The organism is Oceanobacillus sp. NCCP-135 (genome assembly GCF_059698015.1).
In genome coordinates this window covers 1-57,671 of sequence record NZ_BAAKSZ010000007.1, presented here as the reverse complement: position 1 = coordinate 57,671, position 57,671 = coordinate 1, and the positions used below count along the sequence as shown (strand labels likewise).

Genomic DNA, 57,671 nt, shown 5'->3' with positions numbered 1-57,671 from the left:
GCTGTATCATTGGCTTTGAGAAAGATCCCTCTATTTTATTATAGGCAAAATTCTATGTTCAGCAAAAACCGGCTTTTGTAGGCTATTTTTTGAATTATATATGGATGAGAACTTTGGACTGTCAAAGACAACATGACTCTTATCTAAATAATCATTTTTGACTAGCATCTCATTCCTCCTTGAATCAATATGTAAACTTACTTTCGTACAGAGTAGATTCTAACCCTATTTCCCTGTATTTTCGGACTAATAGCAATTAATAAAATATTCATTGCATAAAAGTATTTTTTTATGTAATCAAAAAATAAGGTGCGTTCCGTTAACGAAAACGCACCAATCTTTTACTCCAATTCAGATACTTTCACAATTGCTTTCCCTAGGTTTGCACCTTTAAACAAGTCAAGAAATGCATCAATTGTCTGATCGAATCCATCAGTAATGGTTTCTTCATACTGCAATTTTCCTTCTTGCAGCCATGTTGCTAATGCTTCTGATCCTTCTTTGAAACGGGAAGCATAATCGCCAACAGTAAATCCTTTCATCAATGAACTTGTTTTGATCAAGTAACTTTGAACGCGTAATCCAATATCAGCCTGTTCATTATTATATGCCGAGATCGCTCCGCAAACTGGAATACGTGCAAATTTATTTAGTAATGGAAGTACAGCATCACCTATTTCTCCACCTACATTTTCATAATACACATCAATTCCATCAGGGCACTTTTCATTTAAAGCAGTCTTCACATTTTCTGTTTTATAATTAACCGTGGCATCAAACCCAAGTTCGTTCTCAAGGTAATTTATTTTTTCATCCGAACCAGCGATCCCGACAACACGCGCACCTTTAATTTTTGCAATCTGACCGACAACTGACCCAACGGCACCAGCCGCCCCTGACACAACAACCGTTTCACCTTCTTTAGGATTTCCTATATCCAACAATCCAAAATAAGCGGTTAACCCTGTCATACCTAGCACACTTAAATAGGCAGAGGCCGGCGCAAGATTCGTATCGATTTTTCGAATAGCAGTGTCTTTCGCAACTGAATATTCCTGCCACCCGAGTGAACCAGTTACAACATCCTTTTCTGCAAACTTAGCAGATTTGGATTTGACGACTTGACCAATCACACCACTTGTAATTACGGAATCCAACTCAAATGGCGGAATGTAAGATTTCACATCATTCATTCTGCCCCTCAAATATGGGTCAACCGAGATATAGATGGTCCGAATAAGCACTTCACCTTCTGCCGGTTTTCCAATCGGTGCTTGAACAAATTCAAAATCCTCTTTTACGGGTGTACCTACTGGCCTTTTCACAAGTTTAATTTGTTGTTGCAAACCAATCATCCTTTCTAATATGTCGATTACTTTCAACTATACAGGTACAATCATTTCGTATCCAACAATAGGAATTACTAAACTCAAAAGCGCAAGCGCCTTAAGGGCATGACCTGCTTAAGTCTCGAGTAGCTAATCGCTGAAGCTGGACGTGATTTACAATGTTAACAAAAAACTGTTAATATTCAATCTCCATTAACTTAATGGAGTTAAATACTAACAGTCTTTATTTACCTATCTCGTTATTCGACACGATTCAACAAAAACCGGGAAGTGACAGGCACCCCTACAAAAAGGTATAATAGATAACAATATTCCATCAATAGAAAGGTTGTTTTCCAATGACAGATTCAAGTAATATAAAACTCACGTCACTCTCGTCCAAGGGTGGGTGTGGATGTAAAATAGGTCCTGCTGATTTGGCAGAAGTTTTACGGAATCTACCAGCAGCTACTCCCAATTCAAATTTACTAGTTGGTTTAGATACAAGTGATGATGCCGGAGTATATCGATTAAATGATGACATGGCACTCGTTCAGTCTGTAGATTTTTTTACACCAATTGTCGATGATCCTTATTCATTTGGACAAGTTGCTGCAGCAAATGCTATCAGTGATATTTATGCAATGGGCGGAAAACCGCTAACAGCCCTGAATATTGTCGCTTTCCCAATTTCAACATTGGACAAGCAAATCTTAACAGATATTTTACGAGGTGCAGGGGATAAATTGAGTGAAGCAGGGGTAACACTTGTTGGTGGACACTCGATTGATGATAATGAACCAAAATTTGGACTATCTGTAACAGGGATGGTGCATCCTGATAAGGTTCGTACAAATGCTGGAGCAAAACCAGGTGATAAGATTATTTTAACCAAGCCAATTGGTGTTGGAATTTTGACAACATCAATTAAAAGGGATTTATTAACGGAAGAAGAAATTACATGCGTTACAAATGTCATGTCAACGCTAAATAAAACAACTGCTGATGAAATGGAAAAATATCATGTTCATGCTTGTACTGATGTAACTGGTTTTGGCTTGCTAGGACATGCATCTGAAATGGCAAAAGGTAGTAATGCAAGTATACATATTTATAAAGAAAAAGTACCCGTATTACCCCGTGTCAGGGAACTAGCTGAAGCAGGTGCTATTCCTGGTGGAACGAAGAATAACTTTGCTCACCTCCAAGGAGATGTAACGTTCGATAATGCGATAGACCAGATTGATCAATATATTTTGTGTGACGCGGTTACATCTGGCGGGCTTTTAATTTCAATTGCAAATGAAGAGGCGGAAGATCTGCTATCTAACCTGCAAAAATTAGGTGTCGAAGCAGCAGTAATTGGTGAAGTAACCGAAGATAATCCAGGTCATATCAACGTATCGTAGCAGAAAGGGGTTGACATCGTGTTCAAGGATATCACTATAGATAAATTACGCTCGTTACAAGATACAGGTGAACTTACCGTAGTTGATGTACGTTCCCCTTCTGAATTTAAAAATGCCACCATCCCCGGTAGTATAAATATCCCGTTTTTTAGTGACGAGGAAAGAGCGGAAGTCGGGACCATTTATAAGCAAATCAGCAAGCAAGCTGCAAAAGACCGCGGACTTGAAATTATGTCAGCAAAACTACCTAACTTCGTGAATGAGTTTGCCAATTTAGAAGGAGAAAAGGCTGTCTTCTGCTGGCGAGGAGGTATGCGCAGCAGAACTTCTGCTACCGTGCTTGCGTTAATGGGAATAGAAGTTTATCGTTTAGTTGGAGGTTATCGTAGCTACCGCAATTGGGTAGTGGATACACTGAAAACTACTGAACTAAAACCAGACGCTTTTGTGTTAAACGGCTATACAGGATCAGGAAAAACAGCAATCCTGCACCGCCTTCGTGAAGAGAACTATCCGGTTCTAAACTTTGAAGGAATGGCCAATCATAGAGGATCGATTTTTGGTCAAATTGGGCTCGAACCTCATAATCAAAAAACGTTTGATGCATTGCTGATCGAAAACATACAGCGCCTGCAGCATTCACGATACGTGCTGATGGAAGGAGAAAGTCGGCGGATAGGAAAAGTAATCATTCCTGATTTTATTCTAGATAAAAAAGAAATTGGTACTCAACTATTCATTGATATACCAATTGAAGAAAGAGTTACTCAAATCCTGGATGAATACCAGCCCTGGAATCACGAACAAGCGTGTTTTGAAGCATTTAAACGAATTAAAAGAAGAATTCATACACCCATCTCCAATCATATTGATGCGGACTTGAAAACCGGAAACTATTCTTCTGCTGTAAGACTTTTGCTTGAACACTACTATGATCCGTTGTATGATCATTCCATCGAGCAAATTCCAGAAGATAAAAAAATCAACATTAAAGCGAATACTGTTGAAGAAGCAGTGGAATTGTTGCGAGATTATTTAGGTGAATGAAAACGGGGGGGAAAACGGGGGGACGGTTCTCCCGCTTCACGGAGTCATGTGTAGAAGTCATATCTATTCTTGTATTGCACAATTTGCAACAAAAAGCCGTATCCTTGTATACCCTTAAGGAGTCACATGGAAGAATTTCATATATAATATAGAAAATAACCAAAAAATACTTGACAACCTGATAATTAGATTTTATGCTACTTTACTCTAGTGCACGTTGTCGCAAATACGCAGTCACTACTCCCTTATCCTTTTCCTTAAATTTGCAATAATTTTCCGTAAAATTTCCAATTATAAGCTTTAGCTAAGTTTTCATTATAATAAGCGATCCATGCGCATCTTTTTTCTTCCAGTTGCTTAACGGAACGAAAACTGGAACGCTTATTCAATAAGCGGCGAGTCAAAACACTAAACCAGCACTCTATCTGATTGAGCCAGGACGTATGCTTCGGCGTATAAATAATTTGAATGCGATGGGAAGAATCAGAAAGAAAGGCAGCACGTGTTGTCATGTTTTTGAGAATACCTGATTTGTTCTTTTCACCAAGGGTTTCAGCATCGATTTCAAGCCCTTCTTGTTCGATCACAAAACGTACCAAGGATTCCCGACTTTTTGGTATTCAAATTGTCCGCAACAAAGCGATAACCTGCTTCAGGATCAAGGGCAATAACGTTACGTAAATGTCGTACAAAGTCCGTTTCTGTTCGAGTTGGTTGAACCAATGGCGCTACAATTTTTCCATCTGTAATTGAACGAGATGCGATCAATCCTGAAGTTCCGCGACGATGGTATTCCTGCTCTATTCGCTCTGGTTGTCCGGGTTTCGCCATTTCTTTTTCATGGCCGTGCTCAAGTGCCTGGATGCCTGTCTTTTCATCCGTTGAATAAACGTGGATACCCTGATCTTCCAATTGCTCAGCATTTTTATAGATGTCGCATACTTCTTCCACTTGTTGTTTAAATTGTTCCGGGTCATCGATCTTTGGAAATAACCAGCCTTTATATTGGTCGAGCACGTTGTCTGCAATAGATAATCAGTCGTTCTACATCCATCTAATTGGAATAATTAATTCCTATACGGACATATGGTCAGGTACGCAAGCGTTACCAATCGAACCAAATTAAATAGCGTCATTCAACTACTCTAATCCATCTTCTGGTATCATCCGATTATGGACAATGTACATAGTATTCTAAATTCCAGTCAAATTAATCATAGACTATATCAACCGACTCATTACTGGTTATCATATCCAGCATTTTAACTGCTTGTGTCATCACTTCTTTTCCAATTATTTCTACAGGATAATGGCAATTTTATACATCATTTATTTACCATCTCCGTTTAAAAAATCAAGTGCTGCTTTGCGATATATTTGAGTCGTTGTTCCGAGTTCGTCAATCGCTACATATTCATTTATTTGGTGTGGAATATCCCTATCTCCAGCACCGATTGTCACGATTGGAACACCATGAACGTGTAAGAATGTGCCATCGGTCGCACCTGGTACGCCGTTATATCGTGGTTCTTCGTTTAACACATCTTTTACAGCGTTATAAACAGACTGCACAACAGGATCACTTTTATCGGTTTCTGTCGCTGGGCGGTCTTCGATAATTTCATATTCTACTTTAAAATCTTTATCTTCCGCTTTTAAGTTTGTAAAAATTTGCTCGATTTTGTTGATTAAATCTTGGTGATTTTGATTGGGAACTGTTCTGATATCCAATGTCGTCATACAACGTTCTGGAATCACATTAATTTGTGCGTCCCCTTTTACTGGAGCTTGTAAAATAGTAGGTGTAATGCTTGGCCATTTTAAGTATTTGTGCTCCCCATGTGTTTCCTGTTCTTCTTGTTCTAACTGCTGAAGTGCCATAATAATTTTAGCCATCCGCCAATTTGGGTTTACACCACTCCAGGAAATAGCACCGTGCGCCATTTTCCCAACAACCGTAATTTTAATACGTAATGCCCCACGCTGTGCGATACAAATTTGGTTTTCTTCTGGTTCACAAATAATTGCCCCGTCGACATCATCTGCCCATCCTTGATTAATAAAGTGCTTGATCCCAAGCATCATGCTTTCTTCATCAACTGGGATGCAAAGAATGATTTTTCCAGTAAATGATTCCTTATCTTCTATAATAGATTGAGCAGCGGTAATCATACAGGCAAGATTTCCCTTTGTGTCATTTGTGCCACGGCCATACATTTTTCCTTCAATAATTTCTGCTCCAAATGGATCATGTTTCCAACTGGACGGATCCCCTTCTGTCACCACATCTGTGTGTCCTTCAAATAATAGAGTTTTACCTGGCTTACCAGAATCGATCACACCAATCACGTTTGGACGTCCGGGAGCCACTTCTTCCATGTGTACTTCGATTCCGATTTTTCGTAAATGATTTACGACAAAGTTAGCAACCTTTTCTTCGTTTGCTTCCGGGTCTTCTGGGCGAAATACACTTTTAATTCGAACTAATTGTTGTGTAAGAGAAACTACACGTTCATTATCTCTTTTGATTAGATCTGCTTTTGTTACATTCATGATTTAATACGCTCCTTATGCCTCTTGTTTGAGTGTTTGTTTTGGAAATTCATATGCCTCTTTTTTAAATAGAATACTGAAGACAACGAATGCTGCAAGCGATAAAAAAACAGGTACTGTTACTGTGTGAACGCCAAATAAATTACCGAAATCCTGATTATAGAAGTGAATGACAATATAGGATGCAATCCCTGTTATCATCGAAGCAATTGCCCCATGTTTATTGGCAAACTTCCAATATAAACCTAATACGATTGGCCAAATGAATGCGGCTTCAAGTCCACCAAATGCAAATAGATTTAAGAATATAAGTAAGTCAGGCGGATTAATCGCTAATAAAAAAGCGATAACACCGATAATCGCTGTAAATCCCATACTTACTTTTTTCACATGATTATAAGATGCTTTTGGCTTAATGTAGTTAATATACACATCTTTTACAACAGCAGAACTGACTAACAATAGCAACGAATCGACTGTTGACATCATTGCAGCAAGCGGTGCAGCAAGTACAATACCAGCTACCCAAGATGGTAATGTATCTAGTGCAATTAACGGGATAACCTGATCAGCTACTTCAATTCCAGGCAGTACTGGTCTTGCGAATACGCCAATTAAGTGCATGTTCAACATAATAAATCCAACAACAATCGTCCCGATGATGATTGCTTTATGCATCGATTTTGAATCACGATAGGACATCGCTCTCACGGCAACCTGTGGCAATGCTACAACACCAACCCCGACCAATATCCAGAAAGAGGACACGTATAAACCAGTCAGTTGACCGTCTTGTCCATAAGGTGTTACTAAGTTAGGATTCTCTCCAACTAAGTCAGCGAAGATATTCGATAACCCTCCACCTGCAATAATAACTGCTATCAAAAGGATCAACGTTCCGAAGAACATGACAACCCCTTGAATCGTATCGGTTATCGCAACCGCACGGAAACCACCAATAATGACATAAACTAAAACGGATATCGTGAAAATAAATAATGCGCCCGTGTACGATATGCCAATTAAAGTTTGAATTAAGTAAGCTCCACCTACCCACTGGGCAGCCATTGCCGAGAATAAAAATATGATAATACTACCAGATGATAGCAATACTACAAACTTACTCTTATATCTTTCTTTCAAAAAATCGATCAATGTAACTGCTTTATAGCGTCTCGTTACAATGGCGAATTTTTTGCCTAAAATAAGTAAGACAAAATATCCTGTAGCTACTTGTGTCATGGCCAAGAGTACCCAACCTAATCCAATGGAATACGCAGCACCCGGTCCACCTAAGAAACTTGATGCACTTCCATATGTAGCAACCATGGTCATAGCGAGCACCAGACCTCCAAATTCACGGCTTCCCAGAAAGTAATCACTAAGAAATGATTTAGATGAAGACAACTTCCGATTAGACCATATACCAACTGCAAACACGATCATTAAAAATAGGATTAACGGTATAATTACTCCCCAATTCATGCAGAATTCACCTCATCATCTTCTTTTTCTTGTGCTTCAAACGGAACTTCTACAAGTATAAATTTAACAACGATAAAGACTAATAAAACCATTACAAAAAATCCTATGATACAGCTATAAAAAAACCATGCAGGAAAACCAAATACATACTCATATTCCTCTGGCGGCTTTGAACCCATTCCATAAGCAAACCCGTACCACCAAATAATGTTAAAGACAGCCAACGCACAGCCAATCAGTGCTTCCCGGTGGGCAACATCAAAACGGGGATCATGTTTTATACGCTTCTCATGCATATAATTCTCTCCTTTCTCGTTTTAAGTTAGTACTTCTGTTAAAGATTCTTTTAAAACCTTTACAATATATGCTAAATCCTGATCGGTAATCGAGAGTGGTGGTGCTAATGTTAACACATTATCAAAACCTGCTGCGGTCACTCCATTTTTACCAATGATGACATTTCTGTTCTTACATGCTGCGATAACCTGATTTACTTTTTCAACGCCAATTGGTTCTTTATTCGTCTTGTCTTTCACGAGTTCAATCCCTATCATTAATCCTTTACCACGTACATTTCCAATGTGATTCATTGCTTCCAATTTTTTCAAATCGGTTAATAGACTTTTACCTAGAACGTTTGACTGTTCTATTAGATTTTCTTTTTCTAAAATTTCTATGTTTTTCAATGCCACTGCACAGGATACGGGATGTCCTCCAAACGTATTATTTTGCCTTAAGAAGTCAAATTCCCCATCTCCGTTAAACGTTTCGTAAATATCCCTTCGTACAGCAGTGGCTGATAACGGTAGATAGCCACCTGTTAACCCTTTTGCCATCGTAACAATATCAGGCTTCACACCGTAATGCTGATGGCCAAACTTCTCCCCCATTCTACCAAATCCGCAAACAACTTCATCTACTATTAATAGAGCATAATGATCCTCGCAAATTTCCTTCACCTTTGTCATATAATCATCAGGGGGAATTAAGATACCTCCCCCTGAAATAATCGGTTCCATAATAACTCCAGCAATTGATTCACTTGTTTCATACTTCATCATTAAATCAATTTCGTTTGCCCGGTCTACATGTAATTCATCCCGATAACTGTCTGGAGGATGTACATGTAAAAAACCAGGTGATAAAGGTTCATATAAATATTTCCGTTGATACTGACCAGTTGCTGCTAGAGCTGCAGACGTATTTCCATGATACCCTCTATATCTGGAAATAAATTTATATTTCCCTTTATTTCCTGTTTGCTGATGATACTGTCTAGCAATCTTAAATGCGGATTCATTTGCTTCTGATCCACTATTGGAAAAAAACACAACATAATCCCCGCCAAGCCAATCACTTATTTTTTCCGCTAACTCAATCGCTGGTTGATGTGAATGAGATAGCGGAAAATAACTGAGTTTCTTCATTTGATCAAAGGCAGTTTGTGCGAGTTCTTCTCTTCCATAACCAATATTTGCACACCAGAGACCAGACATCCCATCTAAAAAGGTTTCGCCTTGATCGTTGGTAACCCATGCACCGCTTGATGATTCTGCAATCATCGTTGCCTGTGGATTATACGGTTTCAGATGATGCCAAAGATACTTTTCATCTGTTTCACTATGATTTGGTACTACTCTTTCCATATACAACACTCGCTTTACTCTAGATTTTACTAAAAAGAACGAGACGTGACCATTTTTCTTCTAGTAAAGAAGTTAACTCCATCTTTTCCATTAACATGCAAATCACCGTAAAAGGAATTTTTCCAACCGGAGAATGGAAAAAATGCCATTGGTGCGGGTACATTTACATTGACACCAACCATTCCTGCATCGATATTTGCTTTAAACTCCCTCACTGCTTTGTTACTATCTGTATAAATAACGGCGCCATTAGCATAATCAGATTGATTGGTAAGCGCAATCGCCTCTTCTAACGTTTCGGTACGGATGACGCAGAGGACTGGCGCAAATATCTCATCTTTCCAAATCGACATTTCTGTATTTACATAATCAAAAATAGTGGCTCCGAGAAAATAACCATTATTATTGGTTGTATCTTTTCTTCCGTCACGTATCAATTTTGCTGATTCTTTTTCACCGAGATCAATATAATTTAACACTCTGTCTTTATGGTCTGCTCGAATTAACGGTCCAAGTGTGGTTTCTGCCTCCAGACCATTACCCATTTTTAACTGATCTGCTTTTTCTTTTAATTTTTCGACAAAGGTATCTCCAATATCACCAACCGTAACGACAACTGAACAAGCCATACAGCGCTCTCCAGCACTGCCAAACGCTGCATTAATAACACCATCAACTGACTTCTTCACATCACAATCAGGCATAACAATGGCATGATTTTTCGCACCAGATAACGCTTGTACCCGCTTTCCGTATTGTGCAGCTGTTTTATACACGTATTCCGCTACTGGTTGCGAACCAACAAACGATACAGCTTCTACTTCATCATGTTCCAGTAAACCATTCACCACCTCATGTGCACCGTTTACTAAATTTAACACACCTTTTGGCAAACCCGCTTCAACCATTAATTCTACTAATCTCGCTGCGAGAATTGGCGTTTTCTCAGAAGGCTTTAACACAAATGTATTACCACAAGCAATCGCAAGCGGGAACATCCAGAGCGGCACCATCATCGGAAAATTAAATGGTGTGATACCCGCTACAACTCCAACTGGATAGCGATACATTGTTGACTCGATACCTTGGGCAATGTCAGGACTGACTTCCCCCTTCATTAACTCAGGTGCACCAGCTGCAAATTCCACACATTCAATACCACGCTGCACTTCTCCACGAGCATCAGCAAATATCTTGCCGTTTTCCATCGTAATGATCATCGCTAAGTCATCAGCATTCTCCATTAAAAGTTGCTGGTATCTAAACATAACTCGTGCTCGCTTAGGAACCGGAGTATTACTCCAAGAATTGAATGTTTGTTTTGCCGATTTCACTGCTTGGTCTACATCACCTTTCGTTGAGACAGGAACGACCGTTAACGTCTCTCCACTTGCAGGATTAACTACATTTAGGAAATCCTCTCCTCTTGATTCAACCCATTCACCATTTATATAGTTATTTATTTTTTCTGAAATATTAAAAGACATATATTATCTCTCCTTCATTTGTTATAATCCATTATATAGGCAGAATAATTGAAATGCATTAGACAATACGTAAAATATATAAGCGCTTTCAATTAACATAATGACCAATTAAATCAAAAATAGGGTGACACTATGATGAGCATAACCATACAGGAAACAGTGAAACGACCATTTTTTTCCAATATAACAATCCTTTCAGGAAGCAACTTTCTATCAAGATCCTTCAAATGGGTGCACGTTATTGAGAAAGCGGACTGCAGACATTTAATTAACGGAGGTGAATTGATTCTCTCAACGGGAATCGAATGGAATAAAGACGAAGAAACATCCCTTTATTTCCTACATCAAATCATAGAAAAAAACGTGGCAGCACTATGCATCGATTTCGATCAAAAATCAAATCCATTATCTCCAACATTTATCAATACAGCTGATTCATATAACCTACCCATCATTCTATTTAACGAAGAGGTGAAATTCATTGATATAACAATGGATCTTCACAAATATTTGCTCGGCTCCGAGGACTCCATCTGGGACGAATTGGACAATCTGTTTAATAATCTGAATACCGCGCTGAATGAAAATAAGGAAGTAGATAGCTTTTTAAAAATACTTAGTGATGCAATTAACTTGAAAATCATGTTCTATCACACCGATAAGCCGTTTTCGAGTTCATCCGACCAGATAAAAATAAAAGATAAAGGTCAGAAAGATTGTGGATCCCTCGATTGGATGAAACTATCCGTTTTCGTATTAAATAACGAAATAGGCTACCTGTATTGCAACAAAAAGGAACACCTTCTATCGAAATTTGAAAAGTTAGCCATTGAACGCTGCGCCAACTTTATCAGTCAATCATTACTCTTAAAATATCAACACATCGAACGACAGCAAATAGAGAAAAATGACTGGATTTATTCTATTATAAGCGAAGATGCAGATCATCAGAGTGTCATCAACCAGATGAAATTTCTCGATAACTCCATCAAGCAAAATGAAATCAGTATTGCTCTGATCCCGTTCACCAGCCAAAATAGCGACACCAATCGATCATTAAGTTACATTATGCTATTAATTCGAGACACCTTTAGAAGTAATGGGTTTCATCTATATGCCACAACTGACTTTAAGAACAACTACTTTATCTTCGTATTGATTAATCAGATGGGGAGTAAGGATCTATTCGAACGATTTAACAACGCTGTAAACCAAATTAAAAAGCAAAACAAAACTGACATCCAAAAATATAACATCAACTACATGACCGCAGGAATTTTTGTAACTGATTACAGCATGCTAACTTATAGCCATAAGACTGCAGTGAAAACTTATCGCTTACAAAAAAATAAGGACAAAGGCATCATAACACTATATCAAAATTTAAATGTAAGCAGGCTATTAAGTAATTTAGCAAACAATCAGGAAACGCAAGACATCATACAAGACTATCTCGGACCAATCATAGAATTCGACAAACACAACAGTTCCAATCTACTGTACACTTTGCACATCTACTTGAAGAATCAATGCTCCAAAAAACAAACAGCAGAGGAACTTTTTATCGTACGGCAAACACTCTATCACCGCCTAGAGAAGATTGCCTCATTAGTCCACTACGATATTGAATTGGCGCAAAACCGCTTTATGTACGAATTTGCTATTTATGCTTATGAAGATGGGATTTAAAGAAATCGAATAGAAGGGTGACTAATCTCGACATCACACTACTTATCTAGACGGATAACAGAAGGACATATATGAATCGTTACTCTTATATTTCTTTTAGAGATAACGTTCACCATAAACTGCTACAAGACTAACTAAACCATCTTCTAAGATAAACTTAACTACTCACGTATACTATAAAAACCATCACAAATAAGAGAACTTTGTCCGACATTGTCCCTTTAATGTGATGGCTTTATTAGACTGCTGAGTAACTACAACAACTGTAAAATTATAGTCTAATACGTTAAATCACGCTAGTTATACCTAACTGCTACATTCTTCACAACCGTATAATTATAAAGTGCAATCCAGCCTTTCTCCCGACCAAATCCACTTTTCTTATATCCGCCAAATGGCATCTGAACGCCACCGCCAGCACCATAATTATTTATAAAAATCTGACCTGAATCAATTCGGCTAGCAAGGTAATGGGCACGGCTAATATCCTTTGTCCAAATTCCAGTGACCAAACCATAGTCTGTACTATTCGCAAGCTCCAAAGCTTCAGCCGTATCGTTAAAAGTAAACAGAGTTAATACTGGACCAAATATTTCTTCTTGTGCGATCTTACTATCCGGGCTAACCCCATCAACAATGGTTGGTTCCAAATAAAATCCACCGTTATACCCATCAACTTTAATTCGTTTTCCGCCAACCACGATTTTAGCCTCAATTTTAGCTAATTCAATAAATTCCATCACTCGATTAAATTGCTTTTCATTCAAAATTGGGCCAACATCTTTGTCTTCGATTCCAGCACCGACCTTTAATCCCTTAAATCGCTCAACGACTTTATCTAAAAACTCATCCTTAAAGTCCTTCTCAACTAACAAGCGAGAGCCTGCAGAACAGGTCTGCCCAGAATTTTGAATAATCGCTCGAACAACTCCATCAACGGCTTTATCCACATCGCAATCTGCAAACACTATATTCGGTGACTTCCCACCAAGCTCCAATGTTACAGGAACAACATTTGCAGTTGCTGCTTGACCGACAATAATTCCTGTCTCAACCGAACCTGTAAATGTCACATGATTGACGAAAGGATGACTAGATAAAGCCGCACCAGCCTCATAGCCATATCCTGTTACATGGTTAAAAACACCCTTAGGTAAATCCAATTCATCAAAAAATTGAGTCAGCCTCATTGCTGTCATTGGCGTATCTTCAGCACTTTTCACAACAACCGTATTACCCGTTGCAATGGCTGCTGCTACACTTCGCGATATAATCTGGATTGGATAATTCCATGGGATAATATGTGCGGTTACTCCGACAGGTTCACGAACGACATAATCAATCAAACCGTCCTCAATTGGAATCGTATCTCCCATAACCTTATCAGCTGCTCCACCATAAAATCGGAAGTAGCGAATAGCCGCATCAATGTCGGCATAGCTTTGTGACAATGGTTTTCCAACATCTATCGTTTCCAATCTTGCCAGTTCATCCCTATTATGTTTTAACTTATCGGCAATTTTAAACAGGATATCACCTCGTTCATATGGTTTGACACTACGCCAAGCTTCATCCCTAAACGCCCTATACGCTGCCTGAACCGCTGCATTTACTTCTACATTCGTTCCACGAGGAATCGTAGCGATAACTTCTCCACTTGATGGGTTTTTTACATCAATTACCTCGCCAGTCGAACTATCAACCCATTTTCCATTAACATATATCTTTAATGTCTCCACAAAATCCCTCCTTCAAAATTTTGAAAAAATTCGAGAGGTAAGTCACCGCCCAAGATCAAATTCGGGAAATAACTGGAGTTCTTAACAACGCCAGTCGAGTTATCCGATTTCTAACCTCAAACATATTACTTTCGTCAAATACTCCTTCCACCATCAACATGCAACACAGCACCAGTAATTATACCTGCTTCATCAGAAAGCAAAAACTTAATTGAACTAGCAATATCTGACGGTTGTATCAATCTGCCTAAAGGAACACTACTTTCGAAAATTGCCTTCTTCCCATCATCTACATCCATTCCTTCTTTTAAAAATTGTCCAAGCATATTCGTATCTGCAGGACCTGGGTGCAGTACATTTACATTAATATGTTCTGGTGCAAGTTCCAATGCCAAAGCTTTTGTAAAAGACTCCACAGCACCTTTGGAGGCAACATAAACTTGCAGACCTGGTCGTGGTCTTGTTGTTGAAACCGAACCGATATTCACAATTTTCCCTTGCTTCTGTTTCTTCATATAAATAGAAGCTTCGCGACAAGTTAAAAACATCATGGTCAAATTAATATCTATTATTTTATGGAACTCACTTAAAGAGACTTCATTAATTGGTGTCGCACTTTGGGCAATCCCAGCAATATTTGCAAGACCATCAATTCCGCCAAAATATTCGGCAGTTTTCTTAAAAATCTCCTTAACCGTATTTTCTTTTAATAAATCACCTTTAATTGCCAGAAAATTTTGCAGTTCTTCAAACTCCTTCAACTTATCAATATTTAAGTCACATCCAACAACATTAGCACCCTCTTGCAATAGTAATTCTACCGTGGCTTTCCCCATGCCACCACCGGCTCCGGTTATCACAATTGTTTTCCCTTTTAATGTCATCTTAACCACTCCATTCTTATCATTTTTCCTTTTAGGATTTGTTTTTCACAAAAATGTGACAAGGTTCCTGTTCCCCTCCCACTAATTCAATATTTTCTCCACAATAGCATCTCCCATCTCCGAAGTCGTCGCTGTACCTCCAACATCCGGCGTTAACACTTTCTTCTCCACTAATACTTCTTCAATCGCTGCAAGGATTTTATCATGTAAATCGGCTCGTTCGAAATGTTCTAGCATGAGTGCGGCTGACCAAACTTGTGCAATCGGATTGGCAATTCCTTTCCCTGCGATATCTGGTGCAGATCCATGAACCGCTTCAAACATCGATGGGAATTCACCACTTGGATTAATGTTACCAGATGGAGCAAGTCCCAGTCCCCCAACAATGGCCGAACCTAAATCTGATAAAATATCACCGAACAGATTTGATGCCAAAACCACTTGAAAATTCTCTGGACGCTGTACGAAATACGCTGCTAACGCATCAATATAATACCGTTCGTATTCTATGTCCGTATTCTTTGCAACAACTTCCTCGACAATCTGATCCCAAAATTTCATCGTATGAATAATTGCATTGGATTTCGTTGCATTGGTTACCTTATTCAAACCATGATCACGTGCATACTGATAGGCAAATTCCGTTATCTGGTTCACACCTTGACGTGTCATAATTGTATTTTGCACAGCCATTTCCCGTAGCTCTCCCTGAAACATCATTCCACCAATATTGGAATATTCTCCCTCACCATTTTCCCGAACAATCACAAAATCAATTGGTTTATCCTTTTTCAATGGACTTTCTAATCCTTTCAAAAGCTTCACAGGACGGAAATTCACAAACTGCTGGAATTTTTTCCGAATTGGCATGATTAAATCCCAAATTGAAATTTGTTCTGGAACACGTGAATCGCCAATCGCTCCAAATAAAATCGCATCAAATTTCTTTAACTGTTCTAACCCATCCTCTGGCATCATGCAGCCTTTATCTAAATAATGTTGACTACTCCAATTGAATTCTTGCGTTTCATACGTAAATGAAGTGTCTATCTTAGCTAAAGCCTCCAACACTTTTACAGCTTCCTTCGTCACTTCTGGTCCAATGCCATCCCCTGGTAGCACGGCAATTTTAAAGTTTTCCAATTTACACACCCCTCTTTTATTCTATTCAGTGGAATTAGGTTCAAGTTTGTTGTCATAGTACAAGGCTCAGAGAGCTGAGACAACGTGTCTGCCTCCACTGTCCGTCCCCATTCTATTCAACTAAAAACAGACTTAGGCTTGGTAAGAATGAAATGATAATAACGCAAATAATCATCACTAATATAAATGGTATGATCGCCCTAATTAAACTTTCTATCTTCGTCCCTGATATATTGGATGCCACAAACAAGTTGACCCCTACTGGAGGTGTAATGAATCCAATAGCAAGGTTAACGATCATTATAATTCCAAAATGAACCAAATCAATTCCAAGTGCACTGGCAATTGGTGCGAGAATTGGTGTCAAAATAATAATTGCTGCTGATGTTTCTAAAAATGTTCCAACAAATAATAATAAAACATTAATAATCAATAATGCGATAATCCAGTTATCCGTAATCCCAAGCATGAATTCCGCAAGTTCTCTCGGGATCCTTTCCCTTGTCAGGTAATAACCCAATACGGACGCACCCGCAATTATAAATAAAATAACCGCACTAACAACTACAGATTCTGTAAATACTTTTGATAAATCAGATAGCTTTATTTCACGGTAAATGAACATGCCAACAATCAATCCGTAAACCACCGCAACAACTGCAGCTTCGGTTGGGGTGAAAATTCCTCCATAAATACCACCTAAAATAATCACCGGCATTAAGATTGCTAAAACGGCATCGCCAAAAGCTTTCATGGATTCTTTAAATGTGAAGGATTCTCCACCACCATAGCCTTTTTTAACCGAAATAAAATAGACTAATAACATTAATACTCCAACGACTAAAACACCTGGCATAATTCCTGCGATAAATAAATCACCTATTGATACTCCTGCTGTAACACCATATAATACGAGCGGAACACTTGGGGGAATCATGATACCAATCGTTCCACCTGTTGCTTGAATGGCTGTTGAAAAACTCTGTTCATATCCTTTTTTCACCATGGCAGGAATAAGAATGGAACCAACCGCTGCCGTTGTTGCCGCTGCAGATCCGGAGATTGCTGCAAAAAACGCACAAGCTGCAATGGAAACAATGGCTAATCCACCCCTCATTCGTCCAAAAATAACATTCGCAAAATGGATGAGTCGTTGTGAAATCCCTCCGGTTTCCATTAATTTTCCAGCTAGTATGAAAAATGGGATAGCAAGTAGTGGAAAAGAGTCAACGGAGTTAATCATCCGCTGCATAATTACAATTAGTGACACATCCCCTTGAATCATGAAGACAATAGATGCCGCCATAGCAAGTGCAATAGCAATCGGAACATTGATTAAAAAAAGTACTGCCAAGAGACTAAACAGTAGGATTGTCATGCTGTCTATCCTCCTTTTTCAAATCCGTTATCAATACAGAAATTAGATTCATTCCAAGAAAAAATCCACTTATTGGAATAACCAAATAAACATACCCCATTGGAATTTGTAGAGCTGATGATGTTTGCTCCATTGCACTCATCGCCAAGCTAAAACCTTGATAAATCATTAATATAAAAAATATCATACTTACCAATCCTGCAATAATCGACAATATTTTTTGCCCTACCGCAGGAAATAAATTTGTAAAAAACTCCACACCTATATGTTGTTTTAATGCCATAGCATAGGCTGCGCCAAAAAAGGTAAGCCAAATCAAACAATAACGTGCCAATTCCTCAGTCCATGCAAGTGGATTATTTAAAACGAACCTGAAAATAACTTGAAGAAATACAGAAATAACTAAAATGGCCATAAGAATATTTAACAAATGCTTCATTCCGATATTTATGTACTGGATAATACGCTGCAATGGACCTCCTCCTTATTAAGGTAAATAGGGAGAAAACTAGTTTCTCCCGTTTCATTTAATTATTTATTTTTATTTTTGTGCTTCAAGAATACGATTTAGTAATTCCTGATGTTCGATCATATCATAAACAGGTCGAACTGCTTCTTGAAATGGTTTTGTATTAATTTCTTCAATTATTTCCATTCCTTGTTCTTTCAATGTGTTGATAGATTCTTTTTCCATTTCAACAATCATTTCACGTTCTTTTGCACCAACTTTTTGACCTTCTTCAACAACAATTTTACGTAAATCCTCCGGCAACTCATCATAAGTTTGTTTACTCATCATATAGATGGCTACAGAATAGACATGCCCAGTCAATGACATGTACGCTTGATTAGATTCATATAAACTATACTGATCAGCGACAATCGCCGGATTTTCCTGAGCATCTACAACACCTTGCTGCAAGGCTGTTAATGCTTCTGTCCATGCCATTGGTGTAGGCTGGGCACCAAGTTCTTCAAAAGCAGCTAAATGAATTTCGTTTTCTTGTGTTCTAATTTTTACCCCTTTTAAATCCTCTGGTTTTTCAATTGGATGGGTACTATTTGTTATATGACGATAACCATTCTCCGCCCAAGAAAGACCGATAATCCCCTGTTCCTCCAATGCCGCAAAAAGTTCATCACCAATTTCACCTTCCAATACTTCTACTGCTGAATCACGGTCATTAAAAAGAAAAGGAATATCCAAAACTTCTAATTCTGATACAAAGTTTGTAACCGGTGCAGTGGATGATACAACAAGGTCAACTGTACCAAGAGTCATTCCTTCTGTAAGTTCCCGCTCAGCACCAATTTCACTGAAAGGAAAAACTTCAATGATAACTCGTCCATCCGTTCTTTCCTCTATATTTTCCTTCATTTCCAATAAACCTAAATGATACGGGTGATCATCCGGTAACGAATGCCCAGCTTGCAATGTGTACACTTCCTCATTATTTGACTTCGATGAATTAATTGATTCTTCTCCACTTCCACAAGCGGCTGTGAATAGGAGTCCAACAAAAACAATAAAGATAATGACAAAATTTTTTTTCATTATCATTTCCCCCTTTTATATTTTTATATTACTATTTAATAGATTCTACAGTCTTCTACAATAAACCCAGTTTTAAATATTTCTTTCAATAAGGACTACATGATATTTTAATTTTCTAAAAAATAAATGTTTTACTATTATTCGCCTTTCTAATCTATACATATATAGAAAAATATAGTATATTAGAATAAATTACATCGTACGTATGACGTAGTAGGTATTATTAATATTAACTAATTTCAATTTATTTGTAAATAGGAATTTACAGAAAAATATTTCTTTTTAAAAATAAAAGTATTTATATTTAGAAACGGGGCGTTGGAATGGAGACATTATCTTTTGATAAATTAAATATAAACCGTACAATCTCTTCTGAAATCGTTTTACTCGTAAAAGATAACTTAATTAATGGTACTTTGAAACCTGGCGATAAATTACCCACTGAAAAAGAATTAATGAAACAGCTTGGTGTAAGTAGGACGCCAGTTCGTGAGGCTATCAAAATTTTAGAATCAATCGGTGTGATCCAAATCAAACGTGGAGAAGGAATGTATATTACGAAACAACAGGATTATTTCTCATTGAATCCGCTTATTTTCAGCTTGATACTGAAAAGCAATCATATCGAAAAGTTTATCGAATTCCGCCAGCATTTTGAAGTTCTCTTAATTAATATGATCAACACCCAGGAAAATAAGGACATTCGTAAAATTGAAGAAGTTTATTATTCACAGATTGAAAGAATGAATCCCGATTTAAGCCTGGAAGAATTAGTAGAAATTGATTTACAATTTCATTATGCTGTTTTGGAAGAGACAAATAATCCATTTGTGATTGAAATTGGAAAGACCATTTATGAAATAATCAAACCAAAGATGATTCATTTTAAGCAAAAAGACGGTATTGAACGCACCCTGAATTCTCATAAAGCCTACTTGAAGTTATTAAATGCAGGAGAAGATTTCCATTCCACAACAGAAGTTCAGCGAATGATCCGCAATAATGAAGAAATGATTGAAAATGCTGATGAAGTATAGGGACAGTTTTTTTAGGTGAAATCAGAGGTTTTGCGTGAAAAAGGCACTACTAGCGGATTTTATCTGCTTTCTGTGCCTTATTATTATCTTATATCCTAACTTACTAGTTCCTGGTGGAAAGTGGCAGACATGGATATCTAGCCCTGTTTCATCCGCTAATTGTTGAAGTTCTATTTTCCAAAGTCTGGAGCAGGAGCTGTTGCTTCCCCCGCCATCAGCAGTGATAAGCAATTGTGTGGCCTTCGGATAAGTTTCCTGACCCATGGATCGCCACCATCCACGAATACTTTCTACAGCAAAGGCGGCAGTATCGTGATCGGTACCTACATTGACCCAGGCATTGTTCTGTGTCATGTCATAAACACCATAAGGATTGGCTTTACCTTGTTTTTTATCCGGAAAATCATGAACATTGACGCATTCCGGTGTCTGCTTTGGTTGCCATTCCTGTCCGTTATTTTTATATTCACCGATATTTTCCTTCTTTTTGATATCAACGGAAATAATCGGCTGTTCTGCCTGTTGAAAGGTCTCAACCGTTTCATTGATGTGTTTGAATTGTGTCACGATCTGGATGTATGGCTCCTTCCAATGTTTTCTTGTTGGCTTGTAAGCTATACCCCATTTCATGTACAAGTTCCCGGATCATTCGCTCACTTGTATAGTGCCCCATATCGTTCAATGCACTTGAGAGCTTGCGTGTGCTTTTGCATGTCCACTTTAAAGGAGATTCGGGTTCTCCTCGGGTAGTGGGATCTATCAGTCTTTCCAAGTCCCTTCGTAATGTTGGATCCGTATCGACCGTGCGTTTGCGACCGCCACCTGGTCTGCATGTCTGCAAGTTTTCAATCGTTTCGGGATTTTGAATTTCTTTCTTTCCCTTGGATACAGTCGTAGGTGACACGCCAAGAACCTCAGCTACTTTTGTGATGCCGCCTTCTCCATAGGCTAAGGCTTCTGCTCCAACAAACAGCCGCCGCTGCTTTTCATCAAGAAAAGAAGATACAGCCTCATATCTTAGTTTTATCTGATTCAAAGGACTTTTAATAGTAAGTCCGTGTTTGTTAGTTTTCCCTGTGCAACTTCCTTCCCATTCGGCTTGTTTGGCTTTTAATCCGAAAATGTAGCCAAATCAATCGGCTCATTCTCAAAGCCAATGATACAGCCAGCTAGGCCATCTGAAATTAGAATCAATCCAGGTTTCTTTGCACCTTTAAGGGCGTTTCCGTTATAAACTGAAACCATGTTTAATATCTATCACCCTATTTGAGAAAGAGTCATCTACTATATATCAACCTCGGAAGTAAGTTCAGCAAAAAGTTTAATTTTTTAAAAAAGTTTTTTTGTGGGTGCTGAGTAGTTACGAATTTCACACACTTAATCTCACTGACTTCTACATATAAAGGCAATCGCAATTGCCAAATCAAACAGAGAGCTATTTTTCTTTTGATTAGATGGCGAAAGATTTACAACTACTTTTTTGTCAGTTACATCCAGATCAAAATAGATCAAAACAAGAAATTGAAGCCCCCCTTCTCATGACTCTTTTACAGAAGCATCAAGCAAACTCACGTTTGCTATCACAAATAAATAGATTATAAAAAAACAGAAATGAGAGAAGTGATCAAACAATCTATACACTTCTATTCTTATTCTATCCATCTTCTTAAAAATCTAGGCATTACCGGATCGATAATTAGGTTATTGTTTGATATTAATTACTGTAGAACAGCTATCAATCATCCGCAAAATATTATTCCTATAATTCCATTTACCATACCTACCATAATTCGGCAAACTTGTCCCTGTGACCATACCTTTACCTTTAATGAAACTTCCCCAAAAATGTGCTGTTTTACAGTGTTTTATATGTTATATTATCTCATATTTTAGAGGGATTAATATTTGATATTAGCACGAAAGTTTTTACTCATCATAGCTGATGTTTTCATTCCCTTTTTAAACTGTATTCTTTATTGATCATAAAAATGCGAAACTCTAGATCTTATTTGAAATGCTTACTTAAATCCTTTTGTATACTTATAAATTTATCATATACCTCCATATATTTTTGATGATTTACGGGATCAGCCATAATTACCTTTTCGTTTGGTAGATTTTCTTTTATTCCTTCAAAAGACTTTACTTTTTTGATACCAACTAAGGCTGTCCAAGCAGCTCCCCATGCTACATTGTGATGGGTATTAGAAACGTATATATTTTGATTAAATACATCTGCCATTATTTTAACCCACAGAGGAGATCTTGTTAATCCACCATTAACGGTAACTTTTTGTGGTTTTCCTGCTACAGCTTCTACAGATTTTCCTATCTGATAAATGTTAAATGATATTCCTTCAAGAACTGCTCTTATTAAATGCTCCCTTGTATGATCTAGTCTAATACCATAGAAATTACCCTTAGCGCGCCGATTCCATATAGGAGCTCTTTCCCCATTTACGTATGGATGAAATATAATTCCCTCTGCCCCTGGTTCTACTTTTTCAGCTTCTACCAGCATTTCTTCATAGTTTCCATTGAAATTCATAATGTCTTTTAACCATTGTAATACTATTCCCCCATTATTCGTTGGTCCGCCAAGAACAGAAGTGTCCTCTGTGAATGCGTAGGTAAATGTTTCATGATACCTATTCACTTTTTTTCCATTTATAAATTGTCTTATCGCTCCACTTGTTCCAACAGAAACATTTACTTCGCCAGGAAAAATAGATCCACTTCCCAAGTTTGCCAGTTGCCCATCTGCTGCACCTATTACAAATGGCATGTCTGGACTAATTCCAATTTCATTAGCAATAAAAGGATCTAACCCTTTTAAAATTTCTGTAGGACTTACAATTTCAGATAGTTGCTCTTTTTTTATACCTGCTACTTCTAATGCTAAATCATCCCAAAGGTAGGTATTTAAATTAAATAATCCTGTAGCAGAAGCCATGGAATAATCTATTTTTCGTTTACTAAACCACTTTTGCAACAAAAACTCCTTCATCGACATAAAGTATGTTGCATTCTCATACGGTTCATACCGATTTTCCCTCATCCAGACTAGCTTGATAAATAGCGACATAGGATGAATTGGTGTTCCGGTTCTTCTATAAATATCCTTCCCGATAGTTTCACTTAAATTTTCTACCTGGCTACTGCTTCTTCCGTCAGACCAAATTAGCATTGGTGATAGTACCTCATAATTATCATCAACACAAATCAATGAATGCATAGCACAGGAAATACCTACTGTCAGTAATTCATTTCTTTGTACACCTTCCTTTTTCATTACATCCTTCAACGCAAGTACAGCCAATCGTTCTATATCATTCGCATCTTGTTCTACCCACTCCGGGGAAGGGAAATAAGTAGTAATAAACTGTTCCGATTGAGCAATCATCTTTCCGCTCATATTAAACAGAACCGCCTTTACACTTGTGGTTCCTAGATCAAGACCGATAACTAATTCTCTTAACATGAAGGCACCTTCCTTTATAATAAAAACAAATTTAATATCCTATAATAAAAGTAAGCCAAATAAGAAACTAAAAGCAATTACTAAAATAGACAACCATTTATACCTATTGAGTATGGAGAATCCCTTCTTTATCTTTACGCTAGTATGTATTTCACCAAAATAGTCCCGCTCCGCCTGCAGTAATTTAGCTGGATGGCTATCAAAATAGGCTATAGCACTTGCAAGAGTTGGCACAGCAATAACTTGATTAACTGCCAGGGAGACGACTTCTCGAAGCACATTTTGATATAACAATATTTTTAAAGTAAGGATTACGTAATAGATTTTTTAAATCCGATTTGTATTCATAGACTTCCGAAATTTTGTTTAAAAATTGCGAATGAACACTACAGCCGCCTCTCCAATTTTTTGTAATTTCATCGTAACGTAGATTCCAATTACTTTCTTCTGATTGAGCACGCATTTGGGCAAATCCTTGTACATAAGAACAAATTTTCCCCATGTAAAGATCCTTGCACACCGCTTAAATTAACTTTTCTTTCTTTCCTTCATAGACAGCAGTTTAGGATACTTGAATTACTTTACTTGCTTCCTCACGTTCCTCCTTCATTACTGAAATATATCTAGCAAAAACTGATGCTAGAATATAAATAGGACAACCCAAATAGAGAAATTTCCTAGTTTAATATAGTACAATATGATTAGCTGGGGGAGATCGTGATATGGCAAAACGTAAGCAATTTAGTGCAGAATTTAAGCAAGATGCAGTCAATTATTATTATTCATCGGGTAAAGCCTTAGGACAATCAGCGAAGGATCTAAAAATTGGTGAATCTACACTCGGAAAATGGGTATCAGTCGCCAAGAACAACAATGGTGTGGTTGATCACCGAGGATCCGGCTACCTCCGATGCTGAGAAAGAAATTGCCCGCCTTAAGAAGGAATTACGAGATGCGCAAGATGTTAAAAAAGGCTGTGGGCATACTGAGCAATTAACAGGAATAATCTACAAAATAACGAATGAAATGACAAAGAAACGCAAGATTTCTGTTAACAGTGTGCTCAAAATATTGGGCGTTTCTACATCGGGATATTACAGTTGGAAAAAGCGAACACCTTCGAAACAAGAAATAAGAAAAAAGGATATTAAAACTAAAATTATACAAATTTATCATGAGTCATACCAGATTTATGGTGCACCTAAAATAACGTCAATTTTACGATCCAGGGGCTGCATCGTAACTGAAAAGACGGTGGGTAACTACATGCGGGAGGAGGGCATAAAAGCCATCTGGGTTCGTCCGCATATAAGAACAACTATTGACCCGGAGTTTGACACGAAACTGAAAAATATCTTAAATAGGGATTTTAATCCGGTAGCCCCTAACACCGTTTGGGTGACAGATATCACCTATGTGCATACCTTGGCAGGATTTGTGTACCTAACAAGCGTAATGGATTTATATTCTAGAATCATAATAGGATGGCAGCTGTCAGACAGCCTATCCACGGAACATGTTGTTAAAGCGATTGAAAAAGCAAAAGCAACTAGAAGACTTAGTCAACCCGTTGTTATCCACAGTGATCGTGGATGTCAGTATGTGTCTAAAAGCTATCTTGAGGCAACACCTGCAAGGGAGTATATACGTAGCTACTCAAACAAAGGAAACCCTTGGGACAATGCATGTATAGAATCATTTCATGCATTAATCAAACGGGAGTGGTTGAATCGTTATGTTATCCAAAATTTAAAGCATGCCCATGAACTGATTTTTGAATATATTGAGGCATTTTATAACACCATTCGAATTCACGGACATTGCGGAATGAAATCACCGTATGATTATGAAAATAATCTAGTGACTAGTAAAGCGGATAAATAAAATCAAACATTACCATTAGGGGAGGAAAATTAATTCAAATTTGATTTAGAAATATTGATTGAACTACCTAAAACCTGATGATTTGCGAAGAAAGAACGGTTTTCCCTTTCTTTGTAAATCTTCAGGGCACCAAGCGAAGCGCGGTAGCTGCACAAGCTAGGTAAATTTCTACATTTAACCTGTCCGATTTCTTGACATAAGATCAACATTGTACCGACAGACGGCAGAAGACGCAAAAAGAAAGAGGGAAACGCCGAAGAGATCCTATTCCCTCTGAACAAACCGCACGTTATTTTTACGGTGATTTATAGTTATTTGCGGTGGCGCTGGCCTTTAGCACATTAATGCGGTACGGGATCTGACAGCAAGTTCTCGATCCTTATCTTCCTCTATATTGTACATAATTTAGGAAGTGACAGCGTATAATGTAAAATAAGTCAAGTGCTAATTTTTATGTCTTTACCCTCAAAACAACTTTAATTATATCAGCACAAAAATACCCACAAATCAACTAATGTGAGTCAGTTTTTACAAATTGTATGTATAACTATATATTTATTCTTGATTCATCCACTCTAAAATTGGATAAAACTCATTAAACTTCAAGACAACTCTATCATAATCTGACTGAGTTAAAGTTCCTTTGTATTTTAGGATTCCATCGTTCCTGAATACTGAGTAATAGTCACATTGAACATAGGACTGATAATCTAAACCGGCTTCCTTCCAATAGCTAATTTTCACCCGATTTTGCTCCCGCTTTACTTTTGTTATTTTCAAACCTATAAACTCATCAGATGTCGATGTTAACACAAAAACAAGGACAGGGCGCTTTTTTCCACCTTGTCCCTGTTCATATGGAAATAGAATTTCACAAATATCCTTTGCTTTCATCAGCTTATTAGTCCTCCATCCAAAACCGATAGTCTGGATGGCTAGGATCTATTTTCGCTGCTCCATCCTCACAAACAATTGTGGTTTTCTCTTTTGAAAGTTTTTTGGCTATTTTATTAGTTAGATGTAAATTTTTAGGGATAGATTGTTTTTCGTTTTGTTTTTGCAATGATTTTAACATATCCTCATCCCCTTCATGCTTTTTATCATACTCACACATACACATCACGCCCTTTTTAAACAAAGTGTATGCATAAGTATATCCTTTAGTACCTTTATTATACCATATATTTCGCATATCTGAGTAATTTTATTCCCTTTCAGTAGAATATTTCCCTTTAATGCGATTTATAAACTGTCTATCTAACTATCATCGGATATTCAGCAATTTTTAGTGTAGAATATATATGCAGTAACTCTTAAGCATCAAATAGATTAGGTCTATGACTATTTGACGCTTACTTTTTGACTGTGTTTGTTTTTTGGGATTTCCTGTATATATTGCATTTCTTTCGCAATCGCCGTTATCCTCCATCCTTTTTTTGTGTAAATCTTAAATCATCAAAACATCGCTGTACATGATGGGTGGCGTGCTTACTATCGATATGAAGACTGCCAACATGCGCTTTGTAACGTCCACCATGAACGAGAATTACTGGCAATCATGGAGTAGGCTGAACAGGATGTGCGGATGATCAAAGTTCAACAAAAAGTATCCGGCGGGTTTCGCAGCAAATCCGGCGCAGATATATTCTGCAGAATCCGCGGATATATAGCTACCCTGAAGAACAGGGGAAGCCAATTATGGAAAATCTCCAGGATGCCTTTAAAGGAATCCCATTTGTTTCAAAATAGACAGATGGATAATTTAATATGACTCAAATACAGGGGTGACTTGCCCCCTTATTTGGGTTGCATTTTTTTAGAGGTGTTTCGATCCTCTGAGTAGTTAAAGTGGATCAATATCTTATCCGGAGTGGAGCAAAAAGATGGCAGAGGTGGGGCTAACCTATATTCCCTCTTCAAATTATTTTATTTTTCATTTTTTGCGCGAAAACCTATGAACACATTATAAAATACTAATCACGTGGTAGGGTTCTGACCGGTTCTGACCCTAAAATCCACAAAATAACCTCAATATGAGGCTATAATCTTACAAATCTCATAACTTTTTCATTGTTATTGACTTGCAGTATTTTAAATTCATTTTCTTCATAAAAAATATTTAATTTTTCATTATCATCATGTTCAACACAAACAACTCTAAGTGCCGATAAATCTTTAATATCTTCACTTTTCTCTAATGCCAAATTTAAAATGGCACTGCCACTAACGAGCCCTTTGTAAGAATCAGATCTACCTAATTGAGCAATTAAAATTGTGATAAGGGAATCAGCTTTCTTATTCCCAGTCAATCGCCTTCTAACATTTCCACTAGCTTCAGTAAAAAGAAAATTTTTTATAAGCATTGTAAAATAACCAACAATTTTATTTTGATAAATTACTAGAGTAGTTTTTGCAAAAATCCTCTTCTCACTATCAATAGCTTTATCCCACAAATAATTTTGTACATCTTTATTCGCCTTACATGAAAAGGTTTTGAGAAATTCTGCAACTTCTCCCTGTCTCTCTTCTGCTTCCAATAAATCAGTTAAACTAATCGTTTCTAACTCATTTAAGTGAATCAAGTATACTTCTCGCCTGCTTAATTCTTGCTTGCTTTGAAAGTTTGTAATCATGTTTGGCATTTGTTGGAATTACTTTTTTTACTGGTGAATTAAGTATTTTAAGTGCTTCAGTTTCATTTAAAGTATAGTTTTGCTCTAACACTTTAGTTGCCATATCCTCATCCCCTTTTTTATTTTTACCGTCCTGTTCATTACACATGCAAATCACACCCTTTTAAGTATGTGTATGCAGTGTACCCTAATATTAATTATAGTATAGCATAAATTACATTATTTACGAACTTTTTTACAGTTTTCCGGTAAATTACTACAGTTTTTCAGTTATATATGTATATTTATCCATACATCAAAAGTTGTAAGTATAAATATTTGATATTTGGAAAAACATATGATTAACTTTCCAACAGGTTTAGATGTTATCCAATCTAAACCTGTTGGAGAGGTTTTACTATATCAATATCCCTTTTTTAAACCTCGTTATAAACCGGGAAGTAACAGGCACCCTAAATCAATCACCTACTCCCATTCAAGTAGATTTAGGATAAAATGATAGTCCATAAAATTCGGTATAAACCACCACATTGAATTGGCAACGAGGCAATTATAGATCTGGCCTCCAGTTTTCTCAGGTTATAATGATTTATATACATATTGCCTGATAACATTGACATCAGCTTTTTTGAAAGAATTTCTAGAAGCTGGTTTTTTTAATTTCTTCATCCAAAGGATCATTTGATTCGAGTAAATCCGAGAAGTGCACCTGAACTCCAACATAGCTTCAACACTTCCATTCTAGTCCCTTGGTATTCTCTTTAAAACATTGTAATGCTTCCATCTTTTCAACGAACCAAGTTTTTATGGCTGTTTGTTGATTTTCTTCTGCTAAAAAGTAGGACAAAGGCTTTTCATACCAGCCCAAATAGAGTCACCGTCGTCCTCTATATAAGTGAAATCACCATAATTATTCAATGCCTCTGCAACCTTGTGATAGCTTTCATTTCTTTTATTGCAAACTATTGAAAGGCTAAGTGATGGGTAAGCCTCTGTATCTGCCAGGTAAAAGTCAAATCCGATGATAATCTTTGAATCTGATATTCTTTTTTCGCCAGGGAATATACCCTCTTACCATAACGTATATTTACCGTGTTTAGGGATTTCTTTTAATCTTTCATAATCGTATGTATAGAGTACTCCAAAATTTTCTGTAAACACTGGGACAATCGCATCTAATATTTCATCCATTTTAGACACAGTATCATAAACATGATTCATTACTAACATATTATTTAAAATAAAGCTACCTGCTCCAACCAATCTTCAATTATTTCTCTTAATTGCTCAATATTCGTTGAAAGGTAGCCATCCATCTGTGCATTTGTTAGATCATAGATTCTACCCTTCTCAAGCTGGTTAAGCTTATTTCTAACTTGCATTAATTCACTAACATAACATCAACTTTTTTATCCATGATTCAACCCCCAGTTACAATTTTGGACATAATAACTAATATTAACAGATAAATCAGAAATTTTACACATCAAGGGTGGCAGTGAATCGTTCTTCAGCCCCTACAAATTAATCGATTGTATAGTTTTGCACATTAATATAGCAGGGTCAGACACAAAATCATATAAAAAAAGCTGCAAGAACTACTATCAACAAAACCATAGTTCTAACAGCTATTTAAAATAATAAACCACACATAAATAAACGAAAAAATCCGTTACTCTAAGCCTAAACTGATTGAATATAACATCTACCTCGCTCTAAAATCCAAATCCCTAACAGAAAACTCTTTCGCACCTTGAAATTGATATTGTTTAAAAAAGTTTACCTCTATACCAGTTAAATTCGTCAAAAAGCCTATTTCAACTTCTAATGAATTTAATAACTCATCTAATGATAAATAATTCTTTTCAAACAATAATTGAAGGATACTCCTTATTTTACCTGGCCGTGGCACTGGTAATTCCCGATCAAGAGGTTCAATTTCTTTGTATGCTAACCTGTTAAGCATAATGTTGAAGTATCTGTATTGTTGATATGAAATCAATTGTAAAAATTGTGATCGGTATGCTAATGCTTGGATAGATACCATCCATTTTCTCTTTAATTCAATGTACGAATCCGGGTGTGAAACCTTAGATATCAGTTGAAAGTCTTCAGTAAACTCATCTTCGGGTAATAGAAAGGCACCAGCAAATAAATTAGCTTCATATTCATATTCCCTTAAACTTTTTTTATCCTGTAAGGCAAATTCGACTTTATAATGTAAAAGTAAATGACCCAGTTCATGTGCTAAATCAAAATTTCTTCTCGCAGCTGATTTTTTCAAATTCCCTAACATAATATAGGGGTTGTCGTCACTGGACCACAGGCTATAAGCATCTATCTTGTCCCCGATTGCTTTCTCAAAAACAAAGGCACCATTCTTCTCAAGCAAAAACAAAAAGTTACTGTTGCTTTGTTTACCTATGCCAATGAAATCTCTTGCATACTCGGCCGCTTTACTAATACCTTCTTTTCTGTTTTCTTCATTGTCCATTAATGCAATCACATGATTCCGTAATTCTCTTAACCGGTTCTCTGGAAACCGCAACTTACTATTTATAAGATCAAGAAAGGCAATTAATTTCTCAATATGGGCAGCTTCAAATTGAGTTTTCTGCACACTATTCATTACTGTAGATCTATAGGCTATATGTTTATGATTAATCGTGCTATTTTGGTGATTGCTCAGAAAATCTTCTTTATAAAAATATCTATTTTTTACATGAAAGATTTCTTTTAGTTTAATCACAATCTCCATTTTAGGTGATACAAAACCATTCTCATATTGCCATACAGCTTGCTCAGTAACTCCGAGCTCTATTCCTAATTGTTTTCTAGTAAATCCGTGGAGAATACGAATGTTGGTCAGGTTTGTACCAACAAACATTTTCTATCCCTCCCTTTTGAAAAAGTGAGACTAATTTCCTTCTCCCTCTTTATCGTCCTCAAACAGTTCTTCCTCAGATACAATACCATAATCTGCAGCAGCTGGTGTATCTGGTACGTCAAATCCATCTTCCACCAGCACTTCAAAGTCACCTTCTTCAAAACTTACTGTGCTAGTACCAATAAATTCGGAAAGGTCTTGAATCTCATATGCCTTATCATTTTCTGAATTCGGCATTAACATTCTAATTTTTGAAATAGCGAAAGACTCATCTATCTCGTAAGTAACAATATAGAATTGTTTAAATTCCTTTTCAAGTTCACGAGCCTGGGGTTCTTCCAAAAGCCTTAACGTCGCATCATCAAAAATCCTAAGCATTTTTTCCTCTTCTTCCGAGAAAAGTGATGGTTCTACAGGAAATTCAACATTGCGATTAATTCGAGAAAGCCTCTTCAAGTAACTTTCATTCTCCGCTTTTTTCTTTTGACCTCGAACCCCTTTCCCGGTCGGAAAACTTTCTTCATCAAAGTACTTTGCATTTTTTATAATGAACATACTTTTTTCCTGATTAATGTTGAACTGGAGGTAACCCCAAGTATATCCTGCTTTCGCCTTCCTGAAGTCAATTCCTAACTCTTTACATTCTTCAGCAATTTGGTCATCGATATGATTTCCTTTTACCCATGCATAGGCAGTGCTGATATTCATTTCCTCTCTTTTTATCTTTCTCTCTTCTATGTAGTTTTTATAGCCTTGGAGAATACCGTTAACAATAGACTGGTTAATATTTGAACTCATTCTATATTTTTTCATGCAATCCCCACTTTCTGTTATGGTCTGACACTTCTATTTTATACTACAACTGATATTTTTTAAAGAAAAAATGATAAAAATGTTTTTTTATTAAAGTAAAAGAGAAATTAATATGCTTATCCAGTACCTACCCCCGCAACTCAGCCAACATCCTCCCCACCTCCGCCATCTCCTCATCAACATCACGCCGCACCAGGGAAGCACGCCCCTGCTCCCGCTTCAGCTTCTCCTTCCGCTTCTGCTCCCTAAACCAATCCGGCACAATCTCCCCCGAACCACTTCTTCCGCCAAACGACCCTAAGTCCCTCCGTTCCATCTTCCCCCTCCGAAATTCCACTTCCTCTGCCTGAGCCTGCCCCACACTGGTAATCCCCTTCTTCACCCATGCCTGCAGAATTGCTTTCACATAACCCCAATTCGCTTTTCCCCGTTCCAATGCCCGCTTCATGGCATTCAATACCAACGGCTCCCCTATGTCATTCACCCAATTGATCATGTCGTCAGCAACGTAAGCATTGACCATTCCAAAATTTGCTTGAAAAAATGCGATCGCATCTGTTGCAACAGCAATTGTTTCATTTCTTTTCTTTTCGTTTTCTTTCTGTTTAATTAATGTGCCCGCATCTTGGTCTTTAAGGTGGTCCATAGGCTGGTCTACATTCTGGTTTGCACCTACGCCCGCAGGCACTTCACTCCCATGGTCCGCTCGCTGATCCGCAGACACTTCATTCAAATAGTCCCCACTATATGTATATCCACTAGACCTGTAAGCCTGTCCCTGCACAGCATCTTCCATAGCCAGCCTCACCATCCGGTAAATTGGCGCCTGATTATTGCTCCGTGATTGAAAATCAATATAGCCTTTTTCCTTCAGCTCTGTTCTTGCACGTTTAAACGAGCTTTCCTTTAATCCTGATTTCATACGCAGCACAGGCGCAGCTACTGTAAACTTTTCGATCCACCTTGCCTTGTTATTGATATGCATCAATGTATGCCATAGTGTGACTGCGGAGGCAGATAACGGATTTCGTTCAACCAAATCGTAAAACGCATTAATTTCCTTTATGTAATTCATCTTTTCCATCCTCTCAGGAATTGCTGTTAGAACAATGCAGTAAAATGCCCACACATTGTCCTAACAGTTTTTATAATCTATCAATCTATCGGTAACATAATTCCGGAAAATACCGGATCCGACCGCAACTTCTTCCTTGCCTCTTTCCCCCAGCTTTTAACCGCTTCAACCGTAACACCCTTTAATTCTGCGATCTCTTTGAGTGGCATTTCCAGAATAATGTAACCGTATACCCAATTCCATTGGTTAGCAGTTAGCCCCGCCTTCACTTCCTCCCAAACCTGTGTGTCCTCCACATTGATACCGGAACTTTCCATAACCGGATTTTTCGTATTTGCATCCCGATTGCCATTATCCACACGTAGTTTCTCATTGGAAGCAAATTCCTCATCCTTGTGTTGCTCTCTAGCATTCTTTCGGAGCATATCAATTAATCGATGGCGAATGGTGTAGTTGAAATAAGTAGCTAGGGGGCCTTTATCCGGCTGGTATTTCTTGTGGGCAATCCACATGGCATATAGCCCCTCCACATAAAATTCATTATAGGGATCACGAATACCCAATCGCTGCATATGGTAATAAATCCTTCTTTCATTCTGTTTGAAAATTTCCTCGAAACTCAGTTCCTTATCCTGTTTCATTTCTGTTTCCTCCTTTCACAATTTATGTCAGCTTATCTCCCTTACATCAGCACACGCCAGTGATTCGCAACTGCAGCCAACGCCCTCGAATTCGTTTCCAAGCCTATTCGGAATGCATTTACTTCTTTCACACAATTCATCTATTTTCCACCCTTTCAAAAATACAAATTGTCTCTCTACTCCTATATTCGTAAAAAGTATCCAATTGGTGTAAAAAGTTTGAAAAAATTAAAAGAAGCGCCTTCTCCCCAAAAGACGCTTCCTCAAAAATCCCTATATAATTCGCCTATCCAAAAGCAATTTTCTATACCTTTCATTTCTTAAACGCTGCCTTACCTGTCTCCCCCAGTACTTCACTGTGTCAATGGAAACATTCTCAACCTCGGCAATTTCCTTTATCGACATTTCCAATCTGATGCGATAATTAACCCATTTCCACTGATTTTCCGTTAACTCATTTTGAAGCATCTCCCAAAGAAATGGATCCTTCACTTTCTCGATATGTATATAAAGCGCTTCCAATTCCCTTTTCGCAAAATTTTCATGCTGTTTTTGTTTCGTCTTATTCCTGTACAAATCGATTAAGCGATTGCGGATAATATAATTGAAGTATGTGGAAAGGATTCCCTTGTCCGGCTGGTATGTCTTATATGCATTCCACATAGCATAAAGCCCTTCCTGATAAAATTCCTGATGTGGGTCGTCGATACGCAGTTTATGAATATGATAGTAAATTCTTCGCTCATTTTGTTCGAAAATCTCTTCAAAAGTAAATTGTAATTCCTTGTTCATTTTTCTCCTCGTCCCCCTAGCAGCCTATTTGATTACCCTTCTACTCCTATAATCGTAGAAAGAAGTAGTTTGGTGTAATCTATTTTTTAAAACTTATTCCCTAATATGTATTATAGTACATATGTTCTGTTTAGGCAATGAAAATATTCCCTTGTTTTTTGAAGTGGGAGACTGGGATAATTATCTCTATGAATTAAAAAAACACCAGCGGCAAAGTGGCGTTTGCTGCTGGTGTTTTAGATTTGATTTCCTTTTATAATTCGATTTCTCATTCGACAAAATTCGGGAAGTAGCTATGTATCCGTAATTTCTCTTTTGTACATTAAAATAGTGGAGTTACACTAATTCTTCCACTCTATAAATCTAAAAGTTCCAATATATGTGAGTCAATAAAATTCATACGGTCATCTGGAACTTTATTTTGCATCTTCAATAATAAGCTTTTATGTATGGTAGAAATTTGAGTCAAATCAACTTCTACCCCATTCCGCCCTTTAGGTATGAATGCAAATCCTGTTAATTTATCAATTTCTAAATCTTGATACCAATTTTGTGTCGTATCTTTCTCCTTAATTCCAAATACTGGTGCAACTTGAACATATTCAAAATTAGACAAATGATTTAATTTGTCGTTGGATAGCACTATGACCTGCCGGGGCTTTAATGTTACCATGATATCCTGTGGCAAAGCTCTTTTTTTGCCATCTATCTCTTTTGGAGAGAAGTCTCCATACCGATTAACAATTTTGTAATTATCATTTTCTGTTTTTTCGAGGAAATTTAAAGGCTGCTTTGTATTTGACATAAAGTACAGAGCAGCCTGATAAAAGTATCCTCTTTTAATTTGACGCCAATTTGTGGGGTCAATGAATGGGGATTTAGACACTTTGTTACTCCTCTCCAAACACATCACGGTGAGTGATGTTGCTTAGATCCCGATTGGACTTTGTTTTTATATTTATGACATCAAACTTATCTTTACTTGTTGTAGATATTAGTTTAGTACGTTTTCTTTTTGGCTTTCTTAATGAAGGATCATGGATATATTCTTGTGTTTGAGATAACACCTTTTCCTCCCCCTTATCTTTATTACACATACAAGCACAACCTTTCCTAGCGGATCAGTAGTAAAAGTATATGTCAACTGCTAAGCTAATTATACACAAAATTGTTTGTGTTATCAAATAATAGATTTTTCAATTCAGTTTATTTCATGTTCTCGATCCATGCCTCCCTCCACAAACATCCGATAATTCTCCTTCTTGGGTGATGAGTTGGTAGCTACAGCTACTAACCAATACCCCGATCAATAAAATCAGAAAATGCTTCATTATCTTTAACTGCTTGTATAATATTTTTAACAATTTCTATATCAATACTACGTTGGTATAAGCTATCTGGATCAAGATCTAATTCTCCTGGCCAAGATACGGTTTGTAATTCTTCATCTACAAATGCCTTTTCAAAAAAGGTTTGCTCCTTTAACTTTTCCAGGACACCCTCCATAATAGGGTTAATATTTGCTAATTTACGGGTATCATCATCAAAATCAATCAATAACCAACCTTTTAGACCTGGTACTACTTTTACTTTACTAATTAATGCCATAACTAACACCTCCTAGTATAAAGGGGGAATTTTATTCGGCTGACGCTTAGCTATTGCATCTATCCCACACTTTTATAATATCATTTCTATTTATTTCAAGCCATTTCAGAACATCTTTTTCCTTTGTTCTTGGTAACGGTTTACTTTCCTTCATATATTCACCACTATAAATTTCCATCCGTGTATTAATATCATTATATATGATATGAAAATGTGGTGGATCATGGTCATTATAATACATTACTATTGTCATTCCACCAAATTTACTTATTCTAGGCAAATTGCTCACCACCTTAAGAGACTTTTTTATTTATTAAAATCCAATTTACAATCTTATTTTTACTTATATTAAATTCTTTCCTATCATTTCCTCTTCAACAAACTCTTTATACTTCTTCCTCTTTTCTAACTCATTGCCAGAAAAATAATCTAAAATAACGTTCATATTTAACAGCGTGTCACTTGTAGTGTGGAGATAATACCGATAACTGCTCCATCGATAACCTTCCACCTTCATCGTCATTGCAGCCTCCACTGGATTCAAATGAATATAGCGGCTAACTTCCAGCATCCCCTGCTTGGAATCAATGATCTTGTCATAATATCGTTTTTCAAATACATGGCCAGTGAGTCTGTTCTTCGTATTATAGTAATCTGCGTAGCGTTTGTTTATCAGGGACATGACTTTGGAAATGGGTTGGTCTTTGGAGCGCATTTGTAGGTGAAAGTGGTTCGTCATTAGGCAGTAGGAGGCCCGTTCAAATGGGGTTTTCTTGTTAATTTGTTCTAGCATACGAAGGAATGTTTTAAAATCGCCATCATCTTTGAAAAGTGCATCACGACGATTGCCACGGCAGACGATATGATAGTAGATGTTAGGCACCCAGATTCGTTTCTTTCTAGCCATAAGTTATTTCACCATTCCTTTACTGTTTCTGCCAACTTGAGATCGTCGCATTGTTACAGCTTCCCAGATGGCTTCATTTGTGATATTATCGTTACTGCTTAAATCAGAAATCGTTCAAGCAAGACGCAGAATTTTCATTTGTACTCTGGTACTCCAGTTGTGTTTACTTGCCCATTGCTGCAGCATTTTCTGTTGCTCTTCATTCAGTTGAGTCCAAGCTAATAATTTTTCATTAGTAATATTTGCATTACAACTATCGTTTCCATACCTGGAATATTGTATTTCACGTGCTGCTATCACACGGTTGTGAATACCTGAAGAACTTTCATTATGTTCAGCTGTTTCCTTGTCTAGTGAAACACTTTCAAGCTTTAACAGGATATCCATCCGATCCTGAATCGGTCCAGAAACACGATTGTTGTATGCTGTAATTTGTTTTGATGAACATGTACAATAGAAGTGCCTTGAACCTAAATACCCACAAGGGCATGGGTTCATTGCACTCAATAATAGAAACTGAGCTGGATAGGTGACTGTTGAAGCTGCACGACTAATTGTTACTTTACCCGTTTCCATTGGTTGCCGTAGCATGTCCAACGTACGTTTCGGGAATTCAGCCATTTCATCCAAAAACAATACGCATAGACGCGTAAGCGATACTTCTCCAGGCTTTGGGTTTGCTCCACCGCCAATTAGTGAAACCCCGGATGCTGAGTGATGTGGGTTCCTGAACGGTGGAATTTGGAAGTTCTCATTAGTGGTTCCAGATAACTGATAAATACTCATAACTTCAAATTGGCTCTCCTGTTTTAAAAGCGGTAAGATGGATGGAAAAGTTTCAGAAAGTAGACTCTTTCCACATCCCGGTGGCCCAATCATTAATACATTATGACCTCCTGCTGCAGCAATTTCTAACGCCCTTTTTGCTTGTTTATGCCCTAGTACATGTTTGAAATCTTTATCATAATTTGGATTTAAATCTTCTGTAGTTTCTGGGGAATTGCTTGAAGTAAATGGAAACACAGTTAACTGACCGGAGAAAAATTCGATTACTTCTTGGAGTGTTTGGACAAAGCGAAATTCTTGTGCCTGACATGAGTGATTGGAATATCTTGCATTTGTGGTAAATATAAAATCTTGAAATCTTCTTTTCTAGCAGCAATAATAGCTGGAAGCATGCCATCTACAGGTTTGATAGATCCATCAAGTGACAGTACCCCTAAAAACGCAGCATCATCTGGAATTGGATCTTTTATATCTCCGGTTTCTTTCATAATTCCAGGTGACTCATGAGCCAAGTCAAAAATCGGACTATTTTTCTTTTGTTCAGCGGGAGACAAGTTAATTACAATCTTTTTATCCGGCACCTCGCAGGTCTTAGCATACAATGCAGCCATTACTCAGGTCTTAGATTCCTTTACAGAAGCATCAGGTAATCCAACAATACTTACTCCTTCTATTCCGGAAAGCAGCTGCACTTCCACCTGAACCTGGTAACCCTCGATTCCTTTTAAACCCCTATGCTTGATATGACTGTCTACATTTTTTCACGCCTTCCATGTAACCTTGTTCTTTGATTAGATACAAGATAAGCTATTTCGACTCGAAAGTCAAGAACGCTCGTTCGTAATGAAATAGCTTGAAATTGAATTTTAATGGTAAGAAATCCGGAGAAAATTTACTTTCTAACGATTTATATCAGGTATATCGAGAATTTAGTTCATAAATTTGTATGAAAAGCGGATTTTATATTTTAAAAATTCTTTTCTTCTTTAAATCAAAAGGCTGCAGGATCAATGGTAATAAGTCATTCTCGTTGGTCATAGCAGCCTAAATATCCTCACCCAAAATAAGGAAGTCACAGGTACCTGATCCATTTTTGATCTTGTAGTACTAGAAATTCAGAATAATTTTATGTATAATGGATATAGATAAAAGGAGAAGTGCAGCAAACACTTCTCCACGCAACTTCTACCGTCAGGGTGGTGGTTGTCATATTTGTTTATTTCTTATGAGAACCACCCTTTTGCTTGTGACGGCGTAGGGTGGCTTTCTTGTGTTCTAGTATGTTTTTCCGAAAGAAATAGACGCTAACTTCACGCACAATCGCTTTCAGTTTTTCACGTAGAAATTCAAGAAATGTTTCCATGATTATCACCTCCCTTCCAAAAAAGGAAAGAAGAAAGACAACCAACCACCCTCACAATATTCAGTTGCTACTTCATTTTATCATATTATTTTAATTTCATATCGACTAATTTTCGACATATCACGACAAAAAGCGGGAAGTGACAGGCACCTAAAAATGCCTTTGCATGCCATTATCAAACCGAACCTCATCAAGAATAGCTTGTCCACCCGACAAAGCAGAAATAGACCCCCTTTTTTCAGCTGTTTTTCTTACTGCATCGCTCAATACAGCATCTTCTACTCTATGTCCTTGTAGCTTAACAAGAATGTAGATATCATAAAAATCCCTCATTCTTGTATTAGTAATGCCTCTAGTTAAAAGAGTTTCAAATTTTTCAGCAATAACTGTTTCTATGTTATATGCCAGAATATCAATGCTTCTATCCTCAAGTAATAAATCAAATGTATAGATTACTTCTTTGGGTGTAATTTGATTATTGCGGATGAATTGAGCCACTTATGCGGAGTTTTGAGCCAGCTAGTGCGGAGAAATGAGCCACCTTCTGCGGACTGGAGAGCCAGTACCACGATAAACAGAATAACCTCTTTATAATAAAAATTGCATGCAAACAAGCATCACAATATTATATTAATGGGGGCTTCAGGGAATGGAAAGACATATTTAGCATGTGCGTTTGGCATGGCTGCATGTCGGCAATTTTATAAGGTGAAATATATTAGATTACCAGACTTATTGGACGAGTTGGCAATTGCGAGAGGTGAAGGAACGTATAGAAAGGTTATGAAGAAGTATAAAAATATAAACTTACTTATTTTAGATGAGTGGCTATTAACACCATTAAAAGAGACAGAAGCAAGAGATCTTCTTGAAATTGTAGAAGCACGACATCAGCGGGGGTCTACTATCTTTTGTTCTCAATTCGATCCCAAAGGATGGCATGATAAAATTGGCGAAGTTACACTGGCAGACGCCATTCTAGACAGGATTGTGCACGATTCCTACAATATACTTATTGACGGTACAGTCTCCATGAGAGAACGTCACGGATTGGCGGCAACCAAATGATCCCTGAGGAAGTAGAACTCCGTATAGCAAGGTATTTCTTTCACATGTATTTACCTGATGACGTAATGAGGAGTCTGGAAGCGAAGCTGTTACCTCCATGTATTTGGATGGATGAAGAGGAATTAAACCATGATGAACTCGTTCGCTGGGCTCTTGATATTATTGATAAACAACTAGACGGAAAACGCTTTAAATAAGTTAAACAGCCATTGGAATAATTTTAGGTTTCAATGGCTGATTTATAACTTTTAAATTACTAGTCTTTCTTCTATGTATTTATTGGCCCAAAACTCTACACTGGCTCACTAATGTCATAAGTGGGTCAAAAAGATGGCAGAGGTGGGGCTAAACTATGTCCTTCTTCAAATATCAGTCAGCTTTCCCATCTTCCGCTGAAATTTCATCTCCAATGATGAGATATCTCAGTTCCTCTTCAGGAATGGCATTATATTCTTTTCGTTTAAACAGATAAAAAATAACCCCCAGAACTACCCATACGGCTAACGCAAGTCTGGATTCTATTCCAAGAAATGCCGGTGAGCCTGGTATTAATAATAATCCGATAAATATAATACTTGATAAAACACCAATCAATGCTAGGAACTTTTTAAATGGTGCTACCACATGGATGGCTGGATCTGTTACTTGATCACCTGACCACTTGAAAAGAACAAATGCAGTGTAACAGGAATACAGGTATGCAATAGATACACCAATTGAGGACATATCCACGACCCATAGTAACACTTCTCGTCCGAACCAGGGCGCAAGCATGGCAACTACGGCTGTAAAGAAAATACCAGCATATGGCGTTTTATACTTTGGATGCAGTTTAGAAAATATGGCCGGCAGTACCTTTGCACGAGACATCGCAAACATTAACCGGCTGGACGAAATAATAAATCCATTTAGGCCAGTAAAAATCCCCATACTCAATGCTGTCACTAAGATGATCAGTCCACCAGTTCCAAGCACATTTTGGATCGCTGCACCTGTTCCCCAGATATGCTGTTCTGCCATAAGTCCCAGCCAAGGCTCAGTCATCGCTGTTGTCAGGGTCATTAAACTGTAAAGCAATGCTGCAGCTATCAAAGCAAATATGATAAGTCCGAATGCTTTTTTAGAAGAAAATTTAAATTCCTCCGCAGCCTGAGGTACGTTATCAAAGCCTACATACGCCCATGGTGCTATAGCTACAATTGAAATAATCGCTGCAAAACTGGATATTTCCGGATTAAATAGTGGTTGCACATTTTCAAGTTCAGCCATTGGAGAAGCTCCAACAAGTCCGGTTAACACTATTACCCCTAAAAGCATAATGACACAAAATACAAACTGTATGCTTCCAGTTAAGCCTGTGCCACGCATATTTAAATAGGCAAATACTAAAAGTGCCACTGTAGCGATCAATACCTCAGTAAAGTAAACATCCCAATCAGCCATCTCATACATTTTTAAGTTTTGTACAAAATCTGGAAAGACGAATTTAAACATCAGTGCAAATGCCGAAGCGTTCAATGCAACAATACATATGTAACCAAGTGTCAGGAACCAACCACTGATAAATGCATGCGTTCTTCCTAGACTCAGAAAAGCATAAGCAAATTCCCCACCGGATACCGGATACTTCTTAATCAAAAATCCATAGCTAACCGCAATTAGCATCATCAGGAAAGCACCAATTGTAAATCCTATAATAACGCCAAGTGGCCCTGCTTCTGCCATCCAGTTCGTTGGCTGCACAAAAGCTCCCCAGCCTATGGATGAACCAAGCGCAATCGCCCAGACCCAGTGCGGTTTTAATGTTTTCTTCAATGTTGTTCTTTCTTCCATAGTTATCCTCCAGATTGTAATTCTATTTATGTTTATTATTTTAATAGAGTAGCAAACGAATCACAATGTGGTTAGAATGTTCGTACCAGTTAGGGAAACTACTCTAACATCATAAGGGGAACCTGTTAGATATCTCTTCACAAATGAGTATTTACTGCGGTTATTTTCTTCAAATTAATCCTCTAATAAACACTAAACTATCTATTTATTACTCAACATACCCTTAATCAATTCAACAACCCGCTCCTGCTCTCCAACACTCATATTCGACCCACTAGGCAAACACAATCCATACTCAAACAAATAATCCGCAACACTATTTCCCGCTTCATGCGGATAATACTTCACACCCTCAAACAATGGCTGCAAATGCATTGGTTTCCACACTGGACGTGCTTCAATATTATCTTCAGCAAGTCGTTCAATAATATCATGACGTGATACACCAGCCACCTCTGGATCTACAGTCAATGCAGTCAACCAGCGATTTGACATTGTTTCCTCAAGCTCAGGCTGAAACTCAATTCCTTCCACATCACCAAAAGCCTCAAAATACTTATTAAAAACGGCACGGCGCTGCTGAACACGCTCATCCAAAACTTCCATCTGCCCACGGCCTACCCCGGCAACAATGTTACTCATGCGATAATTGTAGCCAATTTCACTATGCTGATAATGAACAGCCTGATCACGTGCTTGGGTTGCTAAAAATCTGGCTTTTTTCAATGATTCCTCATCATCGGATACAAGCGCACCGCCACCAGATGTGGTAATAATCTTGTTCCCATTAAAAGAAAAGACACCGAACTTACCGAATGAACCACTTTTTTCACCTTTGTATTCACTACCCAATGACTCTGCAGCATCCTCGATAACAGGTACGCCATATGCATCACAAAGCGCTACTAGTTCATCTATCTTCGCACTTTGTCCATATAAGTTAACGACAATAACGGCCTTCGGAGGATTTCCTTCAGCCTTTGCTTCACGTAAAGCACGCTCCAATGCAACAGGTGACATATTCCAAGTATCCATTTCTGAATCGATTAATACGGGTGTAGCTCCTTGATATAATATAGGATTCGCACTTGCAACGAAAGTTAGGGATGAGCAGAAAACTGTATCATCACTTCCAATATTTAATAATCGCAATGCCAAATGAATAGCTGCAGTTCCAGAAGTAACCACTGCAGCATCCTTAATAGAATTATAATTTGCCAAGTCCCTTTCTAATCCATCCACATTATTACCAAGTGGTGCAATCCAATTTAAATCAAATGCTTCTTGAATGTATTTCTGTTCATTTCCACTCATGTGCGGGGATGAGAGAAAGATTCTGTTTTGTTTTTGCATTAATGGGCATCTCCTTTCCTTGCTAATTAATTGTTCAATTTATTTATAATGTAAGGCCGTTTTCCGGATGGAAGTGGAGAGATTTCCTCAACCTTCTTAATACTAATATTAGCATTAGCTCCTAAGATATTTCGTAAATCCTTTAATAATCCATCTTCTCCTGTAAAGCCTTTATTAACTACTAATAATAAAGTATAATCATTATAATCCTCTTGAATAAACTGGAATTGATAAACATTATCATGATCTTTCATTTTCACATTAATTGAAAAAGGAGATATTTCCTTGTTATCTGCGTCTAACAAATTTTGTATCGCTCTTCCAGAGATTGTCTTAAGTACTTTTCCTTTATACCCACAAGTACATTCATCAGCAATAATTCCATAATCACCAGTATCATACCTTATCAAAGGCATTGCATTTGAGTAAAGATCTGTAACAATAATTCTACCTTCTTCATCCGCATTTACATATGCATTAGAATCTTTCTTTAAAACTTCGACAATAAAAGATGCTTCATTAATATGATAGTTTTCTGTATGAATACACTGGTTTGCAATAATACCTAGTTCCTCGGTTGCGTACCTAGCAACTACTGGACAGTTAAAGAAATTTTTAATGGTTAGTCTTTGTTTTTCATTCAATGGTTCTGATGTAGATATTATACCTAGTAATTTAAATTGATTTGAAGAAATACCTACTTTTTCGCAGTATTTAATTATTGCCATTATTACTGATGGAAAACCTATAATAAATTTTGTCCTTTGAATTTTAGTTACAACATCTTTTAATGATTTATCATCAAGATACGTTGGATCAATATGGATTTCATTTTGTAGCAGTAGCTTTAATTTACTTTTTGAAATACCCCTAATAAAAGAGTGATTTCTTCCTATAAAGTAACCTAATTCTCCTCCAAAATATAACACTTCTGCTGTTTGTCTTAATTGTTTTAATTTATTTCTATAAAAAGACATAGGTGTTCCGTATGAGCCCGATGTGGTCACTTTTATAAGATCATCTTTGTTATACTTAGTAGAAATAAATTTTTCCAAGTTATCACTTATTTCCTTTTTTGTAGTAACCGGGAGTTTTTCTAGAACATTTATCTTATTCGCTTTATAATAGGGAACATTATCTTTTATATCATTTAATAAATTAGTAAATTTCTCTACTTGTTTATGATTTTTATGTTCAGAACCATAAAATCTTTCTAAAGAAATAAGTTCATTTATAATACGTTTACCTCTTAACTTATCGGCAAGAAAAAATAATCTATTTAATGATAATTCATATAAATCCATACTTGATCTGTTAAAATACTTGCTCATCTATTTACCACCGTCTTGTTTAGCTTATATCTCTTTTCCAGGAACTCCCACTACAGTTTTATTTTCATCAATGTCATTTATAACAACACAACCAGCACCTACTTTTGTGTTACTCCCAATATTTATATTTGGAATCACGGCTGCAGTTGTTCCGATTTCAACGCTATCTCCTAACAGAACATACCCTGAAAGAGCCGTTAGTGGACAAATCGAATTAAAATTCCCCATTAAAACATCATGCCCAATCGAACAGTTATAATGAATTAAGTTGAAGTCTTTAATTTGTATATTTGTTGAAAGAGCCACACCAGAACTTATAATATTTCCTCTTCCAAATACATTGTAAGGGGATACTTCCACATTAGGATGAATAAGATTAGGAAAAAATATGTTACCACTGTATTTTAGCTTTTCAAATACCTTTTTCTTAACTAATGGATTACCAAAGGCTAAAACTACGTTAATTTCATCTCTATAATTTAATAAATAATCCACATTGCCAAGAACATCATATCCATTCACATCCCCAGTATCCTTATCATCAACAAACCCTTTTAATAACCAATTTTCATTAGTATGCTTATTTATCGAGTCTATTAAGTCTATTACTCCTCTTCCTAGACCACCTGAACCATATATAATAATATTATTTGTATTTGTCACTTGTACCCGTCCCTTTAAATCTCTCCATCGTTACATCTTCACTTTTGTTTACTCCATCAGATTTAACAACTTTAAAAGCAGTCATTAAAAGAATTTTTATATCTAACCAGAACGATTGATTATCTACATACCAAACATCATATTTAAACTTTTCTTCCCAAGTTAACGCATTTCTACCATTTACTTGTGCCCAACCTGTAATTCCGGGTTTAACTTCATGTCTACGCGCTTGCTCTGAAGTATAAAGTTTAAGATAATCCATTAATAACGGTCGAGGGCCAACAAGACTAAGATCACCTTTAAGTACATTGAATAATTGAGGTAATTCATCTAGACTAAACTTTCGTAGTAAATTACCTGTTTTAGTCATTCTTTCACTATTTGGTAATAAATTGCCTTGTTTATCCGTCTCGTTAGTCATTGTCCGGAACTTCTTTATATAAAAAGGTTTACCGTGCAAACCAGGTCTTTTTTGTTTAAATGTAATAGGAGCGCCCATTTTAATTAATACAATTATTGAGACAATTATCATAGGAATAGAAAGAATAATAATTGCTATTAATGAAGCTATGAAATCTAAAGATCGTTTCATATTCTATACTCCTTTTGTTATTATTAAACTCATTCACTATGAGCTTTCTTTAATCGATTCAAATATATTCATTTGTTTTTTCACAACGATTTTTTCATTATAGAGATTAATAGCTTTATTTCTAGCTTTCATTTTAAAGTTATTTAAATCTCTTCTATTATTTACTAAATTATTAATGGACGATGCTATTTCATCCGGACTCTTTAGATTAACTAAATACCCATTCTCGCCATGATCTACCTCTTCACGTGATCCACGGATATTAGTGGCTATAATTGCACATTCCATTGCCATAGCCTCTATAATCGAGCGTGGCATTCCTTCACGATAGGAAGGTAAGCAATAAATATCAGATACGTACAATAAACCTGGGATATCACTTCTAAAACCGGTAAATATAATATTTGGGTTTATTTTATATTTATTTAAGTGCTCCTCCATACTCTGATCTCTTTCAGAAGAACTAGTTTCGCCTATCACGAGTAATTTAATATTCTTTTCATCTATTTGACTAAATGCTTCTAGTAAATCAAGTATTCCTTTTTCTTTAACAAGTCTACCAATAAATGAAACAACTATATCATCTTCATTTAAATTAAACTCTCTTTTTAAACTAACGACTTTCTTATGGTCTATGTTAGCTGGATTAAATTTACCATTAATATCTACTCCATTACTAATTATAGTAATTCGTTCTGGAGGTAAAAATTTATTCTCAATCGCTAGTCGTCCATCTTCTTCACTCTGTGTAAAAATATAGTCTGTACACCATTTTGCAATTAGCTTTTCAATGGTATAAAATAACTTATATTTTTTTGGTGACATATTTTCATGAAAATAAAACCCATGTGCTGTATAAATTATTGTTGGAACTTTAGCCAACTTTGCTGCTATTCTTCCAAGTACTGAAGCCACAGGAGTATGCACATGAACAATATCTGGCTTTTCCTTTTTAAATAACTTATACATTTCAAATATTGATTTTAAGTTACTAATAGGACTGATTTTACGATCAATATTTATTGTCCTAACATCAAAACCTTCATTACGTAATGGCTCAACTCTTGGTCCATCAGAACACACACAAATTAATTGATGTTTTTCTTTTATTATAGTAGTATTCAATTCTTTTAAAAGTCCATTCATCGTTGCACTAATAGCACTAACTTGTACAATTTTCATAAATTACAACCTCAATAACGTTATATTGTCAGAGCACTCTTTCTTATTCAATTTTGATTTCACATCAAACACAATACCCTTACCATGCTTCAACAAATGATCAAACATTCCCCAGCCTTCATCTAAATAAGCTTCATGAGGAACAGCAAACACAACGGCATCCGCAGGTTTTAATTCTTTATAGGATGTCAAATCTATTCCATATTCTCTGTATGCTTCTTCACTATCTGCATATGCGTCTGTAATCTGAACATTAATATCATAATCCTCTAATTCTTTAACAATATCTATAACTCTCGTATTACGTAAATCCGGTACATTCTCTTTAAAAGTAAAACCAAGAACAGTAACAGTAGATCCTTGCACAGGCATATTTTTTTTGATCATTTTTTTAACCAAAGATGTGGCAATAAATTTACCTACGTTATCATTTGTTTTTCTTCCTGCCAAAATTACTTCAGGATGGTGACCAACTTTTTGTGCTTTATGCGTTAGATAGTAAGGATCTACTCCTATACAGTGCCCACCAACTAATCCGGGAGAGAAATTCAGGAAATTCCATTTTGTTCCTGCTGCAGCTAGAACTTCTGCAGTATCGATATTTAGTTTTTCAAAAATTACTGCAAGTTCATTCATCAATGCAATATTTAAATCACGTTGTGTGTTTTCAATTACTTTAGCTGCTTCAGCTACTTTAATAGAGCTTGCTTTATGCACACCAGCTTCAACAACAGATTCATAAACATTTGCAACCGTTTCAAGTACTTCATCATTTTGACCTGCTACAACCTTAACTATTGTGGTAAATGTATGCTCTTTATCACCAGGATTGATTCTCTCAGGTGAATAACCAACAAAGAAATCCTCTCCACATTTCATACCGGATGCTTTTTCCAATACTGGAACACATTCCTCTTCAGTCGCACCAGGATATACTGTAGATTCATAGACTACAATTGTACCTTTCGACATGTTTTTTCCAATAGTTTCAGATGCTTTAATCAAAGGCATTAAATCTGGTTGTTTATTTTCTGTAATTGGTGTTGGCACAGCAACTATTATAAAATTAGCTTTACTTATGTCAGCTGGGTTTGAAGTAAATTGAACTGCTGCATTCTTCAAATCTCCAACTTCAACTTCATTTGTTTTGTCATAGCCCTGTTTTAATTCTTCAATACGAGTTTCATTTATATCAAAACCAATGATATTTTGTTTTTTTCCAAATGAAACTGCTAGTGGTAATCCTACATATCCTAATCCTATTACTGCTATCGTTTGTTCCATTATAATTTCACCTCGTAATAATTTAAGTACCAATCAATAAATTTATTTACCCCGTCTTGAATTGAAGTTTGTGGTTGAAAATCAATATCCCTATATAGATCCTCCACATTAGCATAAGTTTCTGGAACATCACCAGCTTGAAGCGGCAAGAAATTCTTCTTCGCTGTTTTACCTAACCTTTTCTCTATTGCTTCAATAAAATCCATCAGTCGTACAGGACTATTATTCCCGATATTATAAACTTTGTAAGGAGCATAACTTGATCCTGGATCTGGGTTAGCTCCTGACCAATCAGGATTTGGTTGAGCAGGTCTTTTCGTTAATCTAGTAATGCTTTCAACTATATCATCTATATATGTGAAATCACGCATCATATTACCGTAGTTAAAGACATCAATAGGCTCATCATTTACAATTGCTTTTGTAAATAAGAATAAGGCCATATCTGGACGCCCCCAAGGTCCATATACAGTGAAGAAGCGAAGGCCTGTTGTTGGCAGTCCATATAAATGACTGTATGTGTGTGCAAATAGTTCATTGGACTTTTTAGTTGCAGCATATAGACTTAATGGATGGTCTATATTATCACTTGTTGAAAATGGCTTAGATGTATTTGCTCCGTAAACAGAACTTGAAGATGCATAGATTAAATGTTCCACCTTATAATGACGACATGCTTCTAAGATATTAGTAAAACCTACTACGTTTGAATTTATATATGCATGTGGATTTTTAAGACTGTAACGAACCCCTGCTTGTGCTGCAAGATTGATTACTATTTCGGGTTTATACTTTTCAAATGTTTGATTGATGGTATCTAAATCTTCTAAGTCCGTTTTGATGAAAGTAAAGTTTTTGTTTGTTAGTTGTTTTAGTCTATCTTCTTTTAGTTGGGGATCATAGTAATCGTTTATGTTATCTATTCCGATTACTTGATGACCTTCTTCTAATAACCGATTTGATAGGTGTGAACCTATGAAGCCAGCTGTCCCTGTAATTAAAATCCGCATTTACAACCTTCACCTTTCTGAATTAGTCGAAACTTTAGCTATTATAATATATATCTTTACAATTATATATTTTTTTGAAACTTGAAGGTAACCTTCAACTTGTCTAACAGTAATTCTAACGGATACCTTAAAAATTTTATAGAAATAACTATAATTAAAATTAAAATAAAGAAATTAATAATTAAGAAACTTATTAAGTCAGTTTCTATTAATGCAATGGCCGCTTGCAACATTATTAAAGATAGAGTTAATACCATTCTACCAATTGGATATTTAATTTTTACATACTTTTTTGTATCAAAAATTCGTATCAACCACATTATTAAAAAACTTATCATAGTTGAAAAAGAAGCTCCGTATATACCAAACTTAGGAATTAATAAAATATTAAATATTATATTCACTATCGCCCCAATAAGAGATGAATATAGGGCACCTGAAGTTTTTTTCATTGCTACGTAATTAGTACCTATAAAACCTGAAAAACATGAAAAAACCACACCTAATATTAATAAAGGTGTATAATTTGATGCTTCAATAAAATCACTCGATACAAACATATTCACTACAAAATCATTAAAGAATAATAAAGTTGATGCAACAATTATAATAATAAAAAAGAATATATTGAATACATTAGAGTAAAACTCATCTTTTTTTGAACTACTATATTCTTCTATAGCTGAAACTTGCCAAGCTTTATAGAAAAAGCCATAAAAGTTTGATATTATTGCAGGAAACTTATTTGCAGCTGCGTAAACCCCTGTTGCACTTAATCCTACAATGTACGTCAACATATATCTATCTGAAATAGACATTACCCACCACATTACGGAATTTGGCATTAAAGGTATACAGTAAACAAACATTTTTTTAATGGTATTCTTATCTAGATAGTTTATATTAATATATTTAAGAACTTTTGTTTTTCTACATAAGAACAAGAGATCAATTGAGTATGCAATAATCATTGAAATAAAGTAACCTTGTATCCCAATTTCAAACAGGAAAATAAAGATTATATTACATAAGACAAATATTAAAGAATAATTAATATCACTTATCATAAATATTTTAGTCAAGTTTATTGATCTTGCAAACTGTTTTACTGTTATGTGAATAGCTTGTATAAGAAACAAGCAATAAAAAATAAACATATATTGTCGTATAAAATTAAAACTACCTAGAAATGGATATAAACTAATTAAAATAATATAACCTAATAATATAAATACCATACTATTAGTAATAACTTGTCCATAATTATAATTCAATCTGTCAAGACTAAACCTCACAACGGCTTCAACTATATTTACTGTGAAAAAGGGAATTAATAAAGTTATGGTTGTAATAAGTATATCTATATTCCCAAACTCTTGTTGTGTAAACATCCGAGTGTAGAAGGGAAGCATTAATAACATTATAAATTTCGAACCAAAATTTCCTATAGAGAAGATGATAGAGTTTTTTGCTAGTTTATTATAAATACTCATGTAATGTCTTCCTTAATTTTTACGTAGTTTTGTTCAAAAAAATGGTCAAGATTTTAAAATAACTAATTCAGCAAATTATATACATACAAAAAGAATATTTTATCTATAACTTTAGTAACTTAGATAATTTATCGAAGTGAATTCTTGCATCTTTTTTCTGCAAATTAAATTTACTAAAAAGAATTGTACTATTATTAATTAGCATATCTGATATTTCTTCTACATCTATAGTCTCAAGATTAATATCTTTCAAATATATACGCTTCTCATTATAACCTTTATCATCTAGCAAGTATTCCATTTTATTTGAATATATAATAGGCAAAAAAGGAATATTTAGGATATCAGATAAAACAGCACTGTGAAATCTTATCGAAATAAATTTTTCACATTCACTCATCTTTTGAATAAATATATTGCTATCACCTAAATATGGAATTATTTCTATTTTATCTTTTCTATTAGATAAATTTAATATATGATGAGCAGCCGATAAATCATTTTCATTCTCTGAATCAAATGCAAATAACCTTACATTTTTTTCAGTTTTTTTAATAAAACTATCAATAATTTTAGCCAAGGTCGTATAATTTATAAAGTTACTTTCATATTTAAGTAAAGATCTATATACAGACACTCCTAAACCACAAGTGTTTTTTGGTTCTTTATAATCTTCACTCTTTAGATTATATACAATATCATCACCCATATAAAATCTTTTTATAGTTTTAAAAGACTGCAAAATTTGAAAAGAGTTTCTGTCTCTAACAGTTACTAAATCATTTTTCTCTAATTCTAGCTTAGTAATTAATAGTCCCATTCTTTTTGTATAAGGTCCCAAATTACATCCAATTGTAGCAATTTTCACGTTATTTTTTTTCAACTTCTTTAATAGCATAATTTTTTTAAATCTTAAAATTTGTGACTTTATCGTATTTAAATTATTGAAAATAGAACCTCCTATTGTTAAATATAAATCTATTTCTGAAATATCCTCTTTTAACTTAATTAAATTTCTTACTTTTATATTTTTATTATTTCTAAAAGAATTTTTCACAACAGATTTATCAGAATACAAATAAAAATCGTGCATATAAAAATGTTCAGCCAAAATTTTTATCATTAGATCATCGCCAATGTTATTATCTAAGTAGGCCGCCACCATAACTTTCATTACATTAATCTCCCTTTTTATAGTTAAGTAATTTGTGTTTATAATACATTAATTTTAAACTTCTTAATCCATTAGTTAATTTCAGTTTATTAATATATTCATCATATTTAATTAATAGTTCACTTAATTCATTCTTAGAAATATTTTCTTTATTTAAATTGATTCTATATATAATTGATGCCGGCAGTCTATAATAATTAATTGCTGTAAGAAGTTCATGTTTCCTTTTCCCTTCCCCTTCATGTATATGAATATAGCGCTTTAATTTATCCATCCAATGAATATCTTTATCAATTTTATTTAATTCATTTTGACTTAAAGAATTTGTTTGACTCTTATTATAATAAGTTAAAAACTCACTAATACTTGTTACATTTTTATCATGTAAAAGAATCTTCGAAAAAAACTCCATGTCCTCTCCCCAATTCAAACCCTCTGAGAATTTAATATTATTCTTAATTAAATAATCTTTCTTGATTAACCAAGAGTTGGTATTAGGCGTACACTTTTTATATAGATACTTACTTAATATATCGCCATTTGAAAATTCAATAATAGCTTTTTTACTCTTAGTACCATTTATATAAAAGTGACCACAATATGCTACATTAGAGTTATTTATAGACTGATACATTTTCTCCAGAAATGTATGATGATATCCATCATCGGCATCTAAAAAGGATATATAAGGTGCTTTAGATAATGCAATACCTTTATTCCTTGTATAAGAAACCCCTTTATTGGATTGTTTAATATATATAATCCTAGAATCTATTAAAACGAACTTTTTGATTATGTTTTCACTAGAGTCGTTCGATCCGTCATTAATGATAATTAATTCAAAATTTTCATATGTTTGATTCAAGACACTTTTTATAGTGTCTGATATTTCAACTTCTTTATTATAAACAGGAATTATAATTGATATTTCCGGCAAAATTGATTACTCCTTCACTTAGTAAACTTTAACTCAAAAATTATAAAATAATTATACAAAAATTAATTTATTGGGGAAAAAGCAAACTGAAAAAACTAGAGATTCTAGGATCAATTCTATATGGTACATAACTTTCTCCACCTACATATAACATATACAAAAACATCGGTAAAAATAAGAGATAAACTGAATATTTTATTATAAGACGTTCATCTTTATTTATAATTTTTATCATATTAGGTAAAAGCAACAGTATAAATATATACATAAAAAGCGTGGATCTATGTGCAAAAGTACCGTATTCGATAAATGCTGTGTAAATGATCACACCTACAACAAGAGAATTATAATAAAAATTATTCATTCTATCACTTTCCACGATTTTCCTTTTAAATATCGTAGCGACTATAAGGATTATATACAAAACAAATATTGTTTTAGTTCCAGAAGTAGCTTCCAACTCTAAGTATCCACTAAATGCTGGTAGGAATTTCATTATAAACATGCTAATAATAGGCTCAAGGAAAATAGATATACATAATAAAAATATAAGTACTCTCTTATTTATCTTAATATCAACTAGCCAATATAGAATAATTGCAATAAGTGCTGAATTATGAAAAAGAAAAGCTACAAGAATCATTAATATAAACTTAAAGAACTGCCTTCTCTCTATATAACTTACCGAATAAAAAATAATAGAAATCGCCAAAAAACTTCTTACAACACTTAGAGAGTTCAAGAAAAACAAAGGAAAACATATAAATATCCAAATACTTAAATTAAAATCACTACTATATTTTTTTAATGTAATAAAAATAAATAGTAATGATATTAATGAAGTTATAAGGAAAAAAAGCTGAGGATCATTGATTCTTGCTGCCAATATTATAATTAAATTACTTAGTGGCTCTAACGGTTTACCATAACCTGTTATGTCTCCATACCGTAGAAAACCCTCTACCCTAGCAACGTAGGCAGGATAGTCATACCCTATATAGTATCTAAATGCTGAAAGAATAAAAACAAGGATAAACACTGACCAATCAAATATATTTTTCAGATATCTATTATTTGAAAAAAGATTACTACTAATAAAAAGAAGTATCATTATAATAATAAAAATAATATAGGTATACATATATGCCATTCCCTCATAATAAAAAGCTAGTGTAATATTTTAGGCTAAATAATCTAGTGTAAGTATAGAAATCTCTACTATTCTATTGCTTTGTTATATATTCACATAATTCTTTAATCATTACCTCATAAGATGTTTCAGAGATTATCTTATTATATCTGTTCCAATCTTTATCAGAATTAAATCTGTTAATTAAATTTAAAATAAACTCTTTCAGATTACCTGAGTATATAATACCTACATTATTTCTACTTATAATTGAAGCAACATCTAACACGTATGGTGTAGAAATTATTTCATTACCACTTCCAATATATTCAATAAACTTGTTAGGGAAGGCAACATTATTAGTTATAGAATCCCCCCTTAACATAAAAGCAAAGTCACCTGCGGTAAGCACATCATTTACTTGATCCTGGTTAAAAGAGGTAAAATGTAAATCTGCTAGATTTTTATATTTTATTTGTGATTTTATTTTTTCTAGATCATGTGACATAATCAATAGCTTGGATTTAAATGGGAGTTTTTCCCTTATATTCAAAAATAAGTCAATGCTTTCATTTACCATTTGCCATTTTGATGCTCCACCTGAATATATAAACAAACAATCATTTTCACCTACATTAAAGTTTCGCCTCCACTTTTTTCGATTTTTAGAATAATTACCCATTCCAATTTTATCTGTATTTGTGCCACAAGAAACCTTAAAAAAGTTTAATCTATTTGCATCTTTGTACTTTTTTGTAATGTGCTCTTTTAATGCATCAGAAACAACAATAGCTCCTTGTGAATATTTGAATTGATTTTTAATTTTATAGTCCTGATAATTATAAAAAAGGAAAGACAGATATCTATTTCCAAATGTATTATATTCAACAATTTCTTCATGAGCTCCATGAATATCTAACAAAATTTTAATATTACTATTTAATTTTTTAATTTTTTTAAACAAAGTTTTATTTAAAGCACCTGAAATTATAACGACTTTTATATTTGGACTATTTTTTAATTTGTTAATGACTTTATTATAAAAACTATATTTATTAGTAAAAAACGTATAGGGTTTCTGCTTGTTATAGGTCGTATAATCTACTTCAAAATCTCTATTTATATTATCTCTAGAATTCATTTTGGTTTTTTTTATATCTATATATGATAAAAAAATACTTTCTATATTAAAATGCTCTCTCATTGATAATGCACGACTTTTGATTAATCTCAGTTCACCGCTTGTTGTAGCAATATTTCTTGTTGTTACAAATAATACATCCAACTTAAACTCTCCTATCATTATCAGTAATTGACTTCTTATTATTATAATAAAACGATTGCCAATTAAATTTTACATTCTTTATTCACTTTTATAAATATATATTCTTAAACTACCATCTGCTAAAGCAGGTGGATTTTGACATAAATGTCTGCGACTAAAGTCGCTTCTTCAGGATGAAGTCCTGCTGAAAGTCCATAAGCTGAAGCATACTCCTAAGTGTGACTAAACTCATTCATCAATCCTGAAGATTTCATCATTGCCTTCATTGAATTGATTGGCAATATAATTTCTTATTATTTCCTCCGTCACTGTTCCAACGGTTGCACACAAATATCCTCTTGCCCATAAATACTGACCCCAATACCTTTTCTTTAGTTCTGCAAACTCATCCTGTAATAATCTTGATGATCGACCTTTTAGATATTGCAAAAACTTTACTGGGCGCCATACTTGGAGGACATGATAGTAATAAATGAATGTGGTCTTTTCCTACACTACCTTGCAAGATAGTAATTTTTCTTGCTTCACAACCTTGTCTAATGAGTTCTCTTGCACGTACTGCAATTGGACCATGTAATACTTTATATCTGTATTTTGTTACCCAAATAACATGGTACTTGATATCATATACCGCATGGCTACTTTTACTATATCCATCCATACTTTCACCTCATAAATTAGTATGGACAAATAAACATAAAAGATAGGGCTAAAAGCTGATACCGTCTAAAGACGGTGGAGTTAGACCACGCATTTGTAACTTAAATACTTAAGTACCCTTCACCGCAAGAATTGTTCGCTCCATATACACAATCTTCATCAATTCATCTTTTAATTCTTCTATAGTATACGCACTGAATTTTTCAATCAACCCAACCAGTATCTCCGCTTCAACCTCAACCGTCCGCCCCACATATATCTTCTCATAAACAGCCCCCGGATGTACCTCATCCTCACCCAAAAGCTCCTCAAACATCTTCTCCCCAGGTCGGATTCCACTAAACTCAATCGGAATCTCATCTTCGGTATAGCCTGATAGTTTAATCAGGTTTCTTGCCAAATCAACAATCTTCACAGGCTCGCCCATATCCAGTACAAAGATTTCTCCACCTTTTGCCAGTGTTCCTGCCTGAATGACCAGTCTAGAGGCTTCCGGAATTGTCATAAAGTACCGGGTCATATCCGGATGGGTCACCGTCACTGGACCGCCTTTTTCAATCTGCTTCTTAAACAGTGGAATAACACTGCCGCGGCTGCCGAGTACATTACCGAATCGTACGGCGACGAATTTTGTCTTGCTGCGCTGTGAGAGGTCCTGGACAACCATTTCCGCCACACGTTTGGTTGCACCCATGACATTGGTTGGGTTTACTGCTTTATCGGTGGATACCATAACAAATGTATGTATTCCGAATGTATCTGCAGCTTCTGCGACATTTTTCGTACCAATGATATTATTTTTCACCGCTTCATGCGGATTGTATTCCATTAATGGCACATGCTTATGTGCTGCGGCATGATAGATGATCTCCGGCTGATGGGTTTCGACAATGTGAAACATGCGCTCCCGATCCTGCACATCACCAATGACGGGAATAATTTCTGTTTCGGTAGTCCCGAATTTGTTCCTGAGCTCCATATCAATCGTATAAATACTGAACTCCCCATGCCCCACGAGCAAGATTTTCTTCGGTGAAAACCTGATTATTTGCCGGCAGATTTCCGAGCCGATCGATCCACCAGCACCTGTGACCATCACGGTATTGCCTGTGACATATTCGGAGATGGCGTCAATATCAAGCTTCACCGGCTCACGTCCAAGCAGGTCCTCCACTTCGACATTTTTCAGGTTGCTGACAGATACTTTTCCTGTCATCAGATCCTCGATTTTTGGGATCATTTGTACCTTGGCATTTGTCTTATTACATTCAACGACAATTTTCTCGAGTGCTCCATTACGTAATGATGGAATCGCGATGACGATATGTTCGATATTCATTTTTTCCACAATCGTAGGAATACTTGACAGTAAAAAGTTCCTCGTAACGATAGAAAATAATATTTTACATATCAAACTAAACCTTGTT

General features: G+C 35.8%; 59 protein-coding genes and 4 pseudogenes. 9 read left to right on the top strand and 54 right to left on the bottom strand.

Annotated elements, in window-relative coordinates:
* Positions 1 to 341: 341 nt before the first annotated feature.
* Complete coding sequence (locus AC6HVZ_RS06925) at positions 342 to 1,355, bottom strand: NADP-dependent oxidoreductase (protein ID WP_497557517.1); 1,014 nt, start codon at positions 1,353 to 1,355, stop codon at positions 342 to 344.
* A gap of 332 nt (positions 1,356 to 1,687) precedes the next feature.
* On the opposite strand from AC6HVZ_RS06925, the gene selD reads away from it, so the two are divergent.
* Both selD and mnmH read left to right on the top strand, forming a co-directional pair.
* Entirely contained in the window at positions 1,688 to 2,737 is a 1,050-nt protein-coding gene (gene selD, locus AC6HVZ_RS06920) for a selenide, water dikinase SelD (RefSeq protein WP_497557422.1), read from the top strand.
* A gap of 18 nt (positions 2,738 to 2,755) precedes the next feature.
* A complete protein-coding gene (gene mnmH / locus AC6HVZ_RS06915) occupies positions 2,756 to 3,784 on the top strand; it encodes a tRNA 2-selenouridine(34) synthase MnmH (protein WP_497557421.1) in 1,029 nt (342 codons plus the stop codon).
* A gap of 257 nt (positions 3,785 to 4,041) precedes the next feature.
* Here the strand turns inward: mnmH and AC6HVZ_RS06910 are convergent, their stop codons facing one another.
* From AC6HVZ_RS06910 to AC6HVZ_RS06880, 7 genes are all read right to left on the bottom strand, one after another.
* Positions 4,042 to 4,371 (bottom strand): transposase, encoded by a 330-nt coding sequence (locus tag AC6HVZ_RS06910; protein ID WP_497557420.1) that lies wholly within the window; start codon positions 4,369 to 4,371, stop codon positions 4,042 to 4,044.
* Positions 4,349 to 4,801 (bottom strand): transposase, encoded by a 453-nt coding sequence (locus tag AC6HVZ_RS06905; RefSeq protein WP_497557419.1) that lies wholly within the window; start codon positions 4,799 to 4,801, stop codon positions 4,349 to 4,351. Before AC6HVZ_RS06905 ends, AC6HVZ_RS06910 begins: the two co-directional genes overlap by 23 nt.
* A 312-nt stretch (positions 4,802 to 5,113) precedes the next feature.
* Positions 5,114 to 6,337, bottom strand: coding sequence for a M20 family metallopeptidase (locus tag AC6HVZ_RS06900; protein ID WP_497557418.1), 1,224 nt, complete (start codon positions 6,335 to 6,337; stop codon positions 5,114 to 5,116).
* A gap of 15 nt (positions 6,338 to 6,352) precedes the next feature.
* Positions 6,353 to 7,822, bottom strand: a complete 1,470-nt coding sequence (gene panF, locus AC6HVZ_RS06895; protein ID WP_497557417.1) for a sodium/pantothenate symporter — start codon at positions 7,820 to 7,822, stop codon at positions 6,353 to 6,355.
* Positions 7,819 to 8,118, bottom strand: a complete 300-nt coding sequence (locus AC6HVZ_RS06890; RefSeq protein WP_497557416.1) for a YhdT family protein — start codon at positions 8,116 to 8,118, stop codon at positions 7,819 to 7,821. The genes panF and AC6HVZ_RS06890 overlap by 4 nt, the downstream gene beginning before the upstream one ends.
* Positions 8,119 to 8,139: 21 nt before the next feature.
* Positions 8,140 to 9,468 (bottom strand): aspartate aminotransferase family protein, encoded by a 1,329-nt coding sequence (locus tag AC6HVZ_RS06885; RefSeq protein ID WP_497557415.1) that lies wholly within the window; start codon positions 9,466 to 9,468, stop codon positions 8,140 to 8,142.
* Between the two features lie 29 nt (positions 9,469 to 9,497).
* Positions 9,498 to 10,955: a CoA-acylating methylmalonate-semialdehyde dehydrogenase gene (locus tag AC6HVZ_RS06880; protein ID WP_497557414.1), complete on the bottom strand. Its 1,458-nt coding sequence runs from the start codon at positions 10,953 to 10,955 to the stop codon at positions 9,498 to 9,500.
* A 135-nt stretch (positions 10,956 to 11,090) separates the two neighbouring features.
* Between AC6HVZ_RS06880 and AC6HVZ_RS06875 the strand changes: the two genes are divergently transcribed.
* On the top strand, positions 11,091 to 12,644 hold the full coding sequence (locus tag AC6HVZ_RS06875; protein WP_497557413.1) for a PucR family transcriptional regulator: 1,554 nt from the start codon (positions 11,091 to 11,093) through the stop codon (positions 12,642 to 12,644).
* Positions 12,645 to 12,940: 296 nt separating this feature from the next.
* Here the strand turns inward: AC6HVZ_RS06875 and AC6HVZ_RS06870 are convergent, their stop codons facing one another.
* From AC6HVZ_RS06870 to AC6HVZ_RS06845, 6 genes are all read right to left on the bottom strand, one after another.
* Complete coding sequence (locus tag AC6HVZ_RS06870) at positions 12,941 to 14,383, bottom strand: aldehyde dehydrogenase family protein (protein WP_497557412.1); 1,443 nt, start codon at positions 14,381 to 14,383, stop codon at positions 12,941 to 12,943.
* 134 nt (positions 14,384 to 14,517) lie between these two features.
* Positions 14,518 to 15,267 carry an SDR family NAD(P)-dependent oxidoreductase gene (locus AC6HVZ_RS06865; RefSeq protein WP_497557516.1) on the bottom strand — a complete coding sequence of 250 codons (750 nt, stop codon included), beginning with the start codon at positions 15,265 to 15,267 and terminating at the stop codon, positions 14,518 to 14,520.
* 81 nt (positions 15,268 to 15,348) lie between these two features.
* The gene (locus AC6HVZ_RS06860; RefSeq protein WP_497557411.1) at positions 15,349 to 16,410 is read right to left on the bottom strand and encodes a tartrate dehydrogenase; all 1,062 of its coding nucleotides are present in this window, start codon (positions 16,408 to 16,410) and stop codon (positions 15,349 to 15,351) included.
* Positions 16,411 to 16,522: 112 nt separating this feature from the next.
* The gene (locus AC6HVZ_RS06855) at positions 16,523 to 17,788 is read right to left on the bottom strand and encodes a TRAP transporter large permease (protein WP_497557410.1); all 1,266 of its coding nucleotides are present in this window, start codon (positions 17,786 to 17,788) and stop codon (positions 16,523 to 16,525) included.
* On the bottom strand, positions 17,769 to 18,260 hold the full coding sequence (locus AC6HVZ_RS06850; protein ID WP_497557409.1) for a TRAP transporter small permease: 492 nt from the start codon (positions 18,258 to 18,260) through the stop codon (positions 17,769 to 17,771). Before AC6HVZ_RS06850 ends, AC6HVZ_RS06855 begins: the two co-directional genes overlap by 20 nt.
* A gap of 69 nt (positions 18,261 to 18,329) precedes the next feature.
* Complete coding sequence (locus tag AC6HVZ_RS06845; protein WP_497557408.1) at positions 18,330 to 19,343, bottom strand: TRAP transporter substrate-binding protein; 1,014 nt, start codon at positions 19,341 to 19,343, stop codon at positions 18,330 to 18,332.
* 323 nt (positions 19,344 to 19,666) lie between these two features.
* Here AC6HVZ_RS06845 and AC6HVZ_RS06840 point away from each other — a divergent pair, with 323 nt between their 5' ends.
* Positions 19,667 to 20,380, top strand: a complete 714-nt coding sequence (locus AC6HVZ_RS06840; protein ID WP_497557407.1) for a FadR/GntR family transcriptional regulator — start codon at positions 19,667 to 19,669, stop codon at positions 20,378 to 20,380.
* Between the two features lie 99 nt (positions 20,381 to 20,479).
* On the opposite strand, the pseudogene AC6HVZ_RS06835 reads toward AC6HVZ_RS06840, so the two are convergent.
* The 5 genes and pseudogenes from AC6HVZ_RS06835 to AC6HVZ_RS06815 all read right to left on the bottom strand — a co-directional run.
* A pseudogene (locus AC6HVZ_RS06835) lies at positions 20,480 to 21,416 on the bottom strand (ISAzo13 family transposase); the annotation flags it as partial.
* Between the two features lie 74 nt (positions 21,417 to 21,490).
* Positions 21,491 to 21,625: a hypothetical protein gene (locus tag AC6HVZ_RS06830; protein ID WP_497557406.1), complete on the bottom strand. Its 135-nt coding sequence runs from the start codon at positions 21,623 to 21,625 to the stop codon at positions 21,491 to 21,493.
* 138 nt (positions 21,626 to 21,763) lie between these two features.
* Complete coding sequence (locus tag AC6HVZ_RS06825; RefSeq protein WP_497557405.1) at positions 21,764 to 21,892, bottom strand: magnesium chelatase domain-containing protein; 129 nt, start codon at positions 21,890 to 21,892, stop codon at positions 21,764 to 21,766.
* 493 nt (positions 21,893 to 22,385) lie between these two features.
* Positions 22,386 to 23,861: a gluconokinase gene (locus tag AC6HVZ_RS06820; protein ID WP_497557404.1), complete on the bottom strand. Its 1,476-nt coding sequence runs from the start codon at positions 23,859 to 23,861 to the stop codon at positions 22,386 to 22,388.
* 39 nt (positions 23,862 to 23,900) lie between these two features.
* A pseudogene (locus AC6HVZ_RS06815) lies at positions 23,901 to 24,324 on the bottom strand (hypothetical protein).
* Between the two features lie 259 nt (positions 24,325 to 24,583).
* Between AC6HVZ_RS06815 and AC6HVZ_RS06810 the strand changes: the two are divergent.
* Both AC6HVZ_RS06810 and AC6HVZ_RS06805 read left to right on the top strand, forming a co-directional pair.
* Entirely contained in the window at positions 24,584 to 24,778 is a 195-nt protein-coding gene (locus AC6HVZ_RS06810) for a transposase (protein WP_497557403.1), read from the top strand.
* A complete protein-coding gene (locus AC6HVZ_RS06805; protein ID WP_497557402.1) occupies positions 24,735 to 25,745 on the top strand; it encodes an IS3 family transposase in 1,011 nt (336 codons plus the stop codon). The genes AC6HVZ_RS06810 and AC6HVZ_RS06805 overlap by 44 nt, the downstream gene beginning before the upstream one ends.
* A gap of 555 nt (positions 25,746 to 26,300) precedes the next feature.
* Here AC6HVZ_RS06805 and AC6HVZ_RS06800 read toward each other — a convergent pair.
* Together AC6HVZ_RS06800 and AC6HVZ_RS06795 are read right to left on the bottom strand one after the other, a co-directional pair.
* Complete coding sequence (locus tag AC6HVZ_RS06800; RefSeq protein ID WP_497557400.1) at positions 26,301 to 26,639, bottom strand: type II toxin-antitoxin system PemK/MazF family toxin; 339 nt, start codon at positions 26,637 to 26,639, stop codon at positions 26,301 to 26,303.
* A 7-nt stretch (positions 26,640 to 26,646) separates the two neighbouring features.
* Positions 26,647 to 26,820, bottom strand: a complete 174-nt coding sequence (locus AC6HVZ_RS06795; protein ID WP_497557399.1) for a hypothetical protein — start codon at positions 26,818 to 26,820, stop codon at positions 26,647 to 26,649.
* Positions 26,821 to 27,189: 369 nt separating this feature from the next.
* Here AC6HVZ_RS06795 and AC6HVZ_RS06790 point away from each other — a divergent pair, with 369 nt between their 5' ends.
* Positions 27,190 to 27,312: a hypothetical protein gene (locus AC6HVZ_RS06790; RefSeq protein ID WP_497557515.1), complete on the top strand. Its 123-nt coding sequence runs from the start codon at positions 27,190 to 27,192 to the stop codon at positions 27,310 to 27,312.
* Positions 27,313 to 27,784: 472 nt separating this feature from the next.
* Here AC6HVZ_RS06790 and AC6HVZ_RS06785 read toward each other — a convergent pair whose 3' ends face one another.
* The 18 genes from AC6HVZ_RS06785 to AC6HVZ_RS06700 form a co-directional block, all read right to left on the bottom strand.
* A complete protein-coding gene (locus AC6HVZ_RS06785) occupies positions 27,785 to 28,282 on the bottom strand; it encodes a hypothetical protein (RefSeq protein ID WP_497557398.1) in 498 nt (165 codons plus the stop codon).
* A gap of 28 nt (positions 28,283 to 28,310) precedes the next feature.
* Entirely contained in the window at positions 28,311 to 28,526 is a 216-nt protein-coding gene (locus AC6HVZ_RS06780) for a hypothetical protein (RefSeq protein ID WP_497557397.1), read from the bottom strand.
* 923 nt (positions 28,527 to 29,449) lie between these two features.
* The gene (locus tag AC6HVZ_RS06775; protein WP_497557396.1) at positions 29,450 to 29,599 is read right to left on the bottom strand and encodes a hypothetical protein; all 150 of its coding nucleotides are present in this window, start codon (positions 29,597 to 29,599) and stop codon (positions 29,450 to 29,452) included.
* A 14-nt stretch (positions 29,600 to 29,613) separates the two neighbouring features.
* Positions 29,614 to 29,760, bottom strand: a complete 147-nt coding sequence (locus AC6HVZ_RS06770) for a hypothetical protein (protein WP_497557395.1) — start codon at positions 29,758 to 29,760, stop codon at positions 29,614 to 29,616.
* 323 nt (positions 29,761 to 30,083) lie between these two features.
* Positions 30,084 to 31,265 (bottom strand): spr1629 family repressor/antitoxin, encoded by a 1,182-nt coding sequence (locus tag AC6HVZ_RS06765; protein ID WP_497557394.1) that lies wholly within the window; start codon positions 31,263 to 31,265, stop codon positions 30,084 to 30,086.
* Positions 31,266 to 31,295: 30 nt separating this feature from the next.
* Entirely contained in the window at positions 31,296 to 32,078 is a 783-nt protein-coding gene (locus AC6HVZ_RS06760; protein WP_497557392.1) for a spr1630 family ClpXP-sensitive toxin, read from the bottom strand.
* A gap of 127 nt (positions 32,079 to 32,205) precedes the next feature.
* Complete coding sequence (locus AC6HVZ_RS06755; RefSeq protein ID WP_497557391.1) at positions 32,206 to 33,153, bottom strand: DnaD domain-containing protein; 948 nt, start codon at positions 33,151 to 33,153, stop codon at positions 32,206 to 32,208.
* An 80-nt stretch (positions 33,154 to 33,233) separates the two neighbouring features.
* Entirely contained in the window at positions 33,234 to 33,794 is a 561-nt protein-coding gene (locus tag AC6HVZ_RS06750) for a sigma-70 family RNA polymerase sigma factor (RefSeq protein WP_497557390.1), read from the bottom strand.
* Positions 33,795 to 34,067: 273 nt separating this feature from the next.
* Positions 34,068 to 34,586 (bottom strand): sigma-70 family RNA polymerase sigma factor, encoded by a 519-nt coding sequence (locus tag AC6HVZ_RS06745; RefSeq protein ID WP_497557389.1) that lies wholly within the window; start codon positions 34,584 to 34,586, stop codon positions 34,068 to 34,070.
* 355 nt (positions 34,587 to 34,941) lie between these two features.
* Positions 34,942 to 35,472 (bottom strand): type II toxin-antitoxin system PemK/MazF family toxin, encoded by a 531-nt coding sequence (locus AC6HVZ_RS06740; protein ID WP_497557388.1) that lies wholly within the window; start codon positions 35,470 to 35,472, stop codon positions 34,942 to 34,944.
* A gap of 4 nt (positions 35,473 to 35,476) precedes the next feature.
* Complete coding sequence (locus tag AC6HVZ_RS06735) at positions 35,477 to 35,653, bottom strand: hypothetical protein (protein WP_497557386.1); 177 nt, start codon at positions 35,651 to 35,653, stop codon at positions 35,477 to 35,479.
* A 223-nt stretch (positions 35,654 to 35,876) separates the two neighbouring features.
* Complete coding sequence (locus tag AC6HVZ_RS06730; protein WP_497557385.1) at positions 35,877 to 36,194, bottom strand: DUF2442 domain-containing protein; 318 nt, start codon at positions 36,192 to 36,194, stop codon at positions 35,877 to 35,879.
* A 46-nt stretch (positions 36,195 to 36,240) separates the two neighbouring features.
* Positions 36,241 to 36,474 carry a DUF4160 domain-containing protein gene (locus AC6HVZ_RS06725; RefSeq protein WP_497557384.1) on the bottom strand — a complete coding sequence of 78 codons (234 nt, stop codon included), beginning with the start codon at positions 36,472 to 36,474 and terminating at the stop codon, positions 36,241 to 36,243.
* Positions 36,475 to 36,537: 63 nt separating this feature from the next.
* A complete protein-coding gene (locus AC6HVZ_RS06720) occupies positions 36,538 to 37,101 on the bottom strand; it encodes a transposase (RefSeq protein WP_497557383.1) in 564 nt (187 codons plus the stop codon).
* Between the two features lie 114 nt (positions 37,102 to 37,215).
* Positions 37,216 to 38,124, bottom strand: coding sequence for a YifB family Mg chelatase-like AAA ATPase (locus tag AC6HVZ_RS06715; RefSeq protein WP_497557382.1), 909 nt, complete (start codon positions 38,122 to 38,124; stop codon positions 37,216 to 37,218).
* Positions 38,125 to 38,150: 26 nt separating this feature from the next.
* The gene (locus AC6HVZ_RS06710; RefSeq protein WP_497557381.1) at positions 38,151 to 38,498 is read right to left on the bottom strand and encodes a magnesium chelatase domain-containing protein; all 348 of its coding nucleotides are present in this window, start codon (positions 38,496 to 38,498) and stop codon (positions 38,151 to 38,153) included.
* Between the two features lie 605 nt (positions 38,499 to 39,103).
* The gene (locus AC6HVZ_RS06705; protein ID WP_497557379.1) at positions 39,104 to 39,250 is read right to left on the bottom strand and encodes a hypothetical protein; all 147 of its coding nucleotides are present in this window, start codon (positions 39,248 to 39,250) and stop codon (positions 39,104 to 39,106) included.
* Between the two features lie 150 nt (positions 39,251 to 39,400).
* Positions 39,401 to 39,748, bottom strand: a complete 348-nt coding sequence (locus AC6HVZ_RS06700; protein WP_497557377.1) for a nucleotidyl transferase AbiEii/AbiGii toxin family protein — start codon at positions 39,746 to 39,748, stop codon at positions 39,401 to 39,403.
* 105 nt (positions 39,749 to 39,853) lie between these two features.
* On the opposite strand from AC6HVZ_RS06700, the pseudogene AC6HVZ_RS06695 reads away from it, so the two are divergent.
* Positions 39,854 to 40,318 (top strand): annotated as a pseudogene (locus AC6HVZ_RS06695) (ATP-binding protein); the annotation flags it as partial.
* Positions 40,319 to 40,362: 44 nt separating this feature from the next.
* The gene (locus AC6HVZ_RS06690; RefSeq protein ID WP_497557376.1) at positions 40,363 to 40,515 is read left to right on the top strand and encodes a hypothetical protein; all 153 of its coding nucleotides are present in this window, start codon (positions 40,363 to 40,365) and stop codon (positions 40,513 to 40,515) included.
* A 172-nt stretch (positions 40,516 to 40,687) separates the two neighbouring features.
* Here AC6HVZ_RS06690 and AC6HVZ_RS06685 read toward each other — a convergent pair whose 3' ends face one another.
* From AC6HVZ_RS06685 to AC6HVZ_RS06615, 15 genes and pseudogenes are all read right to left on the bottom strand, one after another.
* The gene (locus tag AC6HVZ_RS06685; protein ID WP_497557375.1) at positions 40,688 to 42,151 is read right to left on the bottom strand and encodes an APC family permease; all 1,464 of its coding nucleotides are present in this window, start codon (positions 42,149 to 42,151) and stop codon (positions 40,688 to 40,690) included.
* Positions 42,152 to 42,352: 201 nt separating this feature from the next.
* Positions 42,353 to 43,504, bottom strand: a complete 1,152-nt coding sequence (locus AC6HVZ_RS06680; protein WP_497557374.1) for a DegT/DnrJ/EryC1/StrS family aminotransferase — start codon at positions 43,502 to 43,504, stop codon at positions 42,353 to 42,355.
* A 26-nt stretch (positions 43,505 to 43,530) separates the two neighbouring features.
* The gene (locus AC6HVZ_RS06675) at positions 43,531 to 44,808 is read right to left on the bottom strand and encodes a phenylacetate--CoA ligase family protein (protein WP_497557373.1); all 1,278 of its coding nucleotides are present in this window, start codon (positions 44,806 to 44,808) and stop codon (positions 43,531 to 43,533) included.
* Positions 44,809 to 44,859: 51 nt separating this feature from the next.
* Positions 44,860 to 45,498, bottom strand: a complete 639-nt coding sequence (locus AC6HVZ_RS06670; protein ID WP_497557372.1) for a NeuD/PglB/VioB family sugar acetyltransferase — start codon at positions 45,496 to 45,498, stop codon at positions 44,860 to 44,862.
* Positions 45,482 to 46,090: a sugar transferase gene (locus AC6HVZ_RS06665; RefSeq protein WP_497557371.1), complete on the bottom strand. Its 609-nt coding sequence runs from the start codon at positions 46,088 to 46,090 to the stop codon at positions 45,482 to 45,484. Before AC6HVZ_RS06665 ends, AC6HVZ_RS06670 begins: the two co-directional genes overlap by 17 nt.
* Before the next feature lie 36 nt (positions 46,091 to 46,126).
* Positions 46,127 to 47,272 (bottom strand): glycosyltransferase family 4 protein, encoded by a 1,146-nt coding sequence (locus AC6HVZ_RS06660; protein ID WP_497557370.1) that lies wholly within the window; start codon positions 47,270 to 47,272, stop codon positions 46,127 to 46,129.
* 3 nt (positions 47,273 to 47,275) lie between these two features.
* A complete protein-coding gene (locus tag AC6HVZ_RS06655; RefSeq protein WP_497557369.1) occupies positions 47,276 to 48,556 on the bottom strand; it encodes a nucleotide sugar dehydrogenase in 1,281 nt (426 codons plus the stop codon).
* The gene (locus AC6HVZ_RS06650) at positions 48,556 to 49,566 is read right to left on the bottom strand and encodes an NAD-dependent epimerase (RefSeq protein WP_497557368.1); all 1,011 of its coding nucleotides are present in this window, start codon (positions 49,564 to 49,566) and stop codon (positions 48,556 to 48,558) included. The genes AC6HVZ_RS06655 and AC6HVZ_RS06650 overlap by 1 nt, the downstream gene beginning before the upstream one ends.
* 62 nt (positions 49,567 to 49,628) lie before the next feature.
* The gene (locus AC6HVZ_RS06645; RefSeq protein ID WP_497557367.1) at positions 49,629 to 51,059 is read right to left on the bottom strand and encodes a lipopolysaccharide biosynthesis protein; all 1,431 of its coding nucleotides are present in this window, start codon (positions 51,057 to 51,059) and stop codon (positions 49,629 to 49,631) included.
* A gap of 103 nt (positions 51,060 to 51,162) precedes the next feature.
* A complete protein-coding gene (locus AC6HVZ_RS06640; RefSeq protein WP_497557366.1) occupies positions 51,163 to 52,233 on the bottom strand; it encodes a polysaccharide pyruvyl transferase family protein in 1,071 nt (356 codons plus the stop codon).
* A 4-nt stretch (positions 52,234 to 52,237) separates the two neighbouring features.
* Positions 52,238 to 53,170: a glycosyltransferase family 2 protein gene (locus tag AC6HVZ_RS06635; protein WP_497557365.1), complete on the bottom strand. Its 933-nt coding sequence runs from the start codon at positions 53,168 to 53,170 to the stop codon at positions 52,238 to 52,240.
* Between the two features lie 67 nt (positions 53,171 to 53,237).
* A complete protein-coding gene (locus tag AC6HVZ_RS06630) occupies positions 53,238 to 54,311 on the bottom strand; it encodes an EpsG family protein (protein ID WP_497557364.1) in 1,074 nt (357 codons plus the stop codon).
* Positions 54,312 to 54,393: 82 nt separating this feature from the next.
* Positions 54,394 to 55,584, bottom strand: coding sequence for a glycosyltransferase family protein (locus AC6HVZ_RS06625; RefSeq protein WP_497557363.1), 1,191 nt, complete (start codon positions 55,582 to 55,584; stop codon positions 54,394 to 54,396).
* A 228-nt stretch (positions 55,585 to 55,812) separates the two neighbouring features.
* Positions 55,813 to 56,245, bottom strand: a pseudogene (tnpA, locus tag AC6HVZ_RS06620) (IS200/IS605 family transposase).
* Between the two features lie 108 nt (positions 56,246 to 56,353).
* Positions 56,354 to 57,671 (bottom strand): polysaccharide biosynthesis protein (locus AC6HVZ_RS06615; RefSeq protein ID WP_497557362.1); only part of this gene is annotated, 1,318 nt, incomplete at its 5' end.

Coding starts and splice junctions, on each gene's coding strand:
- AC6HVZ_RS06800 (WP_497557400.1), bottom strand. CDS start 26,639: ATGAAAGCAAAGGATATTTGTGAAATTCTATTTCCATATGAACAGGGA.
- AC6HVZ_RS06645 (WP_497557367.1), bottom strand. CDS start 51,059: ATGAGTATTTATAATAAACTAGCAAAAAACTCTATCATCTTCTCTATA.
- AC6HVZ_RS06710 (WP_497557381.1), bottom strand. CDS start 38,498: ATGGCTGCATTGTATGCTAAGACCTGCGAGGTGCCGGATAAAAAGATT.
- AC6HVZ_RS06675 (WP_497557373.1), bottom strand. CDS start 44,808: ATGGATTTATATGAATTATCATTAAATAGATTATTTTTTCTTGCCGAT.
- AC6HVZ_RS06925 (WP_497557517.1), bottom strand. CDS start 1,355: ATGATTGGTTTGCAACAACAAATTAAACTTGTGAAAAGGCCAGTAGGT.
- AC6HVZ_RS06805 (WP_497557402.1), top strand. CDS start 24,735: ATGGTGTGGTTGATCACCGAGGATCCGGCTACCTCCGATGCTGAGAAA.
- AC6HVZ_RS06750 (WP_497557390.1), bottom strand. CDS start 33,794: ATGAAACAGGATAAGGAACTGAGTTTCGAGGAAATTTTCAAACAGAAT.
- AC6HVZ_RS06660 (WP_497557370.1), bottom strand. CDS start 47,272: ATGAAAATTGTACAAGTTAGTGCTATTAGTGCAACGATGAATGGACTT.
- AC6HVZ_RS06650 (WP_497557368.1), bottom strand. CDS start 49,566: ATGCGGATTTTAATTACAGGGACAGCTGGCTTCATAGGTTCACACCTA.
- AC6HVZ_RS06690 (WP_497557376.1), top strand. CDS start 40,363: ATGTATTTACCTGATGACGTAATGAGGAGTCTGGAAGCGAAGCTGTTA.
- AC6HVZ_RS06765 (WP_497557394.1), bottom strand. CDS start 31,265: ATGTTTGTTGGTACAAACCTGACCAACATTCGTATTCTCCACGGATTT.
- AC6HVZ_RS06755 (WP_497557391.1), bottom strand. CDS start 33,153: ATGAATTACATAAAGGAAATTAATGCGTTTTACGATTTGGTTGAACGA.
- AC6HVZ_RS06730 (WP_497557385.1), bottom strand. CDS start 36,194: ATGGCATTAATTAGTAAAGTAAAAGTAGTACCAGGTCTAAAAGGTTGG.
- AC6HVZ_RS06880 (WP_497557414.1), bottom strand. CDS start 10,955: ATGTCTTTTAATATTTCAGAAAAAATAAATAACTATATAAATGGTGAA.
- AC6HVZ_RS06855 (WP_497557410.1), bottom strand. CDS start 17,788: ATGACAATCCTACTGTTTAGTCTCTTGGCAGTACTTTTTTTAATCAAT.
- AC6HVZ_RS06865 (WP_497557516.1), bottom strand. CDS start 15,267: ATGACATTAAAAGGGAAAACAATTGTGATAACCGGAGCCGGTGGTGGC.
- AC6HVZ_RS06720 (WP_497557383.1), bottom strand. CDS start 37,101: ATGGCTAGAAAGAAACGAATCTGGGTGCCTAACATCTACTATCATATC.
- AC6HVZ_RS06770 (WP_497557395.1), bottom strand. CDS start 29,760: ATGCAAGTTAGAAATAAGCTTAACCAGCTTGAGAAGGGTAGAATCTAT.
- AC6HVZ_RS06655 (WP_497557369.1), bottom strand. CDS start 48,556: ATGGAACAAACGATAGCAGTAATAGGATTAGGATATGTAGGATTACCA.
- AC6HVZ_RS06885 (WP_497557415.1), bottom strand. CDS start 9,468: ATGGAAAGAGTAGTACCAAATCATAGTGAAACAGATGAAAAGTATCTT.
- AC6HVZ_RS06875 (WP_497557413.1), top strand. CDS start 11,091: ATGAGCATAACCATACAGGAAACAGTGAAACGACCATTTTTTTCCAAT.
- AC6HVZ_RS06760 (WP_497557392.1), bottom strand. CDS start 32,078: ATGAAAAAATATAGAATGAGTTCAAATATTAACCAGTCTATTGTTAAC.
- AC6HVZ_RS06775 (WP_497557396.1), bottom strand. CDS start 29,599: ATGAATCATGTTTATGATACTGTGTCTAAAATGGATGAAATATTAGAT.
- AC6HVZ_RS06680 (WP_497557374.1), bottom strand. CDS start 43,504: ATGCAAAAACAAAACAGAATCTTTCTCTCATCCCCGCACATGAGTGGA.
- AC6HVZ_RS06780 (WP_497557397.1), bottom strand. CDS start 28,526: ATGTGTAATGAACAGGACGGTAAAAATAAAAAAGGGGATGAGGATATG.
- AC6HVZ_RS06640 (WP_497557366.1), bottom strand. CDS start 52,233: ATGAAAGTTATGGTGGCGGCCTACTTAGATAATAACATTGGCGATGAT.
- AC6HVZ_RS06830 (WP_497557406.1), bottom strand. CDS start 21,625: ATGGTTTCAGTTTATAACGGAAACGCCCTTAAAGGTGCAAAGAAACCT.
- AC6HVZ_RS06685 (WP_497557375.1), bottom strand. CDS start 42,151: ATGGAAGAAAGAACAACATTGAAGAAAACATTAAAACCGCACTGGGTC.
- AC6HVZ_RS06890 (WP_497557416.1), bottom strand. CDS start 8,118: ATGCATGAGAAGCGTATAAAACATGATCCCCGTTTTGATGTTGCCCAC.
- AC6HVZ_RS06665 (WP_497557371.1), bottom strand. CDS start 46,090: ATGAAACGATCTTTAGATTTCATAGCTTCATTAATAGCAATTATTATT.
- AC6HVZ_RS06630 (WP_497557364.1), bottom strand. CDS start 54,311: ATGTATACCTATATTATTTTTATTATTATAATGATACTTCTTTTTATT.
- AC6HVZ_RS06745 (WP_497557389.1), bottom strand. CDS start 34,586: ATGAACAAGGAATTACAATTTACTTTTGAAGAGATTTTCGAACAAAAT.
- AC6HVZ_RS06845 (WP_497557408.1), bottom strand. CDS start 19,343: ATGAAAAAAAATTTTGTCATTATCTTTATTGTTTTTGTTGGACTCCTA.
- AC6HVZ_RS06795 (WP_497557399.1), bottom strand. CDS start 26,820: ATGTTAAAATCATTGCAAAAACAAAACGAAAAACAATCTATCCCTAAA.
- AC6HVZ_RS06705 (WP_497557379.1), bottom strand. CDS start 39,250: ATGGAAACATTTCTTGAATTTCTACGTGAAAAACTGAAAGCGATTGTG.
- AC6HVZ_RS06900 (WP_497557418.1), bottom strand. CDS start 6,337: ATGAATGTAACAAAAGCAGATCTAATCAAAAGAGATAATGAACGTGTA.
- panF (WP_497557417.1), bottom strand. CDS start 7,822: ATGAATTGGGGAGTAATTATACCGTTAATCCTATTTTTAATGATCGTG.
- AC6HVZ_RS06820 (WP_497557404.1), bottom strand. CDS start 23,861: ATGTTAAGAGAATTAGTTATCGGTCTTGATCTAGGAACCACAAGTGTA.
- selD (WP_497557422.1), top strand. CDS start 1,688: ATGACAGATTCAAGTAATATAAAACTCACGTCACTCTCGTCCAAGGGT.
- AC6HVZ_RS06840 (WP_497557407.1), top strand. CDS start 19,667: ATGGAGACATTATCTTTTGATAAATTAAATATAAACCGTACAATCTCT.
- AC6HVZ_RS06810 (WP_497557403.1), top strand. CDS start 24,584: ATGGCAAAACGTAAGCAATTTAGTGCAGAATTTAAGCAAGATGCAGTC.